The sequence below is a fragment of the Defluviimonas salinarum genome (assembly GCF_026013545.1).
In the GTDB taxonomy this organism is placed as follows: Bacteria; Pseudomonadota; Alphaproteobacteria; order Rhodobacterales; family Rhodobacteraceae; genus Albidovulum; species Albidovulum salinarum.
In genome coordinates this window covers 1-56,216 of the sequence record NZ_JAPDOG010000018.1, presented here as the reverse complement: position 1 = coordinate 56,216, position 56,216 = coordinate 1, and the positions used below count along the sequence as shown (strand labels likewise).

Below are 56,216 nucleotides of genomic sequence, written 5' to 3'. Positions count from 1 at the left end.
AAGCTCCGCGCCCGCGGCATCCGCTCGCTCAACGCCGACATCCTCTTCGGCCTGCCGCACCAGACCCGCGCGCGCATAGCCGATTCGGTGCAGAAGCTCCTGTCGCTCGGCCCTGACCGGGTGGCGCTCTACGGCTATGCCCATGTGCCCTGGATGGCGCGGCGCCAGGTGATGATCCCCTCCGACAGCCTGCCCCGCCCCGAGGAAAGACTGAAGCTTTTCGAGACCGCGCGCGACCTCTTCGTCGCCGACGGCTACGACGAGATCGGCATCGACCATTTCGCGCTGCCCACCGACGGGCTGGCCGTCGCCGCGCGCGAGGGCCGGCTCCGGCGCAACTTCCAGGGCTATACCGACGACCTCGCCCCAGCGCTGATCGGTCTCGGCGCCTCGTCGATCTCGCGCTTCCCGCAAGGTTACGCCCAGAACGCGCCCTCGACCTCGGCCCATACCAAGGCGATCCGCGAGGGCCGGTTCTCGACCGCGAAGGGCCATGGCTTCGCCGGCCAGGACAAGCTCCGGGCGCGGATGATCGAGGCGCTGATGTGCGACTTCCGCATCGACAGCACCGAGCTGCGGACGAGCTTTGGCATAAGCGACGCCGAGTTGCAGGAGATGTACGCGCTCGCCGCGCGCGAGTTCGGCGACATGGTCACGGTTGACGCCGCGGGCCTTGCGGTCCCCGAGAAGGGGCGGCCGCTCACCCGGATGATCGCCCGCGTCTTCGACGCCTACGACCTGTCGAAGGCCGGTCACAGCCCGGCGGTCTGAACCCCGCACCGCCGCGCCGCCGGGACTCCGATTTTTCGCCGAAAGATCGCGCCCCGTCAGCCCTGCGCCCGGCCCTCGACGAAGGCAATCAGCCGCGGCAGGCAGACCGATTTCAGGTCGTAGCCCTCGATGATCGTCTGCCGCGCCGCCGCCCTCAGGCCCGCGTCCCGCGCCGGATCGGCCAGCGCCGAAATGAGCGCCCGCGACCAGCCCGCGACGTCGAAGAACTCCACGAGCAGACCGTTCCCGCCATCGCGGATCACCTCCACGACCGGCGGCGTGCGCGAGCCCACGACCAGCGCCCCGGCGCTCATCGCCTCGAGCATCGACCATGACAACACGAAGGGATAGCTCAGATAGGCATGGACCCGCGTCACCTGCATTAGCGCGAGGAACTGCCGATAGGGCACCTGGCCGAGGAAATGCACCCGCGCGGGGTCGATTCGGGGCCCGAGCTCGTCGAGGAAACGGCGTTTCCAGCTCTGCCCCGGCCCCGGTGCGGGACCGTAGCTCTGGCCCTCACCGCCGACGATCACCACCTCCGCCTCGGGCCGCGCCTCCAGCACCGCCGGCAGCGCGCGCAGGAAGACATGGATGCCGCGATAGGGTTCGAGGTTGCGGCAGACGAAGCTCACCACCTCGTCGCCCGGCTTGAGCACCCGCCCGCCCGGCAGTTCGAGCCGCGCCGCGGGATCGGGCCGCACCCTCTCGGTGTCGATCCCGTCATGGATCACCGTGGTCTTCGCCCGGACATGGTCCGGCAGCGTCGAGGCCTGCCAGGCGGTCGACGCGAGCGCGGCATCTGCATCCTCGAGCGCCATCAGGAGATGCGCCTTCCGCGACGCCACGCCGAGCCGGGATCCGAGCCCGGTGCGCCGGAACTCGGGGTCGAAGTCGGTGTCGAGGCCGCGGCTCCGGTAGTAGAACTCGGCATAGGTCAGGTGCCGCGCCTCGGGCCAGACCTCGCGGAGATACATCGTCTCGCCCCAGCCGCCGTGGCCGAAGACCACGTCGGGCACGAAGCCGCGCGTCTCGGACAGCTGGGCGCAGGCGCGCGCCACCGTCGCACCGCGCTCGGCCGCCTCGGCATAGCTCCGGGCGATCCCCTGCACCGCAACCTCGGGCGGGGTCCGGTAGCGCATCACCGGCACCGGCGACGGGCGCTGGTTTGCCTCAGCCGTCAGCGCCAGCACTTCGTGCCCGCGCGCCGCGAGCGCCGGGGCAAGATGCAGGAACTGGCCGGGAAAGTTCTGGTGGACGAAGAGGATCTTCATGCGCTGGCGCTGGCCAGGGCATGACCAAACGCCGCCGCCATCAGCTCGCGGGTGTACTCCGTCTTCGGTGCCTCGAAGACCGCCTCGCCCGCCCCCGACTCGACGACATCGCCCGCCTTCATCACGATCACCTTGTGCGCGAGCGCCCTGACCACGCGCAGATCGTGGCTGATGAAGAGATAGGCGAGCCCGTAGCGGCGCTGAAGATCGCGCAGAAGCTCCACGATCTGCACCTGCACCGTCATGTCCAGAGCCGAGGTCGGCTCGTCCAGCACCACGACCTTAGGGCGCAGGATCATCGCCCGGGCGATGGCGATCCGCTGGCGCTGGCCGCCCGAGAACTCGTGCGGATAGCGCTCCATCATCGCCGGGTCGAGCCCGACCTCGGCCATGATCTCTGCCACCATCTCGCGCCGGTTGCGGCCCTTCTCGACGCCGTGGACGGTCAGCCCCTCGGCGATGATCTGCTCGCAGGTCATCCGCGGCGAGAGTGAACCGTAGGGGTCCTGGAACACGATCTGCATGTCGCGGCGGAGTTTCCTGAGCTCGCGCGGCCGCCAGCCGGAAATGTCCTTGCCGAGATAGACGATCGGTCCCGTGCTCTCGATCAGCCGCATGATCCCGAGCGCGAGGGTGGTCTTGCCCGACCCGCTCTCGCCGACGATGCCGAGCGTCTCGCCGGCGCGGACCGAGATCGTCGCGGCATTGACCGCCTTCACATGGCCGACCGTCCGCCGCATGAGCCCGCGCTTGATCGGGAACCAGACGCGCAGGTCCTCGGTCCGCACGATCTCCTCGGCGCCCTCGGCCACCGGGTCGGGCCGGCCCTTCGGCTCGGCCGCCAGAAGCTTCTTCGTGTAGGGATGCTGCGGATTGGCGAAGATCTCCGCCACCGGCCCCTGCTCGACGATCTCGCCGCCCTGCATCACGCAGACCCGGTCGGCGATGCGCCGCACGATGCCGAGGTCGTGGGAGATGAAGAGAAGCGACAGCCCCTCGCGCTCCTTCAGCTCCGCCAGGAGATCGAGGATCTGCGCCTGGATCGTCACGTCCAAGGCGGTCGTCGGCTCGTCGGCGATCAGCAATTCCGGCCCGTTCGCCAACGCCATCGCGATCATCACCCGCTGGCGCTGGCCGCCCGAGAGCTGGTGCGGATAGTCCTGAAGCCGGTTCGCGGCGTCGCGGATGCCGACCTTGTCGAGCAGTTCCACCACCCGCGCCCGCGCCGCCGCCCCCGAGAGCCCCTGGTGCAGCGCGATGCTCTCGCCAAGCTGCCGCTCGATCGTGTGCAGCGGGTTGAGCGACGTCATCGGCTCCTGGAAGATGAAGCTGATGTCATTGCCGCGCACATCGCGCAGCACATCCTCCGAGGCGCCGATCATCTCGCGGCCGAGATAGGTGACCGAGCCCGCGACCTCGGCATTGCCGCCGAGAAGCGCCACGGAGGACAGCGCGGTCACCGACTTGCCCGAGCCGCTTTCGCCCACCAGCGCCACGGTCTCGCCCTTGGCCACGGAAAAGCTCACGCCCTTCACCGCGTGGATGATCCGCCCATCCTGGCGGAAATCGACCGTCAGGTCGCGGAAGTCGAGCACCGTCGTCATTTGAAAGTCTTCCGGGGATCGAAGGCATCGCGCACGCCTTCGAAGATGAAGACCAGAAGCGAGAGCATGATGGCGAAGGTGAAGAAGGCCGAGAAGCCGAGCCACGGCGCCTGCAGGTTCGACTTGCCCTGCAGCGCCAGCTCCCCGAGCGAGGGCAGCGACGAGGGCAGGCCGTAGCCGAGATAATCAAGGGCCGCGAGCCCGCCGATCGCGCCGGTGACGATGAACGGCAGGAGCGTCAGCGTCGCCACCATCGCGTTCGGCAGGATGTGGCGGAACATGATCACCCGGTCCGCGACGCCGAGCGCACGGGCGGCGCGGACATATTCGAAGTTCCGCGCCCGCAGGAACTCGGCCCTGACCACGCCGACGAGGGCGGGCCAGCCGAAGAGGATCGTCACGAAGACCAGGAGCCCGAAGCTGCGCCCGAGGATCGCGAAGAGGATGATGATGACGTAAAGGCCGGGCGTCGAGCCCCAGATCTCCAGCAGCCGCTGGAAGGTAAGGTCGACCCAGCCACCGAAATAGCCCTGCACCGCACCCGCCGCGATGCCGATGAGGCTGGAGATCGTCGTCACGATCAGCGTGAAGAGGATCGAGAGCCGGAAGCCGTAGATGATCCGCGCCAGCACGTCGCGCGAGGTGTCGTCGGTGCCGAGCCAGTGGTCGGCATCGGGCGCCGAGGGCGCGGTGCCAACGTTGTTGATCGTGTTGTAGCTGTAGGGGATCGGCGGCCAAAGGATCCAGCCCTTCTCGATCGCCTCGCCTGCCACGTCTCCGTCGGCGGCATCTTCGATCACCCCCTCTGGGTCGTCGAAACACTCCTCGCGCCCGCCGGTCTTGATCAGGCAGCGCACCTCCGGCTCGCGGTAGACCGCCTCGGTCTTGAAATCGCCGCCGAAGGCCGTCTCCGGGTAGAACTTGTAGATCGGGAAGTGAAGCTGGCCTCGATAGCTCACGAGGATCGGCTTGTCGTTGGCGATGACCTCGGCCACGAGCGAGAGCAGGAAGAGGGCGAGGAAGATCCAGAGCGACCAGAGCGCCCGGCGGTTGGCCTTGAAGTTGCGCCAGCGGCGCTGGTTGAGGGGGGACAGCCGCATCAGCCGGCCCGCTTCTCGAAGTCGATCCGGGGATCGACGAGGACATAGGTGAGGTCCGACAGAAGCCCGATCAGGAGGCCGAGGAGACCGAAGACATAGAGCGTGCCGAAGACCACCGGATAATCGCGCGCCACCGCCGCCTCGTAGCCAAGCCGCCCGAGCCCGTCGAGCGAGAAGATCGTCTCGATCAGGAGCCCGCCGCCGAAGAGGACCGCGATGAAGAGGCCGGGAAAGCCCGCGATCACGATCAGCATCGCGTTGCGGAAGACATGGCCGTACAGCACGCGCCCCTCGCTCAGGCCCTTGGCCTTGGCGGTGAGCACATACTGCTTGTTGATCTCGTCGAGGAAGCTGTTCTTGGTCAGGAGCGTCAGCGTCGCGAAGCTGGAGATCGTCGAGGCCACCACCGGCAGCGTGATGTGCCAGAAGTAATCGCCGATCTTGCCGATCAGGCTCAGGCTCTCCCAGTTGTCCGAGGTGAGACCGCGCAGCGGGAAGATGCGCCAGTAGCTGCCGCCCGCGAAGAGCACGATGAGAAGCACCGCGAAAAGGAAGCCCGGAATCGCATAGGCGACGATGATCGTGCCCGAGGTCCAGGTGTCGAACTTCGACCCGTCCCGGACCGCCTTGCGGATGCCGAGCGGGATCGAGATCAGATAGGCGAGGAGCGTCGACCAGAGCCCGAGCGTGATCGAGACCGGCATCTTCTCGACCACGAGGTCGATCACGGAGATCTTGCGGAAATAGCTCTCGCCGAAGTCGAAGACGAGATAGTCGCCGATCATCTTGAAGAACCGCTCATGCGCCGGCCGGTCGAGCCCGAACTGCTGCTCCAGCTCCTTGATGAACTCCGGTGGCAGGCCGCGCGCGCCGAGATAGCGCTCGTCGCCGCCGGACTGATCCTGCAGGGCGGTGTCGCCGCCTCCGGTGATGTTCTGGAACACGTCGCCCGAGCCTTCGAGCCGGGCGATGATCTGCTCGACCGGCCCGCCGGGCACGAATTGCGTCAGCGTGAAGTTGATCAGCATGATCCCGAACAGGGTCGGGATCATCAGAAGCAATCTTCGCAGGATATAGGCGCCCATCAGACGGTCTGCTCTTTCCTCGGCCGCCTCAGTTGAGGGCGCCCGCCGCTTTCAGTTCTGCGGCCTTGTCGGCGTCATACCACCAGAAGTCCAGCTCGCCCACCTGTAAGGGCGGCAGGTTCTCGGGATGGCCGTAGATGTCGTAATAGGCCACCCAGGTCACCGGGTTGTACCAGAGCGGGATGTCGAAGCCCACAGCCCGGAGCGCCCGGTCGAGCGCATGGACCGAGGTCTTCAGCTCGTCGAGCGTCTTGGCCGCGATGACATGGCCGATCAGCCGGTCGATCGCGGGGTTCTTCAGCCGCATCAGGTTGCGCGAACTGTCGTCGGCGGTCTTCGAGGCGAACCATTGCTCGAGCCCGATCGACGGTTCGAAATCCATGTCGAAGCCCTGGTTGGCGAGGTCGAAATCGCCCTTGCGGCGGCGCTCGACATATTGCGACGTGTCGACCCGCTCAAGTTTCCCCTCGACGCCGATGAGACGCAGGTTCTCGATGAAGGGGTTGATGAAACGGTCGTAGATCGGGCTGAACTGGATGATCGTCAGGCTCAGGGGCTGACCTTGGGCATTCCTGCGCATCCCGTCGGATCCTGTGGTCCAGCCCGCCGCATCCAGAAGCGCCGCCGCCTCGCGGATGATCCTCCGCGACGGCCGGTTCGCCGCCGCGTCGTGTTCCAGCGGAGCCCGCGCCGCATCGGTCAGGATCGCGGCGTCGAGAAGCCCCTCGTCGACCAGCGGCTTGAGAAGAGCGGCCTCGCCCTCCGACGGCGTGCCGGACGCGGCCAGATCGGTGTTCGACCAGAACGAGACCGGGCGCTCGTAGAGCCCGTACTGCAGCGTCTGCTTCGACCATTCGTAGTTGAACATCATGCCGATCGCGTCGCGCACGCGGGCGTCCTGCCAGTTCGGCCGGTCGAGGTTGAAGACCCAGGATAGCCGCGTCCCGACATTGCCGTCGGGGATCTCCTCGCGCTTCACCCAGCCCTTGGTGACGGCCTGGAAATCGTAGCCCGTGGCCCAGTCCTGCGAGGAGTTCTCGTTGCGGAACGTGTAGTCGCCCGCCTTGAAGCCCTCGAAGGCGGCGTCGCTGTCGCCGAAATACTCGACCCGGATGCGGTCGAAATTGTTGCGCCCGACATTGAACGGGACGTCGCCGCCCCAGTAGTCGGGATTGCGCTTGTAGACGACCTGGCTGTTGAAGCGGAAGCTGTCGAGCACATAGGCGCCGGTCGACATGAACGGGGCCTGCGTCGCCTTGTCGAGCCGGGTTCCGGTCGTCTCGAACCAGGCCTTGGAAAAGACCGGGGTGCCGCCGGCGAAGCCGACGCGGTCGCGCAGCGAGGCGGTGTCGTTGAAATAGAAGGTGATCCGGTGCGGCGTCTCGACCTCGACCCGGTCGATGAAGCCCTCGACGATGCGGCGGTATTCGGCGATGCCCTGTTCGAGGAACAGGTTGAAGCTGAAGGCGACGTCCTCGGCCGTCATCGGCGCGCCGTCCGAGAAGGTCACGTCGTCACGCAGGTTGAAGGTGACGAACGAGAGGTCCTCGGGGTATTCGAGCGTGGTGCAGAGGAAGCAGTAGGCGGCATAGGGATCGTCGGCGGTCGTGGTCAGGATCGCCTCGCTGCCGATCGTGTTGAGCGCGGCCGGCACGCCGTCGCGGGCATACTGGTTGAAGCTGTCGAAACTGCCCTGCGACCAGATCGAGATCTCGCCGCCCTTGGGCGCGTCCGGGTTGACGTAGTCGAGATGGGCGAAATCGGCCGGGTATTTCAGCTCGCCGAAGTTGGAATAACCGTGCGAGATGGTGACGGCGCCCTGCGCGCCCGCGGCGCCGGGCAGCGCCAGACAGAGAAGCGCCGCGACGCCCGGAGCGGCCAGCGCCAGCCTGCGCCTCTGCGCCCAGGATCCGAGTCCGGCCTCGTGTCCGGGTCCCTGCCGATTCATCGCTACCTCCTTCGCGCGCCGTCCGCGGCACCCGTTTCTTCTGCCTAGGCAAGCTAGAACGTCGCGGGGCGCGGCATCAAGTTGCGAATTTGTGATATTGCCTGCGGACATGAAAAGGGCCGCCCCTCGGGGCGGCCTGCATTCTTGCCGCAGCGTGTGCGGATCAGCCGCCGAGCGACTGCAGATAGGCGATCAGGTTGGCGCGGTCCTCGGGCTTCTTGAGGCCGGCGAAGGACATCTTGGTGCCGGCGACATTGCCCTTCGGATCCTCGAGGAAGGCCGAGAGCGTCTCGGGATCCCAGGTGCCGCCATGACCGGCCATCGCGTCCGAGTAGCCGAAGCCCGCGACAGCGCCCACCGCGCGGTTCACCACGCCGTCGAGATGCGGACCGGTGCCGTTCGAGCCGTCTAGCTTGTGGCAGGCCTTGCACTTGCCGAAGACCTTCTCGCCAGCCGCGGCGTCGGCCGAAGCCAGCAGCGTCGCGAAGTCCGGGCCTTCCTCGGCCGCGGCTTCCCCGCCGCCCGCCTCGGCGCCGGTGTCGATCGTGTAGGCCTGCGCGACCTCCTCGCCGCCATGCGCGGCCGGGGCGGTATGGTAGAGCGACTCGGCCGCCCACTTGCCCAGAAGGAAGATCAGGAAAGCCCCGCACAGCGCGCCGCCGGCCTTCGTTACAGTCATCGTGTCGAACATGTCGCGCCTCTACCCTGGCATTCCGTCGCGGCGTATCTACCCGCTTCCCCTGCCCGGTTTCAAGGTATAGTTAGCGCCGCGAAGCGCCCGGAGCCGGGCTGTCGCCAAGGAGCCACCCCCATGACCGGTCGGATCGCCTTCCAGGGAGAGCCCGGAGCCTATTCGCATCAGGCCTGCCACCAGGCTTATCCGGACCTCGAGGCGTTGCCCTGCGCCACCTTCGAGGACACGATCGAGACGGTGCGCAGCGGCCGCGCCGAGCTCGCGATGCTGCCGGTCGAGAACTCGACCTACGGGCGCGTGGCCGACATCCACCACCTCCTGCCCGAATCCGGCCTCCACATCGTCGCCGAGACCTTCGTGCGCGTGCACATCAACCTCCTCGCCGTGCCCGGCACCCGGCTCGAGGAGATCGAGGGCACGATGAGCCACACCGTGCTCCTCGGCCAGTGCCGCAACTTCCTCACCAAGCACGGGCTGAAGCCGGTGACCGGCGCCGACACCGCCGGATCGGCGCGCCACGTCGCCGAGCTCGGCGATCCGAAGCTCGCCGCGCTCGCCTCCGAGCTTGCCGGCGAGATCTACGGGCTCGACCTCATCGCCCGCCATATCGAGGACCGGGCGCACAACACCACCCGCTTCCTCGTCATGGCGCGCGAGCCGAACCTCGCCCGGCGCGGCGACGGCAAGATGATGACCACCTTCGTGTTCCGCGTCCGCAACATCCCGGCCGCGCTCTACAAGGCGATGGGCGGCTTCGCGACCAACGGCGTCAACATGACCAAGCTCGAAAGCTACATGGTCGACGGCTCGTTCTCCGCGACCCAGTTCTACGCCGATATCGAAGGCCACCCGGACGACACCAACGTCCGCCTCGCGCTCGAGGAGCTCGACTACTTCACCTCGTCGATGTCGCTTCTCGGCGTCTACCCGGCCGACCCGTCGCGTCCCTGAGCCAGGTCCCTCGACGCGGCCGGGTGCGTGGTCCTGCTCCAGTTCCCCGGCATGGCGTTTCACCCGGAGGACACCCATGTCTGCCACGCGCGAGGAACTCGCCCCGTTCACTTCGAAGTCGCTTCCCGGCGTCTGCCCGGCCGACCCGTCGCGTCCCTGAGCCGGATCACCCGACGCGGCCGGGGCATGGCGCTGGTCCAGTTCCCCGGCTTGGCGTTTCACCCGGAGGACACCCATGTCCGCCACGCGCGAGGAGCTCGCCCCGTTCACTTCGAAGTCGCTTCCCGGCGTCGCCCGGCCGACCCGTCGCGTCCCTGCGCCGGATCACCCGACGCGGCCAGGGCATGGCGCTGGTCCAGTTCCCCGGCTTGGCGTCTCACCCGGAGGACACCAACGTCCGCCTCGCGCTCGCGGAGCTCGCCCCCCTCTCGTCGAAGTCGCTCCTCAGCGTCTGCCCGGTCGACCCGTCGCGTCCCTGCGCCGGGTCCCTCGACGCGGCCGGGTGCTTGGTGCTGCTCCAGTTCCCCGGCTTCGCGTTTCACCCGAAGGACACCCATGTCCGCCACGCGCGAGGAACTCGCCCCCTCTCGTCGAAGTCGCTTCTCGGCGTCTACCCGGCCAACCCGTCGCGTCCCTGAGTCCGATCACTCGACGCGGCCGGGGGCGTGGCGCTGCTCCAGTTCCCCGGCATAGCGTTTCACCCGGCCCTCGAACTCGCGCATGTAGCTCGCGCGTTTCAGCTTCAGCGTCTGCAGCATCAGCCGCGCGGTCATCGAGCGCGGCCTGATCTCGAGATCGAGGCCCAGCCGTGTCCGCGCCCGCGCCAGCGCCACGAGGCCGACGTTGAGCGTCATCTCGAAGCCGCCGCTTTCCGCGGCCACCAGCATCGCGTTCGGCGGTTCGAATCGCTGCACGTCGCAGACGAGGCGGCGCATCCGCCCGCGCAACGGGAACCGCAGGCTCCAGGTGGTGCCGAGGATGCCTTCCTCGGGCCGGTCGACCCGCGACACCTCCGCCCCGCGCCGCAACGCGGCACGCTCGAACGCGGCGAAGTCCGACACCGCGTCGAAGACCAGATCAGCCGGGGCCGCAATGTCCTGCACCGTGGAAAACTTCACGCGCTCATCTCCCTCATCCGCATGCCCGGTCTAATGGCGTCAATCCAGCCGGTCCGCAACCCAATGGGTCAGCAGGAACCCCGCGATCGCCCCCCGCCGCGGCCGGCGGATCGTCGGATGGTCCCCGGCCAGCACCCGCGCCGCCTCCTCGCGGCCGATCCAGACCGCCGCCTCCAGCTCGACCGGGTCGAGCGTGATCGCCTCGCTCTCGGCCTCGGCGAGGCAGCCGATCATCAGTGACGAGGGATAGGGCCAGGGCTGGCTCGCGAGATAGCTTACCCGCCCGATCCGCACCCCGGTCTCCTCGGCGACCTCGCGGCGCACCGCGGCCTCGATCGTCTCGCCCGGCTCCATGAAGCCCGCGAGACACGAATACATGCCCTCGGGCCAGCCCGGCGAGCGGCCGAGCAGTGTCCGCTCGCCGCACGTGACGAGCATGATCACCACCGGATCGGTGCGCGGGAAATGCCGTGTCCCGCAGTCCGGGCAGCGGCGCTGCCAGCCCGCCTCGATCACCGCGCTCGGGCGGCCGCAGGCCGAACAGAACCGGTGGCTCCGGTGCCAGCCGAGAAGCGCCTTCGCGGTCGCCACAAGCTCCGCGTCCCCGGCCGCAAGCTCCGCCATGAGCCCGCGCAGCTCGGCGAAGCGGTGATCGCCCGGCAGGGCCGGATGACGCTGCTCGGTCGGATCGAAGAAGACCCCCTCCGCCAGTGCCTCGCCCGCAGGGGGCTCCCAGCCCGAGACATCGACCGCGAACCGCGCCGCACCACCCTCGAGCCCGAGCAGCACCGGCGCCTCCGCGGCCTCGGCGAGCACCGCATGGCCGGGCGGCAACCAGCCCGCGGCATTCCCCGCGAACAGCGGCTTGCCGCGCCAGACCGGCAGGATTCGCGTCTCCCCGGCGCAGAGGTGCGCCGCGACCGCCTCCGGATCGCCGCGCAGCCCGGCCGCCCGGTCGAGCCCCGCGCCTCCGAATGTCACCGTCTCCGCCAGCCGCATCGCCCGCTCCGCACCGTCGCCGCCCAGATGTGGCACGGCACATCACCGGTTGCAAACCCGCCATCTGACGCCTCCGGCAAACTCAACCCTTACGATACTAACGATGATGAATTACGCGCAAATGGTATGGAAACCGTTTACGCCAGCGATTAGTGTCGGCCCCATGTCATGATACCCTGCGACAGTGACCATCCGCGCGCAGGGAGGCGACCATGACAAGTGTACCGCTCAACCCATTGACCCGGAGGGATTTTCTCTCCGGAACCGCCGCCGGAGCCTCCTTGATCGCACTGCATCCCTATTCCGCCTTCGCCGCCGCCGGACAGGCGCATCTGAGGATCATGGAGACCACGGACCTCCACGTCCACGTCTTCCCCTACGACTATTACTCCGACAAGCCGGTCGACACCGTGGGCCTCGCCCGCACCGCCGCGATCATCGAGGCGATCCGCGCCGAGGCCACCAACGCGATGCTCGTCGACAACGGCGACTTCTTGCAGGGCAACCCGATGGGCGACTACATCGCCTACGAGCGCGGCATGAAGGAGGGCGACCTTCACCCGATCATCGCCGCGATGAACACGCTCGGCTTCGACGCCTCGACGCTCGGCAACCACGAGTTCAACTACGGGCTCGACTTCCTCATGAAATCGGTCGCCGGCGCCAATTTTCCGATCGTCTCGGCCAATGTGGCGACAAGGCTCGGCGCCTCCCCACGCGCGGACGAGACGCTCCTGAAACCCTATGTCATCCTCGACCGCGAGGTGACGGATGGCGCCGGCCAGGCCCATCCGATCCGGGTCGGCCTCATCGGCTTCGTACCGCCGCAGATCATGACCTGGGACCGCCGCCACCTCGAAGGCAAGGCGCAGGCCCGCGACATCGTCGAGACGGCGCGGGCCTGGGTGCCGCAGATGCGCGAGGAGAGCTGCGACATCATCGTGGCGCTTTCCCATTCCGGCATCGCAGACGCAGACCATGCCGACGGGATGGAGAACGCCTCGGTGCCCCTGGCCCGCGTCGAGGGGATCGACGCCGTGATGACCGGCCACAGCCACCTTGTCTTCCCCTCGCCGACCTTCGACGGCTATGCCGAGGTCGATGCCGCGACCGGCACGATCTCCGGCAAGCCCGCGGTGATGGCCGGGTTCTGGGGCTCCCACATGGGACTCATCGACCTCCTCCTCGAACGCGACAGCAACGCATGGCGGGTGATCAGCTTCACGACCGAGGCCCGGCCGATCTCGCAACGGAACGAGGACCGCTCGGTGACGCCCCTCGTCGAGAGCGTGCCGACAGTGCTCGACGCGGTCCGGAAGGAGCACGACGAAACGCTCGGCTACATCCGCCGCGCGGTCGGCAAGACCTCGGCGCCGCTGCACAGCTACTTCGCGCTCGTCGCCGACGACCCGTCGGTCCAGATCGTCTCGATCGCCCAGAAATGGTACATCGCCGAGATGATGAAGGGCACCGATTACGAGGCCCTGCCGATCCTCTCGGCGTCCGCGCCCTTCAAGGCCGGGGGCCGGGGCGGGCCGGACTATTACACCGACGTGCCGCCGGGCGACGTCGCGATCAAGAATGTCGCCGACCTCTATCTCTACCCCAACACGATCCGCGCGGTGAAGGTGACCGGGGCCGAGTTGAAGGACTGGCTCGAACGCTCCGCCGGCATCTTCAACCAGGTCACGCCGGGCGAAGCCGACCAGCCGCTCATCAATCCCGACTTCCCCTCCTACAACTTCGACGTCATCGACGGCGTGACCTACGAGATCGACCTCTCGCAGCCTTCGAAATACGGACCCAAGGGCGAGGATCTGAACCCCGGCGCGAGCCGTATCGGCAGCCTGATGCACGAGGGCCAGCCCGTCGACCCCGCGGCCGAGTTCGTGATCGCGACGAACAACTACCGCGCCTCCGGTGGCGGCGCGTTCCCCGGCGCCAAGGGCGACACCATCATCTTCGAAGGGCCCGACACCAACCGCGACATCATTGTGCGCTACATCATCGAACAGGGCACGATCAACCCGGCTGCCGATTCCAACTGGAAATTCAAGGCCTTGCCGGGGACGAGCGTCGTGTTCGACACCGGCCCGCGGGCCGCCGGCCACCTCGACGGCCTGACATCGCTGGCGATCGAACCGGCCGGCGACGGGCCGGACGGCTTCGCCCGGTTCCGCATCGCGCTCTGACGGCCGGGCCTCGACGACGGCCGCCCGGCAGGGCATAAGCGGCGGGCAATCAGGAGGTCCCGCCGTGCGTCTGATCCTTTGGCTTCCGGTTCTCGCCGGCATCGCCGCCGGCGCGGCCTGGCTCACCCGGCCCGGTTCGGACGCGTTCGACGCGCATCTGCGCGCCGCGATCGAACGCCGCATCGCGACAACCGACGTCGGCACCGGGGACGACCCGGTCGCGACCATCGCGCTCGTCGGCTGCAAGCTCCGCCCCTCGGACTGCTTCACCCTCCTGCGCCAGAGCCTCGACGTCACCATCGAGGACCGCGTGCTCTACACCCGCTTCCACGTCAAGGGGCTGAACCACGCGGCCACCTGCACCGGCGCCTTCACCCGGATCTGGTGCCGCGAGGACCCGCTCGGAAGCTGAGCCGGCACCCCGGCCCGTCAGGGCAGGAAGACCTCGCGGACATACATCGGGATCACCATCGCCGCGACGACTTTCTCGCTGCCGTCGAAGAGCCCGGCCAGCCCCTCCACGCTCGACCCGAGCGACATGTCCCCGTCGAGCGCCTTGCCCAAGGGCTCGCTCATGGCGAGATCGACGAGTTGGTCGAAGCGGTAGATGCGGTGGAAGTCGGGATTGGTGTTGGAATAGGGCAAGGCCTCGCTCGCCGACCAGGACGGCGTGCCGGACTGGTAGCGCAGCGTGAAGGTCAACTCGCCGCCGCTCTCGGGCGCGAGCGTCCATTCCTCGGCCCATTTCGGCGCCGCGGTGCCCGCGCTTTCAAGCGTCGCCGACCGCCGGATCTCCGCCGCCTCGCCATTGCCATAGGGGTCATAGCGCTCAGCCGTGGCATAGGTCCGCTCCTCCTCCGATCCCTCCCCTTTCGCGAGGCAGACAAGCGCCGTCGTGCGAAAGCTCGCCGGATCGGAGGGATTGCCCTCGGCGTCGCGGGCAAGGTAGCGGTCGACGAGGACCAGAAGCATGTTGGCACCGTCGAGCGCCCCGCCCGGAAACGGCACCGACTGCCAGCCCACGGACAGCATCGCCTGCACCGCCGCCTCGTCGGCCTGAAACGCGATAAGGATGCGAGCGTCATTGGTGGAACCGGCGAAGCTCTCGGCATTCGCGGACCGGCCGGATCCGAGGGCGGCCATCGCCACCGAGGCGGCAATGAGCAGCGCGCGGGTCAGTGATGTCTCTCTCGCTCCCGCTTCCGGACGCGCGTGGCGCCGTCGGTGGCGAAACCCGCGCGTCGACTCTTCTGAGTGAGCATACAGCATCGCACCGGACCGCCCCGGTCTTCCGCGCGACCCGCCCGCGCGGCGGCGCTACCGCGCCGCCCAGAGCCGCTGCGCCTCGGTCTCGACCGCGCAGGGCCGGACCACGCGGAGCCGCGCCAGCGCCGCCTCTGGCGCCTCGCCCGCCTCGACCATGAGCCGCAGCACCGCCATGCCCGAGCGGCCGCAGCCGCCCAAGCAATGCGCCAGCACCCCCCGCCCCGCCGCAAGCTCCGCCCGCGCCGCCTGCGACGCGGCCCCCCAGCCCTCGCGCAGCGCCGCGCTGTCGGCGCCGAAATCCGCGACCGGCAGGTGGTGCCAGCCGATCCCCCGCGCCGCGAGATCGCCCGAGAGCCCGAGCGCCCCCATCGCCGCAAGCTCTGGCCCCGTCGCCATCGTCAGGACGAGCGAAGGTCCCCAGCCGAGAATCGCCGCGAGATCGCCGGCATAATCTCCGCCCCGCCCCGGCATCGGGCAGAGCGCGAGCCGCCCGCCGCCCGCCGCCAGTTCCGAAATGGTGAACCCTGTCATATGGATCCGATGCCACGCCGCCGGCCCGCGATCAAGTTGGGCGTTGCGCGACCGCGCCAAAGCATGTGAGCATCGCCGCGAAGAACCGGCCCGCGCTCGCCTCGGCCGCTGGTCACCCGTTGCCCGATGGGCCGGGCGATCCAACGGTCCGAAACCTCCGGGCCGGGATCATGTTGTGCATGGAGACTGGGTGATGGCCGAGCAGAAATCTCCGATACCGGGGCGCCGCGTGTCCGGACGTACGGCGCTGCCGCTCAGCCGCCTCGCGATCGCCTGCACGGCGCTGTGGCTCGCCTCCTGCGGGAAGCCGCCCGAACTCATCGGCATCGACAACCCCGAGGTCCCCGTCGCCTCCGTGGCCGCGGCCCACCAGCACAAGATCTTCATCGCGACGACGCGCGCGGCTTCCGAGGTCGTCGGCGCGCTATACTCGGGCGAGCGCGCCCCGGAGCTGGGCCTCGCCTCTGTCGATGTGTCGGTTCCCCCGACCCATGTCACCGGCGAGTTGGAGCGCCCGGAAAAGCTCCCGCCCGATCCGCGCACGGAATTCGCGATCGTCGAGCCGTCGGTCTACGCCAGCGACCGCGCCTTCATCGCCGCCATCGAGGCGGAACTGCGCAAGCGCCCGCCCGGCGACAGAGACATCCTCCTCTTCGTTCACGGCTTCAACAACACGGCGAGCGACGCGCTTCTGCGGGTCGGCCAGTTCGTCGAGGACACCGGTTTCACCGGCGTGCCGGTGCTCTTCACCTGGGCCTCGGCGGGCAAGGCGACGCGCTATGTCTACGACCTGAACAGCGCCCTCGTGGCGCGCCCCAAGCTTATCGAAACGGCCGATATTCTCGGACGAACCCATGCCGAGGGCTTCGACCTCTTCGCCCATTCCATGGGCACCTTCCTGACCATGGAGGCGATCGTCGACCGGGCCCAGAAAGGCCAGTTCAACCGCACCGGCCGCCTGCAATACGTCATCCTCGCCTCGCCCGACATCGACCTCGATCTCTTCCGGACCCAGATGCGGCAACTCGGCCCCGATCCGGGCAACTTCTTCGTCCTGCTGTCCAAGGACGACGTGGCCCTCAAGGCCTCGCGCCGGCTGGCCGGCGGCGTTCCGCGTGTCGGCGCCGCCGATGCCGAGGCGCTGTCCGAGCTCGGCGTGACGGCCATCGACCTCTCGGCGATCGAGGATTCCGCATCCGGCAGCCATTCCAAGTACGCCGGCTCGCCGGAGGTGGTTCAGCTGATCGGCCAGGGGCTGAACAACAATCCGCGATACGGACATGCTCCCCAGACGCGGCTGGGCGAGATCCTGGGGCAGACGCCGATCCGCATCGTCTTCGAATGACCCCAGGGGCGCGGTTCGGCTCCCGCTCCTTCGCCGCGCGGCCCTCTGCCCCTACGGAGAGCCGTCACCAGAAATCCTTGTGGTCCTTCACGATCTCGTCTTCGAGGTCAGGGAACGGGCCACGCACCGCCACGTGGCGACGTCCGGCGGCGAACACCTGATGGCAGCTCAGATCGAGGGTCAGGTTCTCCGGATTGTCCCCGGTCAGTTCGGCCAGCCGCTTTTCGCTGAGCCCATAGACCACGGTGCCGATGCCGGCCCAGTAACAGGCCCCGGCACACATGCAGCACGGCTCGACCGAGGTCACCAGCGTGCAGCGCTCGAGGAATGCCGGGTCGTATTGCTGCGCGGCCGCGCGGGCCACGTTCGCCTCGGCATGCCCGACGCCGCGATCCTGCGCATAGGTGTTCCCCGACGACAGGAGCACGTCGCCCTCTGGCCCGACCAGGAGCGCCCCGAACGGATGATTGCCGCTCGCACGGCTCTCGGCGGCGACCTTCACGGCGTGACGCAGATGATCGGTATCGCTCTTCATCGCGGCCTCCCCGGGGTGCCCCTTCGCAACCGTGCGGCTGTTGGCGTTGTGCCGCTCTCCATATTCTTGCAGCGATCGCGGGCCGTCCAGCCGCAAACCGGCTTCCCAATCCGTGCGGGCGATAATCAGCCGGCGGGCTCGATCGCCGGGAACGTCCAGCTGCCGTCGAGGATCTCGGCGCGCGGCTTGTAGAGGCGGACGGTGTAGTTCCAGCCAGGGGTTACCGGGATGCAGTTGATCCGCCCGTCATCGCAGCCGCCGAAGTTAAGCGTGTAGGAACCGTCGTCGTTCGGCTTGGCCGAGCTGTTGTTGTAGCTGTTGCGGCCGAGGTCGTTGGGCTCCAGGTAGCCGTCGGCATTGTAGACCGTCACCGACCAGAAGGCGTCGACGGGCACGTCCTTCACCGTGACCCTATGCGGAGTCTTGCCGTCATTCGCCTCGACGCTGCCGATGACGGCGCTGGCCGTCGTGGCCGGCTGCCCGGCCCATCCCGCCATCGCGCCGACCATGTGGTCGATGGGGTCGACCTCGTCCTTGCGGCCGAAGGCACGGGAAGCGTCGAAGCCCGTCGCGGCCGCCAGATCGTTCAGCGCCTTGCGCGCCCCGGCGAGGCTCTCGAGGTCCCAGTCCGGCGCCTCGAACGGTCCGGCGCCGCCGCCGCTCACCTGGATCCCGTCCTGCGCGGCGTGCGCCCCGGCAAGATCGGACGGGTCGGACGCATCGACGAAGGTGCGGAACAGGACGAAGGCAAACCGCGTGCCGACCTCATCCTCGGTCAACTCATAGGCGCCCGGCGTCGCCTCCACGAAATTGTAGTGGTCCTGGCTGATCACCAGCATGGACTGGAAACGGCCGCCAGCCTCCGGCAGCGTGACCGTCGCCGGCTCGGACAGATCCAGCACAATGGCGGAGTAGAGCGTGTCCTGGTTGGCGCGGATGATCGGCTGCGCGCCCTCGGCCGACACCGGCTCGCGCTCGTGGACGATCTCGCCCAGTCCGACACCGTAGCTCGCCAGGTTGGCCCGGATCATCGTATCGGATTCCGCGCGGACAAGGTTCTCGAGCGTGACCTGCTCGGCAAGGGCGAGGGTCGGGGCGCAGAGCACCAGCGTCAGAATCGTCATTCGCATCTTCATACCTCCGGTTTGCGGTCAGCGGTTCAGAGTGCAGGTGGACCTCTTAGCGCGTGGTCCCCGAACCGGCCTTGACCCTGATCAATCGCGCCGTGGCTCTCCCTGACCGCGATCGGGATCGCCCCCGCCCGCCGCATCCCGGCATCCGATCGCACCGGGTCTGGCCTCCGGGGATCGCCTTTCACGGCAGGGCGCCGCGTCATCCCGTCCCGTCACATCCCCGTCACCCCGAGGGCCGCGTCGAGCACCGCCCGCGCCTCGGCATCGAAGATGTCACTGTCCTCGCGCATCGCGAGGTAGCGCTGCCGCGCCTCCTCGGACTGGATGACGCCGTATTCCGCCATCACCGCCCGAAGCGCGCGCGCCTGCCTTTCGATCTCGCCCATCCGCATCTGCGCATAGGTGGCCAGCACATGGTTGATCCGCGCCTGGTAGCCCTTGCCCATCGCCCGGAAGAGCTTCGCGACGCTCGCGTCGAACCTCAACGTGACCTTCACCTTCTCCTCCTCGCAGTCGAGATCCTCCTCGACCGTCGCCCAGGCCTCGGGAACCCGCTCCTGCACCCGGAGCCACAGCCCCTCGTCGTCGCCGAGGCCCTGCAGGTGGCGGGCGAGGCGGGCGCGGGCGAGCCGCGCGGTGCGGGTCTGGGCGAAACGCTTCGGCGGGACGGGACGGTCGGTCATCGTTGCTCCTTGCGGCTCGCCCCAGCCTCGCAGAACCGGGTTAACGCGGCCCCTGCCCGGCGCGCGGTCGTGCCATACGCAACGCCGACGGGATGCCGACATCCAGCCGCCTTGCGAATCCGCCGGCCCTCGCCTATATCGGGCCCCGAGAGGTTGGCGCGGGCGAGCGCCTCGCCAACCCGGTCAGGTCCGGAAGGAAGCAGCCGTAACGAGCCCCGCTTGGGTCGTTGTCCAGCCTCTCACCCTCGACACCCGCTTCAGGAGAAGGACATGGCAGAGCTTCATTCCCTCCGGGCCGGGGCCGTCTGAGACCTTGATCCGCCCCGCCCGTCCCGACATCACCCGCCCGCGCCGTCAACCGCCGGGCAAGGATTTCGATCTATGACGAGGGCAGAGACTTGACCCTGAATTCCCACACGCTCGCCGATCTCGGATGGTCGGCAAATTTCCAGCGCCAGCTCGACACCGATGAGTTCGGCGCCTTTTCCCCCGCCCGCGTGACGGGCGTCCACCGCGACCGGCTGACCGCGCTTTCCGAAGCGGGGCCGCTCCTCCTGACGCTGCCGCCGGATCTTTCCGCCGGCGATGTCGCTGTCGGCGACTGGGTGCTCGCCGATCCCGCGACCGACCGCGTGGCCCGGCTCCTCGACCGCCACAGCCGGATCTTCCGGCGCGCGGCGGGCGAGGCCTCGCGCGAACAGCTCATCGTGGCCAATGTCGACACGGTCTTCATCACCACCTCGGCGACCGAGGAGTTCAACGAGGCGCGGCTCGAACGCTACCTGGCGCTCGCCCACGCGGGCGGCATCCCGCCGGTCCTCGTCGTGACCAAGGCCGACAAGGCCGACGATCCGGAAACCTACCTCGACCGGCTCCGCGCCATCGCGCCCGCGGTCCCGGCGATCCTGCTGAACGCCAAGGCCGAAGCCGCGGCCGAGGCGCTCAGGCCCTGGTGCGGGCCGGGCCGCACCGTCGCCTTCCTCGGCATGTCCGGGGTCGGCAAGTCGACGCTCGCCTCGGCACTCACCGGCATCGACCTCGAGACCGCTACGGTGCGCGAGGACGACATGAAGGGTCGCCACACCACGACCGCGCGCGAGATGCATCCGATCCCGGGCGGCGGCTGGCTGATCGACACGCCGGGGATGCGGGAACTGAGGCTCACCGACATGGCCGAGGGGATCGACGAAGCCTTCGCCGAGATCACCGGGCTGACCGGCGAATGCCGCTTCCGCGACTGCACCCACGGGCCGGAGCCCGGCTGCGCCGTGCAGGCGGCGATCGCCGCCGGCCAGGTCGACGCCGCGCGCCTCGACCGCTGGAAGAAGCTTCGAGCCGAGGACGCCGCCCATGCCGCCTCGGCCGCCGAGAAGCGCCGCCGCGGCAAGGCCTTCGCGAAGGTCGTCAAGCAGGCGAAGAAGGCGAAACGCCCGAACTGACGCCGTAGACGGACGCGGCCGGGGCGCCCCCCACCCCCATCCCCTCCCCACGAGGGGGAGGGGAGGCGCGAAGCCCCGGCCTCGCTCCGGGTGGACGGCGGCGCGGCGCCTGCCTAGTGTAGCGGCTGATCCGAATCCCGCCCGAGGCCCAATGACCGAAGAGACAGCGACCCGCTACCAGGTCCTCGCCCGCAAGTACCGCCCGGAGACCTTCGCCGACCTCGTCGGGCAGGAGGCGATGGTCCGCACCCTGAAGAACGCCTTCGCGGCCGACCGGATCGCGCAGGCCTTCATCATGACCGGCATCCGCGGGACCGGGAAGACGACAACCGCCCGGATCATCGCCAAGGGCATGAACTGCGTCGGCCCCGACGGCGCCGGTGGCCCCACCACCGATCCCTGCGGCAAGTGCGAGCATTGCGTGGCGATCATGGAAGGCCGCCACGTCGACGTGATGGAGATGGACGCGGCCTCCCGCACCGGCGTCAACGACATCCGCGAGATCATCGAGAGCGTCCACTACCGGGCCGCCTCGGCGCGCTACAAGATCTACATCATCGACGAGGTCCACATGCTCTCGACGAGCGCGTTCAACGCGCTCCTCAAGACGCTGGAGGAACCCCCCGCCCATGTGAAGTTCATCTTCGCCACAACCGAGATCCGCAAGGTCCCGGTCACGGTGCTTTCCCGCTGTCAGCGGTTCGACCTCCGCCGCATCGAACCCGAAGTGATGATCGCGCTCCTGAGGAAGATCGCCAGCGCCGAGAAGGCCCAGATCACCGACGACGCGCTCGCCCTCATCACCCGCGCCGCCGAGGGCTCGGCCCGCGACGCCACCTCGCTCCTCGACCAGGCGATCAGCCACGGCGCGGGCGAGACCACCGCCGACCAGGTCCGCGCCATGTTGGGGCTCGCCGACCGCGGCCGCGTCCTCGACCTCTTCGACCTGATCCTCAAGGGCGACGCCGCAGGAGCCCTGAACGAGATCGGCGCGCAGTATTCCGACGGCGCCGACCCGATGGCGGTGCTGCGCGACCTTGCCGAGATCACCCACTGGATCTCGGTCATCAAGATCACCCCCGAGGCCGCCGACGATCCGACCGTGCCGCCCGAGGAACGCTCCCGCGGCATCGCCATGGCCGGCGCGCTGCCGATGCGGGTGCTGACGCGGATGTGGCAGATGCTCCTCAAGGCGCTCGAGGAGGTGGCCGCCGCCCCGAACGCGATGATGGCCGCCGAGATGGCGGTGATCCGCATGACCCATGTCGCCGACCTGCCCGATCCCGAGCAGCTGATGCGGCGCCTCGCCGAGGGCCCCAGCCCTTCCGCCACCGCTGGCCGCGGCCCCGCACCGGGCGCGGCGCCGACCCATGCCGCGCCCCGCGCGAGCGTCTCGGCCGCCCCCACCGCCAGCGGCGCCGCCACCGCCCGCGCGCTCGACACCGACGTCGCGCTCGCCCGCTACGCGAGCTTTCCCGCCGTGGTGGAGCTGATCCGCGCCAACCGCGACGTGAAGCTCCTGATCGAGGTCGAGAACCACCTCCGCCTCGTCCGCTACACCCCCGGCCGGATCGAGTTCGAGCCGACGCAAGAGGCCCCGCGCGATCTCGCCGCGACGCTCTCGGCCCGGCTCCAGAGCTGGACCGGCGTCCGCTGGGGCGTCTCGGTCGTCTCCGAGGGCGGCGCGCCGACGATCGCCGAGACCCGCGACGCGAAGGAAACCGCCGCCAAGGAGAAGGCGCGCGAGAATCCGCTGGTGCAGGCGGTGTTCGCGGCCTTCCCGAAGGCCCATATCACCGCTATCAGGACCCCCGACGAGGTTCAGGCCGAGGTGCAGGCAGAGGCCCTGCCCGAGGTCGAGGACGAATGGGATCCGTTCGAGGAAGGCTGAGGAGAAAGACATGCTGAAAGGTTTGGGCGGGCTCGGCGGGCTCGGCGACATGGCCAAGATGATGAAGGCCGCGCAGGAGATGCAGGCCAAGATGGCCGCGCTGACCGAGGAGATGGACCGCATCACCGTCACCGGTGAAAGCGGCGCGGGGCTGGTGAAGGCGACCTGCAGCGCCAAGGGCGAGCTGAAGTCGCTCGACATCGACCCCTCGATCTTCCAGCCCTCGGAGAAGGAAGTGGTCGAGGACCTGATCCTCGCCGCGATCAAGGACGCGCAGAAGCGCGCGCAGGAACGCACCCGGACCGAGCAGCAGAAGATGATGCAGGACATGGGCCTGCCCGCCGACATAAAGCTGCCGTTCTGAGGCGGCCTTGTCAGAAGCCACCCGCGACATCGAGGCGCTGATCGAGCTGATGGCGCGCCTGCCGGGCCTCGGGCCCCGCTCGGCGCGCCGCGCGGTCTTGCACCTGATAAAGAAGCGCGGCGCGGTGATGGCGCCCCTTGCGAAGGCGATGGCCGAGGTCGCGACCTCGGCGCGCGAATGCGCCGCCTGCGGCAATATCGGCACCGCGGACATCTGCGACATCTGCCGCGACGAGCGCCGCGCCACGGGCGAGATCTGCGTCGTTGAGGATGTCGCCGACCTCTGGGCAATGGAGCGCGGCCAGGCCTTCAAGGGCCGTTACCACGTCCTCGGCGGCACGCTCTCGGCGCTCGACGCGGTCGGGCCCGAGGAACTGCGGATCCCGAAGCTCCTCGCCCGCGTCCGCGACGAGGAGATCCGCGAGGTGATCCTCGCGCTTAACGCCACCGTCGACGGCCAAACCACGGCGCATTACATCGCCGAGGCGCTCGACGGCAGCGGCGTCGCCGTCACCTCGCTCGCCCAGGGTGTGCCGATTGGCGGCGAGCTCGACTATCTCGACGACGGCACGATCCAGGCCGCTCTCAGGGCCCGCAAGCGCCTCTGACCCCCGAAAGGCCGCCTTAGGCGACCTTGTCTTGGGGTGTTTTTCCTTGGAAGTATTCGGTGAGGTTTTGGAGCACTCGGAACCCCATTCCTTCGCGGGTTTGGCGTGTTGCGGATCCGAGGTGGGGGAGCATGACGAGGTTGTCGGCGCCCATGAGGTCTGGGTGGATCTTGGGTTCGCGTTCGAAGACGTCGAGGCCGGCGCCGCCGATGGTGTTGAACCACAGCGCCTGGGCGAGGGCGGCCTCGTCGACGACCTCGCCGCGGGCGGTGTTGATGAGGAAGGCGGTGGGCTTCATCATCTCGAGCCGGCGGGCGTTGATGAGGTGGCGGTTGACAGCACCCCCGGGGCAGTGGAGCGAGACGAAGTCGCATTCGGGCAGCATGTCCTCGACGCTGGCGACCTGGGTGGCGCCGTAGCGGGCGAGCACCTCGGGGGCGACGGCGGAGCGGTTCTGCACGAGGATCCTCATGCCGAAGCCGTGATGGGCGCGCTGCGCCATGGCCTGGCCGATGCGGCCGAAGCCGATGATGCCGAGCGTGGCGCCGGAGACCTTGGTGCCGATGAGATGGGTCGGGCGCCAGCCGGTCCAGCGGCCGTCGCGCAGCTCGCGCTCGCCCTCGCCGGCGCGTCGCGCGGCCATCAGCATCAGCGTCATCGCGATGTCGGCGGTGCAGTCGGACAGGACGTCGGGCGTGTTGGTGACGGTGATGCCGCGGGATTTCGCGGCATCGGTGTCGATATGGGCGAAGCCGACGCCGTAGTTGGCGAGGATCTTGGCCCTGAGCTGAGGCGCGTCGAAGAGCTCGGCCGGCAGCCGGTCGGTGACGGTCGGCAGGACCGCGTCGTAGTCGGTCAGCGCGGCCTTCATCTCGGCCGCGCCCAGGGGCCGGTCGTCGCGGTTGAGCGTGACGTCGAAGGCTTCCGCCATCTTCGCCTCGACCGGTGCGGGCCAGGCCCGCGTCACCAGCACCCTGGGTTTCGCCATCGTCGCCTCCCTTTGCGCGGCCGTTACGCGGCCGCTTTCTTCATCACCCGGGCGATCGTCTCGCCGATGACCGAGGGGTTCTCGGCCACGGTGACGCCCGCCGCCGAGAGGATCTCGACCTTCTCGGACGCACTCTCGCCGAAGGCCGAGATGATCGCGCCGGCATGGCCCATGGTGCGGCCCTTGGGCGCGGTCAGGCCGGCGATATAGGCGATGACCGGCTTGGTCATGTGCTCCTGGATATAGGCCGCGGCCTCGGCCTCCTGCGGCCCGCCGATCTCGCCGATCATGCAGATCACATGGGTGTCGGGGTCCTGCTCGAAGCGCTCGAGGATGTCGCGGAACGACGAGCCGTTGATCGGGTCGCCGCCGATGCCGACCGAGGTCGAGACGCCGATGCCGCGGTCCTTCAATTGCTGGGCGGCCTCGTAGCCCAAGGTGCCCGAGCGGCCGACGATGCCGACATGGCCGGGCAGGTAGATATGGCCCGGCATGATGCCGCAAAGCGCCTTGCCCGGGCTGATCGTGCCGGCGCAGTTCGGCCCGGTCAGCACCATGCGGCGCTCCTTGGGGTAGCGGTACATGTAGCGCTTGACGCGGATCATGTCCTGGGCCGGGATGCCGTCGGTCACGCAGACCGCGTAGCGGATGCCGCCGTCGGCCGCTTCCATGATCGAATCCGCCGCGAAGGGGGGCGGCACGAAGACGAGGCTGGCATCGGCGCCGGTCGCGGCCACGGCTTCCTTCACGGTGTTGAAGACCGGCACGCCGTGCACCGTCTCGCCGCCCTTGCCGGGCACGACGCCGCCGACGACATTGGTGCCGTAGTCGATCATTTCCTTGGTGTGGAACTGCGCGATGCGCCCGGTGATGCCCTGGACGATGACGCGGCTCGTGCGGTCGAGAAAGATGCTCATCAGACGGCCCTCACATTGGTGTTCTGCGACTTGTCGTTCTGCCAGGCGGTGACCGCGCGCTCGGCGGCCTCCATCAGCGAGGTGGCGCGGATGATCGGCAGCCCGGACTTGGCGAGGATCTTCTGTCCCTCCTCGACGTTGGTCCCGGCAAGGCGCACGATCACCGGCACGTCGACGGGGTTCTGGGTCAGCGCCTGCACCACGCCCTCGGCGACCCAGTCGCAGCGGTTGATGCCGGCGAAGATGTTGACGAGCACGGCCTGGACGTTGGCGTCCGACAAGACCAGCCGGAAGGCCTTCGCGACCCGCTCGGGCGTGGCGCCGCCGCCGATGTCGAGGAAGTTCGCGGGCTCGCCGCCGGCAAGCTTGATCGTGTCCATCGTCGCCATCGCGAGACCGGCGCCGTTGACGATGCAGCCGATATTGCCCGCAAGCCCGATATAGGAGAGGCCGCGGTCGGCCGCACGGCTCTCGCGCGGATCCTCCTGGGACTTGTCGCGGAGCTCGGCCACCTGGGCATGGCGGAAGAGCGCGTTGCCGTCGAAGGTCATCTTGGCGTCGAGCGCGAGGATGCGGTCGTCGGAGGTGATGACCAAGGGGTTGATCTCGACCATGGTCGCGTCAAGCTCGGTGAAGGCGCGGTAGCAGCCCTGCAGCGTGCGCACCATCTGCTGGGTGAGCTTGGCGGGGATGCCGAGCGCGAAGGCGATCTCGCGGGCCTGGAACTCCTGCAGCCCGACCGCCGGCTCGACGGTGGAGCGCACGATGCTGTCGGGCTTCTCGGCCGAGATCTCCTCGATCTCCATGCCGCCTTCCGAGGAGGCGACGATCATCACCCGCTGCGAGGAGCGGTCAAGGACGAAGCCGAGATAGATCTCGCGCTCGAACGGCACCGCGGCCTCGACATAGACGCGGTAGACGCCCTTGCCCTCGGCCCCGGTCTGATGCGTCACGAGCTTCTTGCCGAACATGCTCTCGGCGGCATCGAGGATCTCGTGCTCGTTGTTGCAGAGCTTCACCCCGCCGGCCTTGCCGCGGCCGCCGGCATGGACCTGGGCCTTGACGATCCAGCGGTTGCCGCCGAGCTCGCGGGCGCGGTAGGCCGCCTGCTCGGGGCTGTAGGCGAGCCCGCCTTCCGGCACCGTGACGCCGAACTTTCCAAGGATCTCCTTGGCCTGGTATTCGTGGATGTCCATCTCGATCCTCCCGGTGAGATTATTCGGCCGCGATCGCGGTCTGGTAGTGGCGCGCGAGACCCTCGCGGACCCGGTCCATGTCGATGCCGGCGCCCATCTCGTTCAGGCCTGCACCGAAGCGGGTGACGATCTCGGTGATCGCGGCCTGGCTCAGCTGGTTGAGGATGCCGATCCGGACCTGCACCGGCTCCGAGAGCGTCGGCCAGATGCCGAAGCCCCTGGCGCGGGCGCCCTGCACCAGCTCCTTCTCGCGGCCCGCGAGGCTTGCCGGCAGGTTGAGAACGACGAGGCTCGTCATGTTCGAGGTGACGGTGCAGCCCATCGCGGTGACCGCGTCCTTCAGCGCCTTCTCGTGGAAGGCGTAGTCGCGCGCCTTTTGCGCGATCCCTTGCTGGAGCGTGAGCCGCAGCGCCTCGTGGAAGGCCGCGACCGCGTAGCCCGAATGGGTGCGGTGGTAGGAGCCGGCGGCCACGTCCTTGCCCTCGACCACGCCCCAGTGGCGGGCCTCAAGGACCGGGTTGTGGACGTAGGAGGCGCAGCCATTGGCGCGGACCTCGGCGATGTAGCGATCGGTGAAGCTGACCGGCGCGTAGGTCAGGGGCAGGCAGAGCACCCCCTTCTGCGGGCAGGAGGCCCAGCCGACGACGCCCGGGTAGTCGTCGATCGAGAAGTCGGCGATGCCGAGCGAGGAGACCGCGTCGACAAGCCCCATCGCGCCGTGACGTTCGCAGGCCTCCGAGAAGCCCCGAAGGTCGTTCACGCGGCCCGAGCCGGTCTCCCAATGCGCCATGAAGGCCCATTTCGGCTTCTTCTCGGCCAGCACCTTCTCGACGATCTCGCCGGTGACCGACTCGCCGTGCGGCACGGTGACCACCGTCACCGAGGCGGCCTGCGGGTCGAGCGCGTTGGCGCGCAGCTCCTCGCGGGTCGCGGCCTTCATGCGGATCGTCAGCCCGTCGATGCCGGAGAAGGTGCCGTTGACGAAGGCCACCACGCTGTCGCCCGGCAGGATCGCGCCGAGCATGCAGTCGAGCCCGGAGAAACCGGTGCCGCCGACGCCGTAGGTGTAGGTGTTCCTGGTGCCCCAGACCTGGCGCAGCATCTGCTTGCACTCGATCATGCCGCGCAGCACGTCGGCCTGCATGTGGTCGGCGAGCCCGGTGCGGGCGAAGGCCGCGAGCACGCGCGGGTCGGTGTTACCGGGCCCGGGGCCGGCGGCGAGCGTCTCGGGGATCTCGAGGGCGGGGAAGATCGTCGGTTCGTTCATCTCTCGGACCTGCTGGTTCGGGCCGCGGGCGCGGCGGAGGCGGGACGCGGACGGCGAGGTCCGTTGCCGCAAGACAATCGCACTTGCCGCGGCGTCACAACCTGCGTTACTCCTGCTTTCGGGTATCCGATGGTATGGGGAATTCCCTACCCATTTCGGTATGGATACCGAGGTATACCGGACAACCCCCCACCCTGACGGGTAGGTTCTGGCGAAAGAGGCAAGGAATGCAACAGCTTGATGACAAATCCGCCCCGATCGCGGTCTCGCTCGCCGACCCCAATCCGCTCGTGCTCTCGGCGATGTCGGAGATCTTCGACCGCGACCCCCGATTCTCGCTCGTCGCCACCACCGCCACCGCCGAGGGCTTCCTCGGCGCGGTGATGCGGGTCCCGGTCAAGGTCGGGGTGATCGACTGGAACCTGCCGGCACTCGGCGGCCAGAAGCTGATCGAGGTCCTGCGCGAACAGCCCCATGCGCCCCGCCTCGTCGTCTACGGCGACGACCCGAGGGGCGACGTGCCGCGGCTCGCGATGCTCGCCGGCGCCGCCGGCTTCGTCGCCCGCACCACGCCGGTCGAGAAGCTCCTCGAGACCTGCCGCGCCGTCGCCCAGGGCCAGATGGTGTTCCCGTTCCTCGACATCCGCGAGCTCAAGGCCGACCCGATCCAGAGCCTCACCCGGCGCGAGCGGGCGCTCCTCGAGGCGCTCTCGAAGGGGCTCACCAACCGCGAGCTCGCCCGCGACTTCGCGATCTCGGCCAACACCGTCAAGTTCCACCTCTCGAACCTCTTCGAGAAGCTCGGCGTGACGAGCCGCGCCCAGGCGATCGCCTTCTACTACGCCGCCCGGCTCGGCGCCCCGACCCGCCCCGGCAACTGAGCCCGACGCCGCCTCGCGCGCGTATCCGCGCCCGGACCCGCGCCCGGAGGACCTTGCACGATCTGTCGCGGCGCCGGTCATTGACGCAATTTTGTTGCTTGACAGGAAAGAACTCTTGCGCGTTTGAATGGCGGCCGTCACCCATCCGCTGCATCGCGGCAATCCCGAAGGATCTTCCCCATGAGCTTCCACGTCATCCAGCAGGCCCCCGCCCGGCTCAACCGCAGCGAGCTGGCCGTCCCCGGCTCCGCCCCGCAAATGTTTGAGAAGGCGGCACAATCCGACGTCGACGTGATCTTCCTCGACCTCGAGGACGCGGTCGCGCCCGACGACAAGGCCGAGGCCCGCAAGAACATCATCAAGGCCTTGAACGAGATCGACTGGGGCAAGAAGACCATGTCGGTCCGAATCAACGGCCTCGACACCCATTACATGTACCGCGACGTCGTCGACGTCGTCGAACAGGCCGGCGAGCGGCTCGATCTGATCATGATCCCCAAGGTCGGCACCGCGGCCGACGTCTATGCCGTCGACATGATGGTGACCCAGATCGAGGACGCGCGAGGCTACAAGAAGCGCATCGGCTTCGAGCACATCATCGAGACCGCGCTCGGCATGCAGAACGTCTCCGCCATCGCCGCCGCCTCCAAGCGCAACGAATCGCTCCACTTCGGGGTCGCCGACTACGCCGCCTCGACCCGCGCCCGCACCACGATCATCGGCGGCGTCAACCCCGACTACGCGGTGCTGACCGACCCGCTCGCCGACGGCTCCCGCGCCGTCCACTGGGGCGACATGTGGCACTACGCGCTCGCCCGCATGGTGGTCGCGGCCCGCGCCAACGGCCTGCGCCCCATCGACGGACCCTTCGGCGACTTCCAGGACCCCGAGGGCTACAAGGCCGCCGCCAAGCGCGCCGCGGTGCTCGGCTGCGAGGGCAAATGGGCGATCCACCCCTCCCAGATCGCGCTCGCCAACGAGGTGATGAGCCCCTCGGAGGCCGAGGTCACCAAGGCCCAGCGGATCCTCGCCGCGATGGAGGAAGCCGCCCAACAGGGCAAGGGCGCGGTGTCGCTCGACGGCCGCCTCATCGACTACGCCTCGATCCGCCAGGCCGAGGTGCTGGTCGCGAAGGCGCGCCAGATCGCCGGGGCCTGAGGCCATGGCGGGTTCTGCGGCCGACCCCGTGATCACATTGCGCGAGACCGCCGCGGAGCTCTTCGCGGCGGCCTGTGCCGCGGCCGATCCCGCCCGGGCGCTCGCCGCCGCACTCGCCCGCCACCCCCTGCCCCGCCCCGCGCCGGGCGGGGCCTATGTGGTTGTGGCGATTGGCAAAGCCGCGATCCCGATGGCCGCGGAGATGCTCCGCCAACTCGGCGATGCCCCGGCCGACGTGCTTGTGATCACGAACTACGAGAACGTCCGGGACCTGCCCGGCGCCACGGTGATGGCCGCCGGCCACCCGGTGCCGGACGCGAACGGCGCCGCCGCCGCCGCCGAGGCGCTGCGCCGGCTCGACGCCGCGACCGGGGCCGACCGCGTCATCGCGCTCATCTCCGGCGGCGGCTCGGCGCTCGCCCCGGCCCCGGCCGAGGGCCTCACCCTCGCCGACAAGGCCGAGGTCAACCGGCTCCTCCTCGCCCACGGCTTCGAGATCACCGAGATCAACCTCGTCCGCCAGACCCTCTCGCGGCTCAAGGGCGGCGGCCTCACCCGCCACGCCGCCCCCGCCCCGGTCACCGCCTATATCCTGTCGGACGTCATCGGCGACGACCTGCGCGTCATCGCCTCGGGCCCGACCACCGCCCCGATCGGCTCCCGCGCCGCGGCCCGCGCGCTCCTCACCGAGCGCGGGCTCTGGCCCGACCTGCCCGAGCCCGTCCGCGCCCGGCTCGCGCAGCCCGAAGCCGCCCCCGGCCCCGGACCCGCAGCGGCGAACCACCTCATCGGCTCGAACCGCCTCAGCCTCGAAGCCGTCGCAACGGCAGCAAGCGCCCGCGGCCTCGAACCGGTGATCGTCAGCGACCGCCTCACCGGCGACGTCGCGGACGCCGCCGACGCCATCGTCGCCGCCGCAACCGCCGCCCCCCGCGGCCGCCCCGCCTGCCTCATCTTCGGCGGCGAGACAACCGTCACCCTCAAGGGCACCGGCCGCGGCGGCCGCAACCAGGAACTCGCGCTGCGGGTCGCCCTCGCCATGCCGGACCTCGACCGCCCCTGGGCCTTCCTCTCCGGCGGAACCGACGGCCGCGACGGCCCAACAGACGCCGCAGGCGGCATCACCGATCAGGGCTCCCCCGCCCGAATCCGCGCCACCGGCGAAAACCCCAAAACCCTCCTCGACAACAACGACAGCAACAAAGCCCTCAACGCAGCCAAAGACCTCCTCACAACAGGACCAACAGGAACAAACGTCGCTGACGTCCAGATAATGCTGCTAGGGGCCGGCTGAATCCGCGGCCGGAAGGCCCCATTCGCGGAGATCGTTGACCAGGATCAGCGCGACCCGGCGGAACGCCGCGCGCATCTTCTCGACATGCGGCCCCTGATAGCCGAGATCGTCGATCGCCTGGTTCATCAGCTCAAGCCAGCTCTCGGCATCCTCGAGCGCGATCGGCACATGGGCGTGCATCAGCCGCACTTCCATGCTGCCGTGCTTTTCCTCGTAGTAGCGCCGGCCGCCAAGGAAGCCGCTGAGGAAGTCGAACTGCGCCTCGCGGACATGGCTCAGCCCATGGCCACGGAAATGCAGCCGCATCAGGTTCTCGCCGCGCGGGTCGGTCTCCACGAGATCGTAGAAATGGTTGACGAGATTGCGCAGGGCGGGTTCGCCGCCCAACTGGTCGAGGATGCTCGCGGCCATGATCCCTCCTCAGCTCTGGGGTCGCGTCTTCTTCGGGTCGTAATGGGCGAAAGGCACGATCCGCGCCGGCAGGCGCTTCTGCTGCCCGTCGAGCTTGCCGATCTCGACCTCGGTGCCGATCCCGGCATGGGCGACGTCGATCCGGGCCAGCGCGATGTTCTTGCCGAGGATCGGCGAGCGCATCGAGGACGTCACCTCGCCCACCTTCGCGCGGCCGACATGGACCGGGTCGCCGTGGCCGACGTCCACGGCGCCGTCTATGTCGAGCCCGACGAGCTTGCGGCTCGGATGCTCCTTGCGGCGCAACAGCGCCTCGCGGCCGATGAAATCGTCCTGCTTGGACTTCAGGGGCACGGTGAAGGCGATCCCGGCCTCGAACGGATCGGTCTCGTCTGAGAAATCGTAGCCCGCGAAGATCAGCCCTGCTTCGATCCGCACCATGTCGAGCGCCTCGAGCCCCATCGGCCGCATGCCATGCGGCTCGCCCGCCTCCCAGATCGCGTCGAAGACCGTGCCGGCATCGCGCGGATGGCAGAAGACCTCGTAGCCGAGCTCGCCCGTGTAGCCGGTGCGCGAGACCACGATCGGCACGCCGTCCGGCCCGCCGATCCGCGCCGGCGTGAAGCGGAACCAGGCCAGTTCCTCGATCGTGGGGTTGTGCGGCGCGGTCCAGATCAGCCCCTTCAGGATGTCGCGGCTCTTCGGCCCCTGCACGGCGACGTTGTGGAGCTGGTCCGTCGAGGCGCGGACCAGCACGTTCAGCCCGAGCTTCTCGGCCTGCTCGCGCAGCCAGATCCCGGAATAATCGTCGCCGCCGATCCAGCGGAAATTGTCGCGGCCAAGGCGGAACAGCGTGCCGTCGTCGATCATGCCGCCATGCTCGTAGCACATCGCGGTGTAGACGACGCCGCCGGTGGTGAGCTTTCGCACGTCGCGCGTCAGCGTGTACTGCATCAGCGCCTCGGCATCCGGCCCGGTGATCTCGAACTTGCGCAAGGGCGAGAGGTCGAGGATCACCGCCCTCTCGCGGCAGGCCCAGTATTCCTCGATCGGGCCAGCCGTGGCGAAGCAGTTGGCCAGCCAGTAGCCGCGGTACTCGACGAAGTTGCGGGTGTGCTTGGCGAAGCTGGCGTGGAAGCCGGTCTCCTTGGTCATCTTCGGCTCCGAGTCCTTGGTGGGGCGATAGGCGATTGCGCGCGAGAATTTCTCCGCCCCGGAATAGGTGCGGACGTGGATGTCGGTCGGGTTCCAGCCATTGGCGGCCGTGGTGTCGTCGGGGCAGGCGGAGCTCACGCAGACGAGATCGGTCATCGCGCGAAGGAGCACGTAGTCGCCCGGCCGCGTCCAGGGCTCGTCGGCATACATCACGCCATGCGCGTCGAGCCCGGTGTTGAAGAAGAAGTTGATCGCCATCCAGCCCCGGCGCGGGGTGACGCCGTGCTTGCCGAGCGCACCGTTGAAATTGTCCGAGCAGTTGGTGTGGCCGGGATAGCCGATGTCGTCGTAATACTTGGACGAGCAAGCCAGCGCGAAGGCGTCGTGACGGCCGCAGGTGTCCTGCACCACCTCGACGAGCGGCAGCATCTCCTGGTCGTAGTATTTCGCGTGCAGGCCCGGCATCGGATAGGCGTGGCCCATCAGCGTCCGCGTCGTCGTCACGTCGAGCGCGTGCTCGATGCCGCGGTCGAGCTTGCGGGCGTCGAAGCACTGGAAATCCGTGCATTGGCGGCCGTCAACGTCAAGGATCTGGATGTAGTCGCCGGCCTTGACGAGATAGGCCTCCGCCGTCGCGGACCGGACCCGGAGATCGAGAACCGGATCGGCGAGCGGGTCGGGCAAGTCGAAGCCCTTGACCGGCCGCAGCGTGGCGCGGCGGATCCTCAAGGTCAGCGGCGTCGCCGTATCCTGCGCGTCGAGGTCCATCGCCCCGCCCGGCGCCGCGACGATCACCACGCCGTCGCGCGTGGCGGTCAGCTCCCACTCGGTCCGTGCCGGCGTCGTCGCATCGAAGGCGCGCAGCGCGCCTGCGCGGGCAAGATCGATGCGACGCGCCTCGATGCCGCGGCGGAGCGCGAGCAGGCTCGGCTCCTCGCCCGCCAGCAGCGCCTTGAGCCCGGCCGCGTCGGAATTCGCGGCCTGTCCGAGGATCCCGGCGTCGATCTTGCCGTCGGGACCGGCGGCGACGATCTCGCAGGGCTGGCCGCCCTCGTCATTGATGACGGTGATCCGGTCGCCCGCCGCAAGCGGGACGAGGATTGCGCCCGCCCCGGGAACGACATAGCGTTCGGTGCCGGGCGGCAGGGTCAGTGCCTCGGCCGTGAGGATGCGACTCGGACGCGGCGGACCCGGAACGAACCTGGCAGGGATCTTGTCGAGCATCAGCGCCTCCGACCGTCGCGATTTGCATCTTCGGAATATTTGTTTAGCATGAAGAATAACGCGACGCTACCCGTCCCGCAAGCGAAGATGAGGAAAACATGACGGCGCCGGATCACGGCAATGCTTCAAGTCGCTCCGGACGGAAGGGCGGCTGAGCGCGATGGAATCGCTCTATTTCGGCCTCGCGGCGGCTTTGTGCTGGGGCGTCCATGATGTCTGCGTGCGCTATGTCAGCCAGCGCGTCGACGTCGCGGCGGCGATGACCGTTGTACTTGCGACCGGCCTCGTGGCGCTGCTGCCGTTCTCGCTTGCCGAAGCGGCCGCGCTGCCGGCGCGCTCGGCGGCACTCGCCGGGCTTGCTGGCCTCGCCTTTGCGGGCGGGACCTACAGCCTCTACCGGGCCTTCGCAATCGGCCCCTTGCGGCTCGTCGCGCCGATCATCGGCGCCTATCCGATCCTGTCGCTCCTCTGGGCAGCGGCGACGGGGACTCCGCCGACGATGCTGCAATGGCTCGCGGCCGCCACGATCGTTGGCGGCATCGCGCTGATCGCCATCCTGTCGGACGAGAGCGGGGCCGCCTCGGGCGGCCGTCGGGCGGCGATGATCTGGGCCGGCCTCGGCGGCACCGGCTTTGCCCTGACCTTCGCGCTCGGCCAGGCCGCGAGCGGCGGCGGCGGCGGGCTGCCCGCGATCTTTGTCGCCCGCGCCGCGGCCCTCGCGGTCGTGGCCGGCGTCGTCACGCTCTCACCCGGGCGCGGGCGGTTCCTGCGCGCGCCCTGGCTCCTGCTTGCGACGATGGGCGTGCTCGACGCCGCGGCGCTCGGGCTCGTCCTCCTTGCGGGCGGCCTGCCGCACCCGGAATTCGCCTCCGTCGCCTCATCGGTCTTCGGCGTCGTGACGATCCTTCTCGCCTGGGCCTTCCTCCGCGAGCGGATGACGCTGCCCCAATGGGGCGGCGTCGCTCTTGTCTTTGCCGGGATCGGCTACCTCGGCCTCTGACTTTAGGCTGTCAGCCCTTCGGGCTCTGGCAGACCGTTGGCGCGGCAGGCGGCGGTCAGCGTGTTGGCGAGCAGGCAGGCGATGGTCATCGGGCCGACGCCGCCGGGGACCGGGGTGATGGCGCCGGCGACCTCGGCACAACTCGCGTAATGGACGTCGCCCACGAGCTTCGTCTTGCCGTCGCGCTCGATCCGGTTGATGCCGACGTCGATCACCGTGGCGCCGGGCTTGACCCAGTCGCCGGGGATCATCTCGGGCCGGCCCACCGCCGCCACCAGGATGTCGGCGCGGCGGCAGACCTCGGCGAGGTCCTTGGTGCGGCTGTGCGCGATCGTCACCGTGCAGCTGTCGCCGAGGAGCAGCTGCGCCATCGGCTTGCCGACGATGTTCGAGCGCCCGACCACCACCGCGTCGAGCCCGGACAAGGAGCCGTGATGGTCGCGCAGCATCATCAGGCAGCCGAGCGGCGTGCAGGGCACCATCGACTTCTGCCCGGTGCCGAGAAGCCCCACGTTCGAGATGTGGAAGCCGTCGACATCCTTCGCCGGGTCGATCGCGTTGATCACCAGATCGGCGTCGAGATGCTTCGGCAAGGGCAGCTGCACCAGGATCCCGTTGACCGCCGGATCCTTGTTCAGCGCGTCGATCAGCGCGAGAAGCGTCGCCTCCGACGTGTCGGCGTCGAGCTTGTGCTCGTAGGAGTTCATCCCCGCCTCCACGGTCGACTTGCCCTTCGAGCGGACATAGACCTCGCTCGCCGGATCCTCGCCCACCAGCACCACCGCCAGCCCCGGCGTGATCCCGTGATCGGCCTTCAGCCGCGCCACATGGCTTGCCACCCGGCCCCGCACCCCGGCGGCAAAGGCCTTGCCGTCGATGATCTTGGCACTCATTCCCGTCTCCTCGTTGCTCATTGACCGCCGGCATAGGCGCCGCGGTACCGTTCCATCTGCATCCTCGTGGCGCGCACCGCGTTCTGCATCAGCATCGCCACCGTCACCGGTCCGACCCCGCCCGGCACCGGCGTGATCCAGCCGGCGACCTCGGCGCAGGTCTCGAAATCCGCATCCCCCACCAGCCGCGGGCCCTCCGGCGTCTCGACCCGGTTGATGCCGATGTCGATCAGCGCCGCCCCCGGCTTCAGCATCTCCGCCGTCACGAGGCCCGGCCGCCCGACCGCGACGAAGACCGCGTCCGCGCGCCGCGCATGCGCCGCCACCTCGCGGCTCAGCGCATGGCACACCGTCACCGTCGCGCCGAGCCCCATCAGGAGGAACGCCACCGGCTTGCCGACGAGCTCCGAATGGCCGATCACCGTCACCTCGAGCCCGGCGGGATCGAGCGGCAGCGCCCTCAGGATCTCCACCGCCGCCCGTGCCGTGCAGGGGCCGAGCGCCAGATCGTCGTAGACGATGTTGCCGATCGAGGCCGGGTGCAGCCCCTCGACATCCTTCAGGGGATGGATCGCCCGCTGCAGCGCCCGGACCGGGATCGCCGCCGGCAGCGGCCGCTGGATCACGATCCCGTGCACCCGCGGATCGGCATTGAGCCCGGCGATCACCCCGCCCAGCTCCTCGGCCGAGATCGTCGCGGGATAGTCGCGCGCCTCGAAGCCGATCCCCGCGGCCGCCGCCTGGCGGCGCTGGTTGCGCACGTAAAGCTCCGCCGCCGCCGTCGCCCCGACCGAGAGCGAGACCAGACGCGGCGCCCAGCCCGCCCGGGCCAGCTCCGCCGCCTCGACCGCGGCCGCCGCCTGGATCCGCCGCGCCATGGCCCGGCCATCGATGATCGTCGCGCTCATCCGCCCCGCATTCCGGTCTCGTGTTCCGGTCCCGCCGCCCCCGCGGGCCGCGGCCCCGCATAGGGCCCCGCGGGACGCGCGGCGGGGCGGGGCTCGATGCCCCGCCCCGCCGCTCCTTCCGATCAGAAGAGACCCTCGACCTGGCCCGCCTCGTTGAGACGGATCACTTCCGCCGACGGCACCTTCGGCAGGCCCGGCATGGTCATGATCTCGCCGCAGATCACCACGATGAACCCGGCCCCGGCCGAAAGCCGCACCTCGCGCACCGGCACCGAATGCCCGGTCGGCGCGCCGCGCCGGTTCGGGTCGGTCGAGAACGAGTACTGGGTCTTGGCCATGCAGACCGGCAGATGCCCGTAGCCCGCCTCTTCCCAGGCCTTGAGCTGGTCGCGGATCGACTTGTCCGCCAGAACCTCGTCGGCGTGGTAGATGCGCTTGGCGATGGTCTCGATCTTCTGGAACAGCGGCATCTCGTCGGGATAGATCGGCGCGAAGTTCGCAGAGCCGCTCTCGGCCATCTCGACGACCTTCCTCGCGAGATCCTCGATCCCCGCCGAGCCGTTGGCCCAGTGCTTGCACAGGATCGCCTCGGCGCCCTGCTCGGCGACATAGGCCTTCACCGCCGCCACCTCGGCATCGGTGTCCGAGTAGAAGTGGTTGATCGCCACAACCACCGGCACGCCGAACGACTTCACGTTGGCGATGTGGCGGCCGAGGTTCGGGCAGCCCTTCTTCACCGCGTCCACGTTCTCGCCGCCGAGATCGGCCTTCGCCACCCCGCCGTTCATCTTCATCGCCCGGACCGTCGCCACGATCACCGCCGCCGCCGGCTTCAGACCCGCCTTGCGGCACTTGATGTCGAAGAACTTCTCGGCCCCCAGATCGGCGCCGAAGCCCGCCTCGGTCACAACGTAGTCGCCGAGCTTCAGCGCGGTCTTCGTCGCAATCACCGAGTTGCAGCCATGCGCGATGTTGGCGAACGGGCCGCCATGCACGAAGGCCGGGTTGTTCTCCAAGGTCTGCACCAGGTTTGGCTGCATCGCGTCCTTCAGGAGCACCGTCATCGCCCCGTCGGCCTTGATGTCGCGGGCATAGACCGGCGACTTGTCGCGCCGGTAGGCCACCACGATGTCGCCAAGGCGCTTCTGCAGGTCACCAAGATCCTTCGCGAGACACAGGATCGCCATCACTTCCGAGGCCACCGTGATGTCGAAGCCCGCCTCGCGCGGGAAGCCGTTCGCCACCCCGCCGAGCGACACGTTGATCTGCCTGAGCGCCCGGTCGTTCATGTCCATCACCCGGCGCCAGCTGACCCGGCGGGTGTCGATCTCCAGCGCGTTGCCCCAGTAGATGTGGTTGTCGATCATCGCCGACAGAAGGTTGTGGGCCGACGTGATCGCGTGGAAGTCGCCGGTGAAGTGGAGGTTCATCTCCTCCATCGGCACCACCTGGGCATAGCCGCCACCGGCAGCCCCGCCCTTCATCCCGAAGTTCGGCCCCAGCGAGGCCTCGCGGATGCAGATCACCGCCTTCTTGCCGATCCGGTTCAGACCGTCGCCAAGACCAACCGTCGTCGTCGTCTTGCCCTCGCCCGCAGGCGTCGGGTTGATCGCCGTCACCAGGATCAGCTTGCCGTCCTTCCCGCCCTCCAGCGACCGGATGAACTCCTGGCTCACCTTCGCCTTGTCATGACCATACGGCAGAAGATGCTCCGCCGGGATCCCCAGCTTCTCTCCAATCTCCATGATCGGACGCTTCTGCGCCTCGCGCGCAATCTCAATATCCGTCTTGAACGCCATCTTCTCTGTCTCCCTGTCCAGCCGCATCATGCGGACCGATGCATCGACCCGCGACCGCCCGATGGCGAATCTCCGCACCGCCTGACGCCGCGATTCCAAATTATTCTTCACAATAAATAGTTTTTCCTGCGGATCAACACCCCCCATTCACCGCACCGTCGTTTTCCGCGGATTCCGGCCCGGAAGCGACACGAGCACCCGCCGGGCGGGCATTCGGCCCTGGCTGCCGGGCACGTGGGGCTGACAGCAGGCCGCTCAACGCCCCTTCGCCGCCAGTCCAAGGCATCGTTTTCCCGTCGTCCGACTGGGTCAGATCGCAGCCATACCGGCGACCGACCAGCTTCGCGACGCACCGCCCCCGGCCTGTATACAGTCGCCTCATGCTTTGCTAAGACCGGACCACTCCACAGAGTGACCATCCGGACCGCCGTCGGATCAATCCGTTGCACACAAGTTGAAGGTGACATCAGATAACCACTTACATTCATATCGGCGCCTACAAGACCGGCACAACGGCAATCCAGCGGGCGTTTCGCGTGAACCGCGACCACTGGATCACGAAACGCTCGTTCTGCTATCCAGAGGCCGGCATCAATCCGAGGATCCCGCCCGGCCACCTCGATCTTGCGGATACACTGCGCCGCGCCTCGAAGCACGGCGCGGACCACGGCAACTGCGGGCCCCTGTCGCGGGCGATCGACGCCGTCAGCGCCGAGGTCACCGCCTCCGGAGCACGGAACTGCCTGATCTCTAGCGAGGTCTTCCTGCGAAGCATGAACGAGCCAGCGGTATGCGACCCCGGTCTCCTGAAGGATTATGAGCTCACCCGCCGTGTGGTGACGATCTATTGCTTCAGGCCGCAATGGGAGGTGGCGATCTCGAAATACAAGCAGGTCGTGAAGTCGCCCGCTTGGAACTGGTCGTCGGATTTCGCGGCCTTCGTTGACGTCTGGAAGGCGTCGCAGGATCTCGAGACCGCGCTCACGCCGTGGATCGAAACCTTCGGGCGGGATCATTTCAAGATGATCATCTATGATCGCGACCCCGCGCGCCTCTTCGCCACGTTCGCGACGGCCGTTCAACTCCCGGCCGACAGCGCGGTCGCGCTCAATCAGGTGAATGTCGGCTCCAGCCTGCTGGCCACCGAGAAACTCAGGGAGTTGCGTGCCGCGCATCCGCAACACACCGTGCCCCAGGAACAGGCGCTGCAGACGCTGAAGGATTGGGACGCGCGCGTGGAAGAGGGCGAGAAGGCCGAGTTCGAAAGGGAGTTTCACCGTCGACATGCGGACCTGCTGAACGATCTGAAGCACGAGTTCGAAGCCGCGAACCGCCAGTTTCTCAAGCAGAATGCGCGCTTTCTGCCGCCTTCGTTCGCCCGGTATTGCGGGCAAGTCAGGCGGACGTCTGCCTGGCGCGACAAGATCGCCGCGCTGGTCGGACGCGGCGCGCGCTAGGGCCAGCGTCGCGATGCAGCCCTTCCTTCGACTTCGGAGGCGAAGGTGCGAGACCGCGCGACCTAACCTCTCGGGGGCGGCGCCCCGCGCTTGCTACCGAGGACACGCCGAACTTTGCAGTGGGCCGAACTGTTCGCGGCGCCCGCCGCCCGGTCCACTCCGGGACCGGACTCGGGATGCCTGCGCTGGTACCCGCGGCCGGACTTGAACCGGCACGGCCGAAGCCTAGGGATTTTAAGTCCCCTGTGTCTACCATTCCACCACGCGGGCCAGCGGCGGCGACCATAGCGGAAAGCGTGGCGCCGGCAAGGTCAGATCCCCGCCTCCTTCACCGCCTCCATCGCCACATAGGTCGAGGTCGATGCGACATGCGGCAATTGCGAGATCCGCTCGCCCAGCACCCGCCGGTAATCGGCGATGTCGGAGGTCCGGACCTTCATCAGATAGTCGAACCCGGCGGCCATCATGTGGCATTCCTCGATCTCGGGCACCCCGCGCACCGCGCGGTTGAAGGCCTGTAGCGCCGCCTCGCGCGTGTCCGAAAGTCGCACCTCGACGTAGGCCACATGCGCGAGCCCCATGCGGATCGGGTTCAGCACAGCGCGGTAGCCCACGATCACCCCGACCTCCTCCAGACGCCGCACCCGCGCCTGGGTCGGCGTCTTGGTCAATCCGATGCGGCGGGCGAGCTCGGTCACCGGCATCCGTCCGTCCTCGGACAGGGCGCGCAGAATCGCGGCATCGAAACGGTCCAGCTCAGGAAGGTCGATTGGCACTTTCATGGCGCTATCTTTGGTTACTTTGCCTATGTTCTGTATAATTTTAGGAATTACGACTGACAATCAAGCGTTATGATGGGCCATTCGCAGGAGGACACCCATGGAACAGCACTGGCACGAGATCGAAACCGGCTCGCTCACCCCCGAAGTCCCGCTTCTGGAGCGGCTCATCGCCAGTGCCGCGCTCGATTCCGAGACCCGCGCACGCATTGCCACCGCCGGCGCCGGGCTGGTGAAGCAGATCCGCGCCGATGTGCGGCCGGGCCTCATGGAAGTCTTCCTCGCCGAATACGGGCTTTCGACCGAGGAGGGCATTTCGCTCATGTGCCTTGCCGAGGCGCTGCTGCGGGTGCCCGATGCCGACACGATGGACGCACTCATCGAGGACAAGATCGCCCCCTCGGACTGGGGCAAGCATCTCGGCCATTCCGCCTCCTCGCTGGTCAACGCCTCGACCTGGGCACTGATGCTGACTGGCAAGGTGCTGGAGGAGAAGGAGCCCGGCATCGTCGGCCACCTGCGCGGCGCGGTGAAGCGCCTCGGCGAGCCGGTGATCCGCCGCGCCACCCGCCAGGCGATGAAGGAGATGGGCAAGCAATTCGTCCTCGGTGAGACAATCAACGCCGCGATGGAACGCGCGAGCGGGATGGAAAAGCAGGGCTACTCCTATTCCTACGACATGCTCGGCGAGGCCGCCAAGACCGCCGAGGATGCCGAGCGCTACGCCCAGGCCTATGCGAAGGCGATCTCGGCCATCGCGGGCGCCTGCAAGAGCGACGACATCCGCACCAATCCCGGGATCTCGGTGAAGCTCTCGGCGCTGCATCCGCGCTACGAGGTGGCGCAAGAGGCGCGCGTGATGAAGGAGCTTGTCCCGGTCGTCCGCGACCTCGCGCGGCAGGCCGCGAGGGCGCGCATGGGCTTCAACATCGACGCCGAGGAGGCCGACCGGCTCTCGCTCTCGCTCAAGGTGATCGAGGCGGTTCTGTCCGATCCTGAACTGGCCGGATGGGACGGGTTCGGCGTCGTCGTGCAGGCCTATGGCCGCCGCGCCGGGCCGGCGCTCGACTGGCTCCACGGGCTCGCGACCCAGCTCGACCGCAAGATCATGGTCCGCCTCGTCAAGGGCGCCTACTGGGATGCCGAGATCAAGCGGGCGCAGGTCATGGGGCTCGAGGATTTCCCGGTCTTCACCCGCAAGGAAGCGACCGACGTGAGCTACATCGCCAACGCGAAGAAGCTTCTCGGCATGACCGACCGTATCTATCCGCAGTTCGCCACCCACAACGCCCATACCGTCGCCGCGATCCTCGACATGGCCGACGGCCAGCCCTTCGAGTTCCAGCGCCTGCACGGCATGGGCGAACGGCTCCACGACATCGTGCTGAAGCGCGAAGGCACCCGCTGCCGCATCTACGCGCCCGTCGGCGCGCATCGCGACCTTCTCGCCTATCTCGTCCGCCGGCTCCTCGAGAACGGCGCCAACTCCTCCTTCGTCAACCAGATCGTTGACGAAGACGTGCCCGCCGAGGAAGTGGCCACCTGCCCCTTCGCCGCCGTCGAGGCGATGCTGCCCGGCCTCACCAACCGCGCCATCCGCAAGGGGCCGGACCTCTTCGCGCCGGAGCGCCGCAACTCCGAGGGCTTCGATCTCACCGATGTGCCGACGCTCGCGCGCATCGACGCGGCACGCGAGCCGCACGGCAAGGCGGAGTTCTCCGCCCAGCCGATCCTCGCGGGCAAGGTCGTGGGCGCAACCCCGAAGAAGGTGGTGAACCCGGCGACCGGCGCCAGCGTCGGCCGCGTCACCGACGCCACCAAGGAAGACGTCGACACCGCGCTCAAATCCGCCAAGCCCTGGGCGGCCGGCGCGGCCGAGCGCGCCACTGTCCTCAACCGCGCCGCCGACCTCTACGAGGAGAACTTCGGCCCGATTTTCGCGCTTCTGGCGCGCGAGGCCGGCAAGACCCAGATGGATGCAGTCGCCGAACTGCGCGAGGCGGTAGACTTCCTGCGCTACTACGCCGCGCGGGGACTTGAGCTGAAGCAGCCGCCCCTCGGCATCTTCACCTGCATCAGCCCCTGGAACTTCCCGCTCGCGATCTTCACCGGCCAGATCGCGGCCGCGCTCGCCGCGGGCAACGCGGTGCTGGCAAAACCCGCCGAGCAGACGCCACTGATTGCCGCCCATGCCGTGGCGCTTCTCCACAAGGCCGGCGTCCCGGCCTCGGCGCTGCAGCTCCTGCCCGGTGACGGCGCCACCGTCGGCGCCCGACTCACCTCCGATGCGCGCGTGAACGGCATCTGCTTCACCGGCTCGACCGAGACCGCGATGCTGATCCGCAAGGCGATGGCGAGACACCTCGCCCCCGGCGCGCCGCTCATCGCCGAGACCGGCGGCCTCAACGCGATGATCGTCGACAGCACCGCGCTCCCCGAACAGGCGGTGCGCGACATCGTCGCCTCGTCGTTCCAGTCCGCCGGCCAGCGCTGCTCCGCGCTCCGCTGCCTCTATGTGCAGGAAGACATCGCAGCGCATTTCACCGACATGCTCTTCGGCGCGATGGAGGAGCTGACGGTCGGCGATCCGTGGCACCTTGCCACCGATGTCGGCCCGGTCATCGACGAGGAGGCCGAACAGGGCATCCGCGCCCATATCGAGAAGGCCCGCCGCGAGGGTCGGCTGCTGCGCCAGCTCTCGACGCCGCGAGGCGGCCATTTCGTGGCGCCGACGGTGATCCGCGTGAAGGGCATAGCCGAAATGAAGCGCGAGATCTTCGGCCCCGTGCTCCATGTCGCGACCTTCGACGCCGAGGACCTGCCGAAGATCATCGACGACATCAACGCTACCGGCTACGGCCTGACCTTCGGTCTGCACACGCGGATCGACAACCGCGTCCAGGAAGTGACCGAGGCGCTCCACGTCGGCAACATCTACGTCAACCGCAACCAGATCGGCGCGGTCGTTGGCTCGCAGCCCTTCGGCGGCGAGGGGCTCTCCGGCACCGGCCCGAAGGCCGGCGGCCCGGAATACCTCGCCCGCTTCACGAAGCCCGAACCCGCCCCCGCCGCCGGCGCGGCGGCCGGCAAGGCCGACCCGGCCAGGATCCAGGCGGCACTCGACGCCGCACCGGTCCCTGCGGTGTTGTCGCGCATCGACCTGCCCGGCCCGACCGGTGAATCGAACCGGCTGACGCTGCTCGCGCGCGCGCCCTTCCTCTGCCTCGGCCCGGGGCGCGAGGCGACCGAGGCGCAGGCCGAGGCGGTGCAGGCGCTCGGCGGCCAAGCCGTCGCCGTCGCCGGCCGGCTCGACCCCGCCGCGCTCGGCTCGCTCAAGGGCTTCTCCGGCGTCCTCTTCTGGGGCGAGGAGACCGAGGCGCGCGCCTATGGCGAGGCGCTCGCGGCCCGCACCGGCCCGATCCTGCCGCTGATCACCACGCGGCCCGATCTCGGCCATGTCGCGCATGAACGCCATGTCTGCGTCGACACCACCGCCTCGGGCGGCAACGCCCAGCTCCTCGCCGAGGCGGGCACCGCTTGACGCGCTTCAGCGGATCGGGAAACGTGACGCCATGTTCCCGATCCGCGACCACAACCCCTCCCGGCGCACGCCCTATGTGGTCTACGGCCTGATCGCCGCGAACATCGTCGCGTTCCTGCTGCAGCTGCCCCACATGAACAGCGAACGCGCGATGATGGTTTTCTGGCGCGACTGGGCGATGATCCCGGCGGCCGTCACCGAGGGTGGCGAGGTCCGCGGCGTCCTCACCTCGATGTTCCTCCATGCCGGACTCATGCATCTCGCCGGCAACATGCTCTTTCTCTGGATCTTCGGCGACAATCTCGAGGACCAGATGGGGCATCTCGGCTTCCTCGCCTTTTACCTCGTCTCGGGCCTTGCCGCGGCCGCGGCGCATATCGCCGCCGATCCCGGCTCGGTCGTGCCCACGGTCGGCGCCTCGGGCGCGATCGGCGGCGTCCTCGGCGGCTACCTCTTGCTTTTCCCCCGCGCCCGGATCGACATCCTCGTGATCTTCTTCGTCTTCTTCCGGGTCTTCGCACTGCCGGCCTGGGTCATGCTCGGGCTCTGGTTCGGCATGCAGATCCTCGGCGGCCTCGGCACCCCGTCCGAGGCCGGCGGCATTGCCTACTGGGCCCATGCGGGGGGCTTCGCCGCCGGCATGGCGCTGACGCTGCCCCTGTGGCTGAGGCGCGGCGCGGCCGCCTTCTGGCAGCGGACGCAGGGCCGCCCGCCCCATCCCGAGACCGAGTATTCCCCGTCCTCGATCCCGGTCATCCGCCGGAGGCGCAAATGACCCTGCCCGAGATCCGCAAGCCCCACCCTGCCCGCTGCCATTGCGGCGCGGTCGAGCTCGAAGTCACCCTCGCCCCGAAAGGCCTCGCCACGGCGCGGCGCTGCGACTGTTCGTTCTGCGCGAGGCGTGGCGCCGTCACCGTCACCGTGCCGCTCGACGGGCTCCGCGTGGTGAAGGGCGAAGACAACCTCACGCTCTACACCTGGAACACCGGCACGGCGAAGCACTACTTCTGCAAGACCTGCGGCATCTACACCCACCACCGCCGCCGCTCGAACCCGAACGAATACGGGCTCAACGCCGCCTGCCTCGACGGCGTCAACCCGCGCGACCTCGATCCGGTCGCCTGGACCGATGGCATCGACCACCCGTCCGACCGGACCTGATCTTCTTCATTGCCGAAATACCCTCGGGGGTGAATTGCCGCATGAGCGGCAAGAGGGGGCGGACAGCCCCCTTACCCGGCCCGGCCCGGGCGCGCCCTCAGGCGTCTTCCCGCAGGATCTTCGCGAGCGCGCCGAAAAGCTCGCCATTGGCCGCGATCACCGCGCCGGACTCTAAGATGTCGCGCCCCTCGCGCACCGCGTCGGTGAAACCGCCGGCCTCGCGCACCAGGAGAAGCCCCGCCGCCATGTCCCAGGCCCCGAGCTCGCGCTCCCAGAAGCCGTCGTAGCGTCCCGCCGCCACATAGGCGAGGTCGAGCGAGGCCGAGCCCCAGCGCCGCACCCCGGCACAGGCCGGCATCAGCCGCGCGAGGTCGCGCAGGGTCGCCGGCAGCGTCTTCTTGGCCCCGAACGGCACCCCGGTCGCGAACACCGCCTCGACCATCGAGCGCCGTCCCGAGACCCGGATCCGGCTCTCGTTCATCCAGGCGCCCGCGCCCTTCTCGGCCCAGTACATCTCGTCCTTGGCCGGATCGAACACCACGCCCGCGACGATCTCGCCCTTGTGCTCGAGCGCGATCGACACCGCCCAGTGCGGCAGGCCGTGAAGGAAGTTCGTGGTCCCGTCGAGGGGATCGACGATCCAGCGCCGGGTCGGGTCGGCGCCCGCGGTCTCGCCGGTCTCCTCGCCGAGCCAGCCATAGGTCGGCCGCGCGGCCATCAGTTCGTCGCGGATGATCTTCTCGGCCGCGAGATCGGCGCGGCTGACGAAGTCCCCCGCCCCCTTGACCGAAACCTGCAGGTTCTCCACCTCGCGGAAATCCTTCACGAGGCTGCGGCCGGCCTTGCGCGCCGCCTTGATCATCAGGTTGAGGTTGGCACTGCCCTGCATCGGCCCCGGCTCCTTGTCATCAAGCCCGTGCCTATACGCGCGCCCGGGCCGGTTGTGAAGGGGCCGGGCGCCCGAAATCCGCCCTCAGACACCCGCCGGCCGCGGGCGCCAGAGCCCGCGGCCGGCGAGCACCGCGCGCAGGAGCGTCGGCCGGTCGCTCATCAGCCCGTCGACGCCGAGATCGATCAGCCGCTCCATCTCCGGGGCCGCGTCGACGGTCCAGACATGGACCTCGATCCCGCGCGCATGGGCGGCGCGGACGAACCGCTTGGTGACGAGCGGTATGCCGCGATGCGTGGGCGGCACCTGCACCGCGGGAAACCCGCCGACCGCCACCGGCAGCCCCCAGCCCGCGAGCCAGAGCCGCGCCACGCCCGCATGGGCCGGCGACCAGCAAAGCCCGGGCCCGAGCGCCGCGCAGAGCCGCGCCGTCCGGCGCGGCTCGAAGGATCCCACGCAGACCCGCCCGAGCGCGCCCGCCGCCGTGATCGTCGCCGCCATCGGTTCGACCGCCGCATCCGACTTCGCCTCGAGATTGACGTAGAGCCTCGGAAAGCCCGCGAGCACGTCGTCGAGCCGGGAAATCGCCGCCCCGCCCCGCGTCCGGACCCGCGACAGCTCGGCCCAGTCGAGCGCATCGACCCGCTCGGGCCGCCCCGCCATGCGCTCCAGCGTGTCGTCGTGGAAGATCACCGCCACACCGTCGCGGGTCGCCTGCACATCGGTCTCGATATGGCTGTACCCCAGCGCCGCCGCATGGGCGAAGGCGGCCTCCGTGTTCTCCTCGGCCTCGAGCGCACCGCCGCGATGGGCGAAGGCGATCGGTTTCGGATGGTCGAGGAACGGATGCATCGTCAGGCCCGCTGCAGCTTCACCGGCTCGCTCCGCGCGAGCTTGAGGAAATGCGCCATGAAGGGCCGCGTCGCCTCCGCCTCGCGGACCCCGGCATACATCCGCTTCGTCAGCCCCTTTTCGGTCACCGGCCGGGTGACGTAGTCGGGCTGGTACTTCACCTCTCGCAGCACCCAGTCGGGCAACACCGAAACACCCCGGTTCGACGCGACCAGCATCAGGATCACCGCCGTCAGCTCGACCTGCCGCACCGCCAGCGGCTCGACCCGCGCCGGGCGCAGCACCTCGGAGAAGATGTCGAGCCGGGCGCGGTCCACCGGATAGGTGATCAGCACCTGGTCGCGGAAATCCTCGGCCACGACGAAGGGCTTTTCCGCCAGCGGGTTCTGCCGTGCCGCCACGAAGGTCGGCGCATAGTCGAAGAGCGGTCGGAACACGATGCCCGACAGCGTCTCGGGATCCGAGGAGACCACGAGGTCCACCTCCTCCCGCGCCAGCGCCGGCAGAGCCTCGAAGGCGAGGCCGGGGCGGATATCGACATCGACCTCGGGCCAGGCGCGGCGGAACTGCTCCAGCACCGGAAAGAGCCAGTCGAAACAGGCATGGCACTCGATCGCGATATGGAGCCGCCCGCTCTTGCCCGACCTCAGCGAGCGGAACTCCTCGCCGAGTGCCGCGATCTCCGGCAGCACCCGTTCGGCGGTGCGCAGCATCCGCAGCCCCGCCGCCGAGAGCTTCAAGGGCTTCGACCGACGCACGAAGAGCTCCACCCCCGCCTGCTCTTCCAGCCCCTTGACCTGATGGCTGAGTGCGGACTGGGTGATGTTGAGCTGCTCGGCCGCCCGCGCCAGACCGCCGGCCTCGTGGATCGCCTTGATCGTCCGCAGATGCCTCAGCTCGAGATGCATCGCCGCCCCGCTATCATCCGATCTACCTCATATTGATCTTGAGAATTATGAATTTGTCTCACGTCCTCCGATATGAGACAAGAGCCCATCCAACACGAGGACGACACGATGCCTGCACCCCGGATTTCCTTCGAGTTCTTCCCGCCCCAGACGCTCGACGCGTCGTTCCGGCTGTGGGAGACGGTGCAGATGCTTGCGCCCCTGAAGCCGAACTTCGTCTCGGTCACCTACGGCGCCGGCGGCACGACCCGCGAGCTGACGCATGAGGCGGTCACCACGATCGGCGACCATTACGGCCTCAACGTCGCGGCGCATCTCACCTGCGTCGATGCGACCCGCGCCGAGACGCTCGCGATCGCCGAGAGCTACGCCAAGGCCGGCGTGACCGAGATCGTGGCGCTCCGCGGCGACGCGCCGAAGGGCGAGGAGAGCTTCAGCGCCCATCCCGAAGGCTTCGCCTCCTCGGTCGAACTGATCGAGGCGCTGGCCGAGACCGGCAAGTTCACAATCCGCGTCGGCGCCTATCCCGAGGCCCATCCCGAGGCCGCCGACATGGCGGCGAACGTCGCCTGGCTGAAGCGCAAGATCGACGCCGGCGCCTCCTCGGCGATCACCCAGTTCTTCTTCGAGGCCGAGAGCTTCTTCCGCTTCCGCGACGCCTGCGAGAAGGCCGGCATCGACGCGCCGATCATCCCCGGCATCCTGCCGATCATCTCATGGTCCGGTGCGCGGCGCTTCGCCGAGCGCTGCGGCACCTCGGTGCCGGACTGGCTCGACAAGACCTTCGACAAGGCGATCCGCGACGGGCGCGAGCATCTCCTCGCCACCGCGCTCGCGACCGAGCTCTGCGACGACCTCATCCAGGGCGGCGTCGAGGATCTGCACTTCTACACGCTCAACCGGCCGCACCTGACGCGCGAGATCTGCCACGCGCTCGGGCTCGAGCCGCAGGTCTCCCTGCAGAACGTCGCCTGAAGGGACGTTCGGCAAGCCGGCCCCGGACCGCTCACAGTCCGGGGCCGATTTGCGCCCGGCCGGTCGCGCCCGACCACCTTCCGTACGCGACAAGTGGCCGATATCGTGTTATCATGTCACGATAATTTCTTGGTCTTCACTTCGGCCGGTGTCCCAATGGCCGACACGCGCCTCGGCCATCCCTCCCGGCCACATGATGATTGTCAGGAGGAAGTCATGCCCAGCATCCGTTCGCTTCTTGCCCTCGCCGCCGCGCTTTGCCTCGCCCCGGCGCTTGCCGCGGCGCTGCCCACGATCCCGATGCCCGACGAGGATCCCTATGCCACCATGCGCGACTGGCGCCCCTGCCCGTTCAACGCGAACAGCGAAGACTACTATGCCGTGATGGGGATCCGCTACGATACCGGTTACACGATCTGCATTCCGGTCCAGTCGAGCTGGTTCGAGGTCAAGAACGTGTTCGTCAGCGCCCCTCGCGAGGGTGGGAAGCTGCCCCTGCGCCAGTGGCCTGACCCGACCTACGACCACCTTCTGGTGCCCGGCTATTCCGGCCCGTCCATGCACTGGTGTGGCCCCAACGCCTACATGACGGCCTATGACGTGCCCGACAACACCTTCACCTGCGTTGAGATCGGCGAGGAGCTTCCCGCCGGCCGCAATCCCGGCTGGCAACCGCTGTCAGAGATCTATGTCGACGGCCCCGGCGGAACGCAGGCGCCCTATCCCGTACCGGCAGCCGGTACCTCGACACATGTCTGCCGCGACGGTTACGTCCTCATCGGCATGCACCACGACGCCAACATCTTCCTTTGCGGGCTGCTCTTCTCGGTCGATCCCTGAACCGGCGAACCCGAGCCGGCATCCGATGCCGGCGTAACGCAGGTGCCGCGAACCGGAGCGGCATTCGACAGCGCAAGGACCGCCGAGCCGCGGTCGCGCGCGGCTCAGGTTCCGCTCCGCCGCCCGATCGCCGGCAGTGACCACGCCGCCCGTGTCCGTCTGGCTGTCGCGGTGGGATGCAGGCTTTCCGACGGGTCGCGTCCGACCTGCCGCCGGGCGCGCAGGACGAACGCCTTGCCCCAGCCGCGCGTCGTGCCGACCGAGACCACCGCGGCATCGGTGGGGAACCGGGCTCGCCAGCCATCCGGCATGGCCAGTCCGCAGCGCGCGGCCTTTTCCAGCATCCAGACCAGCGGGATATTCGACAGCGGCCGCGCTTCCGTCAGACCGCTCAACTGGCCGCCGACATCGCCATGGGCGCCACGGAACCAGACCTGCTCGACCCTGCCCTCCCAGTCGCCATCGGTGGTCTCCCACATGATCGGATCGAAGGCCGCGCGGTTCTCGTCGAGAGCCAGCGCGTGATAGCCGTGCTTCACCACCGGACCGAGCGCGTGGTTGTGGAACTCGTGATGGGGCTCGGTCCACATCCACAAGAGCGGCAGCCGAACGCCCAGCGCCTTGACCGTGTCGAAGACCCCGATCATCTCGATCTCGACCTTCGGATGGCAGAAGCGACGGCGGAAGACCGCCTCGAACTTGCTCTCGCTCTCGCGCTGGTAATAGCGGTAGGCGAGCTGGACATTGCGCTCGGTCGCGTGTTCGGCCTTGAGCAGCCCGACCTGATCGAGGATCCCCGCGAGCGAGCGGACCGCGTAGGCGCCGCGCGAATAGCCGAAGAGGAAGATCCGGTCGCCGGGCCGGTAGCGGGTCGCGAGCCAGCCATAGGCGCGGCGGATCTGGCGGTTGATGCCGCGCCCCATCGCCACGTCGGGCGTGTTGCGCCACATGTGCCACTGCACGCCCGCCTCGTAATAGAGCGACAGGCGCGACGAATGCGGCACTTGCTGCAGGAGCCGGTAGATGAGGCCGACATTCGTCTCCTGCCCCGGCTCCAAAGAAGAGAGCGTCCCGTCGAGGCAAATGACGTGATCGCACGGCCCGCGCCCGCGAACCGCGCTCTGCGTCTCGACCTGACGGCCGATGCGCAACAGCTTCAGCAGCTTTTCGGTCAGCCGCGTCACCCTAAACAGGCCTCCCGTGTCTTCACCCTGTGTTCCAGCATAGCCCCGACCCCCGAGTCGGCCAAAGGCGCGAAGGTGTAACTTGCCGTTACCAAATGTTTCTGTTTCCACACGCGCAACAAAGCCGTGACCCGTTCGCCGCTGTGATCGGGCGCATCCGGACGGTCGGATCTGCACATGTTGCGGACTCCTGCGTTCGGGCGGGCCGCGGCCTCGCCCGGATTGCCTCTCCCGGCATCGGGACCGGTCCAATAGAGGTAATCCCGATGCCCGGTGACTGAAGCCTATGCACAGAAGTTTGACGAAAGGTTGACCCGCCGGGTGGCGGCCTTCCGCACGGGTTGGTGCGAATCGATAGGGCCGGCGCGAGCGCCGGCCCCCTGCCGGTCCGGACCGCCGGCCTCAGGCGCCGAGACGCATGACCGTGGCGACCGTCATCCTGCCGAAGCCGTTGAAGCCGGTGTTCGTGGCCGTCGAATAGGCACCCATTCCCGAGAACACTAGGTAATCGCCTTCCTCGACGTCTTCCGGCAGCGCGACCTCGCCCGGCAGCCGGTCGACGCTGTCGCAGGTCGGCCCGAAGATCACACGCGGCCGCGGCGCCCCCCGGCGCGTCTCGCCGTCGCCGTTCACCGCCGCGATCCGGTCGATGATCCCGGTAATCGGCAGCTCGTCGAGATTGCCGTAGGTACCGTCGTTGAGAAACACATGCTCGCCGTCGCGCACCGCCTTGATCCGGGTCGCGAGCGTGAAGCTCTCCGCCACCAGTCCGCGGCCCGGCTCGCAGACCAGGGCTGGCGGCGCGCCCTCGAAGGCCTCGTCGGCAACGCGGCCGATCAGTTCGAAGATCGCGTCGAGTTGCGGGCGTTCGTCGTTCAGCCGGTGCGAGGGGAAGCCGCCGCCGACGTTCAGCCGCCGCGCCCTGACGCCGGCATTGGCGCAGATCCCGGCGGCGGCGCGCAAATACGCGTCCCAGGCCATCGGATCGGTGCACTGGGTGCCGGGATGGAAGGTCAGTGAGGCGATGAAGCCCGCCTCGTGCACCTCGCGCAGCAGTTCCGCCGCGAGTTCCACCGTGGCACCGAACTTCGCACCGAAGTTGTAGGCCGCCCCCGCGACCGGCAGCTTGAAGCGCACCGAGATCTCGGCGCCCTCGACGGGCACGATCTCGATGAGCTTCGCGAGCTCCGAGCGACTGTCGACCGAATAGGACTTCACGCCCATCTTGACCGCATAGTCGATCTCGTGGCGGGCGCGGACGGGGTTGTTGTAATGCAGCGCCGCGGCCGGGGCGAGGCGGCGCACCATCTCGATCTCGGCCGGCGAGGCGACGTCGAAGCCCTGGATCCCGGCGGCGACGAGGTTCTGGACGACCATCTCCGCGGGGTTCGATTTCACCGCGTAGGTGACGAGGCCGGGAAAGCCGTCGAGAAACCGCCGCGCGGTTGCCTGCAGCACCGTGGGCGCGAAGAACATCACCGGGTTGTCCGGGCGTTCGATACGGAGGAATTCGGACGGAGTCGTCCAGATCGTCTTAGAGAGCCCCATCGGCGTATTCCCTGCCAACAAGGCGCAGCCACCTTTTTACCGGGGCATCCGGTTGGAAAGCGCTTACGCATTTCACCAAACCAGGCCAGGTGCGAATGGGCCGCCCTTCTCCTGTAACGAAGTTTGCCGGATATGATGCACATTTCTACCGATCAAAAGAGTAGATTCGCCTCAGAACTTCGTTAGAATAACGAACAGCCTGTCATATCGCCGGAATCGCCGCATGGACGACCTCGACCGCTCAATCCTTGGTTATCTCGGCTCAGACGCTCGCGTCTCGGTGGCCACGCTGGCCCGCCGGCTCAAGGTCGCGCGCTCCACGATCCAGGCGCGGCTGGAGCGGCTCGAGACCTCCGGCGTGATCGCGGGCTACACGGTCAAGCTCGGCGAGGCGGCGCGGCAAAGCCGGATCCGCGCCACCGTTCTTCTCACGATAGAGCCGCGCGCCCAGGCCAACGTGCTGACCCGGCTGAAGGCGATCCCGGAGGTCGAGCGGGTCCACACCACCTCCGGCCGGGTCGATTTCCTGCTGCAGGTCGCCGCGCCATCGACGGCGGTGCTCGACGGCGTCCTCGACATGATCGGCGAGATGACCGGGGTGAAATCCTCCGAAAGCCTGATCCACCTCTCGACCAAGCTCGACCGCGCGGTCTGAGCCCCGCCGCTTGCTTTCGCGGCCCGAGGGGCGCAGGCTCGGGGGCGGGCTGAAACCGGAGGATCGACATGGCCAAGGCGAAGCGCGGCACTCCCTGCTGGTACGAACTGACCACACCCGACCCTGATGCCGCGGCGCGGTTCTACGCGCATGTCCTCGGCTGGACGGTCGCCGATTCCGGGATGGACGGGGTCGATTACCGGATCGCCCGCGCCGGCGAGACAATGGTCGCCGGGATGATGGCCGCGCCGGCGGGCGCGCCGCCGGCCTGGATCTTCTACGTCACCGTCAGCGATTGCGACAAGGCCGCGAAGGCCGTCGCCAAGGCCGGCGGCACCGTGCATCAGGCCCCTGCCGACATCCCCGATACCGGCCGCTTTGCCGTCGTTGCCGATCCGCAAGGCGCGCCGTTCGGCCTCCTCGCCCCCGAGGACGGCGCGAACAGCGCCGCCTTCGACCAGAAGCGAACCGGCCACGGCTGCTGGCACGAGCTGATGACCTCCGACCCGGAGGCGGCGATGGCCTTCTACGGCAAGCAGTTCGGCTGGAAGCAGGGCGACGTGATGGATCTCGCCGAGATGGGCGGCTACCACCTCTTCCGTCACGGCAAGGCCGATATCGGCGGCATGATGCGGCAGGCTCCCGGAATGCCGGGCCCCGACCGGCCGTTCTGGCTGCCCTATTTCGGCACCGAAGGCGTGAGCGCCGCCATCGGCCGCGTGAGCGGTGCGGGCGGGCGGGTCTTCCACGGCCCGCTCGAAGTGCCGGGCGGCGCCTTCATCATGGTCGGACAGGATCCGCAGGGCGCAATGTTCGCGCTGGTCGGGCCGAAATAATAGGGGCTTCCACGATACGTTGGTCTGTCCACTTAATCTTCTTGCCGTGCTATTTTTGGGCAAGGAGGATCGCCACATGGGACACTCATCGGCAGCGAAGAAGGCCGGGCCGCGTGACGCTGCGAGCAAGGTCGCGCAGCAGCGTCTGAGCGTGCTGGATCTGGCCAGGGAACTCGGTAACGTCGCCGAGGCGTGCAGGCAGCGCGGCATGGACCGGACGAGCTTCTACGAGTGGAAGCGCCGGTTCCAGACGCAGGGCTTCGACGGGTTGAAGGACCTGCCGCCGATCCACAAGAGCCACCCGCAGACGACCCCGCCTGAGACCGTGGAGAAGATCAAGGCTTTGGCGCTCGCCCATCCGGCCTACGGCTGCAACCGGCACGAGGCGATGCTGGCGCTGGAGGGCATCCGCGTCTCGTCGATCACCATCCAGAAGATCCTGCACGACCAGGGTCTGGGGACGAAGATCGATCGCTGGCTCGCACTGGAGAGCCAGAATGCCGAGAAGGCGATCGAGATCACCTCGGAGCAGGCCGCATTCCTAGAGAAGATGAACCCCTGCTTCCGGGAAAGGCACGTGGAATCAGCAGCTCCAAGCGAGCTCTTGTCGGCCGATACCTTCTTCGTCGGCAGCCTCAAGGGCGTCGGCAAGGTCTATCTGCACGCCGTGGTCGACACCTATGGCTCCTACGCCTTCGGCTTCCTGCACGTCTCCAAGCAGCCGGAGGCCGCCGTGGCCGTGCTGCACAACGACGTTCTGCCCTTCTACCGGAATCTGGACCTGCCGGTGAAAGCGATCCTGACGGACAACGGCCGCGAGTTCTGCGGCACCGAGCGCCATCCCTACGAGCTCTATCTCGACCTGGGCGGCATCGAACACCGCCGCACGAAGGTGAAGTCACCCAAGACCAACGGCTTTGTCGAGCGCTTCAACGGCACCGTCCTCAACGAGTTCTTCCGGGTGAAAATGCGCGAGACCTTCTACGAGACCGTCGAGGCGCTCCAGGCCGACCTCGACACCTGGCTCGTCCACTACAACACCGAACGCCCGCATCTGGGATACCGAAACCAAGGCAAACGACCCCTCGAAACCGTCATGTCATTCGTCAGTCAAGAAGGTTAAGTGGACACCTTGCGCCCTTCACTCCGCTCATACCGGCCCGCGCCGCATAGGCGGTCGGCTTCGGCATCCAGCATCGCGTTCAGGGCTTCCTCGACCGTACCGCGCACCATCTCGTCCAGATGGTCCCGTATCCGGGCCTCGTCGATCTGGATCACTTGCCCCATCGGTTTCGGCGTCTCGTTCTCGTCCATTCTCAGCTCCTCTCAGCCAGTCTGAAAGGGGCCGACCTCACGGTCAAATGTGCGAAAGACTTTGTACGTTATCATGCGCAAACGGCGGCTATAGGGGGAAAAGCCGAAGGTGCGCATTGTACTGGAGTTGCTTGAAAAGCCACCCGAGACGCAATTGCAGCACAGGTTTCGGCAGGTATGTTGATGAAGTGCAAAGGTTGCGCTTAACTGCCGTCGGATGATTTGTGGGGGGCTAACGTGCCAAGTCAGACGATACAACAAGCCTTGCTTTCAAAAGGGTACTTCCCGAAGGAACTACCTCCTGTTTTCACTACAGAAGATTTCGGACGCCTGTCGCAAGATGTATTGACCAGATGGGAATCCGAAAGTGTTTTCAAGATTGATACAAAATCTCTCGGCAAGACACCATGCAAAAGGAAGCGTCGAGGCGCATATACCTATTTCGTCGAAAGCGCCGAGGCTGAAATTCCCTCAAAGCCCAAGAGGGGATACGAGCGCAGGAACCTGCATATCACACATCCTATACCTCAAGCTCTCTTGGTTAGGGTCAGGACCCATTGATCTGCTTGAAGCTGCCGCCGCCGGGTGATTCAAGGCTCCAGACTGACGGGGTTGATGATGAGCAATCTTTTCTGGCTGACGGACGAGCAGATGGA

At 68.3% G+C, this 56,216-nt stretch carries 51 protein-coding genes, 1 tRNA gene, 1 other RNA gene and 1 pseudogene (1 of these 54 running past the window's edge); 24 read left to right on the top strand and 30 right to left on the bottom strand.

The window, feature by feature from the left end; all coding sequences use genetic code 11:
* Positions 1-771: the 3' portion of an oxygen-independent coproporphyrinogen III oxidase gene (hemN, locus tag OM960_RS17660; RefSeq protein ID WP_264772885.1), read on the top strand. Its footprint begins 585 nt before the window's first position; 771 of the gene's 1,356 nt are visible here — the last part of the coding sequence; its start codon lies off the left edge, out of view; the stop codon is at positions 769-771.
* 56 nt (positions 772-827) lie between these two features.
* Here the strand turns inward: hemN and OM960_RS17655 are convergent, their stop codons facing one another.
* The 6 genes from OM960_RS17655 to OM960_RS17630 all read right to left on the bottom strand — a co-directional run bounded on the left by OM960_RS17655 (position 828) and on the right by OM960_RS17630 (position 8,473).
* Positions 828-2,045 (bottom strand): glycosyltransferase, encoded by a 1,218-nt coding sequence (locus OM960_RS17655; protein WP_264772884.1) that lies wholly within the window; start codon positions 2,043-2,045, stop codon positions 828-830.
* Entirely contained in the window at positions 2,042-3,649 is a 1,608-nt protein-coding gene (locus OM960_RS17650) for an ABC transporter ATP-binding protein (RefSeq protein WP_264772883.1), read from the bottom strand. The genes OM960_RS17655 and OM960_RS17650 overlap by 4 nt, the downstream gene beginning before the upstream one ends.
* The gene (locus OM960_RS17645; RefSeq protein WP_263339920.1) at positions 3,646-4,749 is read right to left on the bottom strand and encodes an ABC transporter permease; all 1,104 of its coding nucleotides are present in this window, start codon (positions 4,747-4,749) and stop codon (positions 3,646-3,648) included. Before OM960_RS17645 ends, OM960_RS17650 begins: the two co-directional genes overlap by 4 nt.
* A complete protein-coding gene (locus tag OM960_RS17640; RefSeq protein ID WP_263339918.1) occupies positions 4,749-5,834 on the bottom strand; it encodes a microcin C ABC transporter permease YejB in 1,086 nt (361 codons plus the stop codon). Before OM960_RS17640 ends, OM960_RS17645 begins: the two co-directional genes overlap by 1 nt.
* A gap of 28 nt (positions 5,835-5,862) precedes the next feature.
* On the bottom strand, positions 5,863-7,782 hold the full coding sequence (locus OM960_RS17635; protein ID WP_264772882.1) for an extracellular solute-binding protein: 1,920 nt from the start codon (positions 7,780-7,782) through the stop codon (positions 5,863-5,865).
* A gap of 163 nt (positions 7,783-7,945) precedes the next feature.
* Positions 7,946-8,473, bottom strand: coding sequence for a c-type cytochrome (locus OM960_RS17630; RefSeq protein WP_264772881.1), 528 nt, complete (start codon positions 8,471-8,473; stop codon positions 7,946-7,948).
* A gap of 120 nt (positions 8,474-8,593) precedes the next feature.
* Here OM960_RS17630 and OM960_RS17625 point away from each other — a divergent pair, with 120 nt between their 5' ends.
* A complete protein-coding gene (locus OM960_RS17625; protein WP_263339912.1) occupies positions 8,594-9,427 on the top strand; it encodes a prephenate dehydratase in 834 nt (277 codons plus the stop codon).
* 344 nt (positions 9,428-9,771) lie between these two features.
* Positions 9,772-10,065: a hypothetical protein gene (locus OM960_RS17620; RefSeq protein WP_264772880.1), complete on the top strand. Its 294-nt coding sequence runs from the start codon at positions 9,772-9,774 to the stop codon at positions 10,063-10,065.
* Positions 10,066-10,071: 6 nt separating this feature from the next.
* On the opposite strand, the gene OM960_RS17615 is transcribed toward OM960_RS17620, so the two are convergent.
* Complete coding sequence (locus tag OM960_RS17615; RefSeq protein WP_263339910.1) at positions 10,072-10,545, bottom strand: SRPBCC family protein; 474 nt, start codon at positions 10,543-10,545, stop codon at positions 10,072-10,074.
* 39 nt (positions 10,546-10,584) lie between these two features.
* Positions 10,585-11,544 carry an NAD(+) diphosphatase gene (gene nudC, locus OM960_RS17610; protein ID WP_264772897.1) on the bottom strand — a complete coding sequence of 320 codons (960 nt, stop codon included), beginning with the start codon at positions 11,542-11,544 and terminating at the stop codon, positions 10,585-10,587.
* Positions 11,545-11,756: 212 nt separating this feature from the next.
* On the opposite strand from nudC, the gene OM960_RS17605 reads away from it, so the two are divergent.
* Positions 11,757-13,736: a bifunctional 2',3'-cyclic-nucleotide 2'-phosphodiesterase/3'-nucleotidase gene (locus OM960_RS17605; protein WP_264772879.1), complete on the top strand. Its 1,980-nt coding sequence runs from the start codon at positions 11,757-11,759 to the stop codon at positions 13,734-13,736.
* A gap of 64 nt (positions 13,737-13,800) precedes the next feature.
* Positions 13,801-14,148, top strand: coding sequence for a hypothetical protein (locus tag OM960_RS17600; RefSeq protein ID WP_264772878.1), 348 nt, complete (start codon positions 13,801-13,803; stop codon positions 14,146-14,148).
* A 17-nt stretch (positions 14,149-14,165) separates the two neighbouring features.
* On the opposite strand, the gene OM960_RS17595 is transcribed toward OM960_RS17600, so the two are convergent.
* Positions 14,166-14,879 (bottom strand): hypothetical protein, encoded by a 714-nt coding sequence (locus OM960_RS17595; RefSeq protein WP_264772877.1) that lies wholly within the window; start codon positions 14,877-14,879, stop codon positions 14,166-14,168.
* A 174-nt stretch (positions 14,880-15,053) separates the two neighbouring features.
* Entirely contained in the window at positions 15,054-15,533 is a 480-nt protein-coding gene (locus tag OM960_RS17590) for a protein-tyrosine phosphatase family protein (RefSeq protein ID WP_264772876.1), read from the bottom strand.
* Positions 15,534-15,762: 229 nt separating this feature from the next.
* On the opposite strand from OM960_RS17590, the gene OM960_RS17585 reads away from it, so the two are divergent.
* A complete protein-coding gene (locus OM960_RS17585) occupies positions 15,763-16,878 on the top strand; it encodes an alpha/beta hydrolase (RefSeq protein WP_263339899.1) in 1,116 nt (371 codons plus the stop codon).
* A 64-nt stretch (positions 16,879-16,942) separates the two neighbouring features.
* Here the strand turns inward: OM960_RS17585 and OM960_RS17580 are convergent, their stop codons facing one another.
* The 3 genes from OM960_RS17580 to OM960_RS17570 form a co-directional block, all read right to left on the bottom strand.
* Entirely contained in the window at positions 16,943-17,413 is a 471-nt protein-coding gene (locus tag OM960_RS17580; RefSeq protein ID WP_264772875.1) for a nucleoside deaminase, read from the bottom strand.
* A 125-nt stretch (positions 17,414-17,538) separates the two neighbouring features.
* Positions 17,539-18,543 (bottom strand): DUF1214 domain-containing protein, encoded by a 1,005-nt coding sequence (locus OM960_RS17575; protein WP_264772874.1) that lies wholly within the window; start codon positions 18,541-18,543, stop codon positions 17,539-17,541.
* Positions 18,544-18,758: 215 nt separating this feature from the next.
* Positions 18,759-19,229 carry a BrnA antitoxin family protein gene (locus tag OM960_RS17570; RefSeq protein WP_264772873.1) on the bottom strand — a complete coding sequence of 157 codons (471 nt, stop codon included), beginning with the start codon at positions 19,227-19,229 and terminating at the stop codon, positions 18,759-18,761.
* Positions 19,230-19,376: 147 nt separating this feature from the next.
* Here OM960_RS17570 and ffs point away from each other — a divergent pair.
* The 5 genes from ffs to recR all read left to right on the top strand — a co-directional run bounded on the left by ffs (position 19,377) and on the right by recR (position 23,530).
* An RNA gene (gene ffs, locus OM960_RS17565) (signal recognition particle sRNA small type) lies at positions 19,377-19,473 on the top strand.
* Between the two features lie 154 nt (positions 19,474-19,627).
* The gene (rsgA, locus tag OM960_RS17560; protein WP_263339891.1) at positions 19,628-20,668 is read left to right on the top strand and encodes a ribosome small subunit-dependent GTPase A; all 1,041 of its coding nucleotides are present in this window, start codon (positions 19,628-19,630) and stop codon (positions 20,666-20,668) included.
* 151 nt (positions 20,669-20,819) lie between these two features.
* Positions 20,820-22,559, top strand: coding sequence for a DNA polymerase III subunit gamma/tau (locus OM960_RS17555; protein WP_411709819.1), 1,740 nt, complete (start codon positions 20,820-20,822; stop codon positions 22,557-22,559).
* 10 nt (positions 22,560-22,569) lie between these two features.
* Positions 22,570-22,923 carry a YbaB/EbfC family nucleoid-associated protein gene (locus OM960_RS17550; RefSeq protein ID WP_264772872.1) on the top strand — a complete coding sequence of 118 codons (354 nt, stop codon included), beginning with the start codon at positions 22,570-22,572 and terminating at the stop codon, positions 22,921-22,923.
* Positions 22,924-22,930: 7 nt separating this feature from the next.
* On the top strand, positions 22,931-23,530 hold the full coding sequence (gene recR / locus OM960_RS17545) for a recombination mediator RecR (protein WP_263339885.1): 600 nt from the start codon (positions 22,931-22,933) through the stop codon (positions 23,528-23,530).
* A 16-nt stretch (positions 23,531-23,546) separates the two neighbouring features.
* Here the strand turns inward: recR and OM960_RS17540 are convergent, their stop codons facing one another.
* From OM960_RS17540 to OM960_RS17525, 4 genes are read right to left on the bottom strand one after another with little or no spacing between them, the layout of a single operon-like run.
* The gene (locus OM960_RS17540) at positions 23,547-24,518 is read right to left on the bottom strand and encodes a 2-hydroxyacid dehydrogenase (RefSeq protein WP_264772871.1); all 972 of its coding nucleotides are present in this window, start codon (positions 24,516-24,518) and stop codon (positions 23,547-23,549) included.
* 23 nt (positions 24,519-24,541) lie between these two features.
* Positions 24,542-25,435, bottom strand: coding sequence for a succinate--CoA ligase subunit alpha (sucD, locus tag OM960_RS17535; protein WP_263340911.1), 894 nt, complete (start codon positions 25,433-25,435; stop codon positions 24,542-24,544).
* Complete coding sequence (locus OM960_RS17530; RefSeq protein WP_264772870.1) at positions 25,435-26,631, bottom strand: malate--CoA ligase subunit beta; 1,197 nt, start codon at positions 26,629-26,631, stop codon at positions 25,435-25,437. The genes sucD and OM960_RS17530 overlap by 1 nt, the downstream gene beginning before the upstream one ends.
* A gap of 19 nt (positions 26,632-26,650) precedes the next feature.
* On the bottom strand, positions 26,651-27,898 hold the full coding sequence (locus tag OM960_RS17525; protein WP_264772869.1) for a pyridoxal-phosphate-dependent aminotransferase family protein: 1,248 nt from the start codon (positions 27,896-27,898) through the stop codon (positions 26,651-26,653).
* A gap of 227 nt (positions 27,899-28,125) precedes the next feature.
* Between OM960_RS17525 and OM960_RS17520 the strand changes: the two genes are divergently transcribed.
* The 3 genes from OM960_RS17520 (at position 28,126) to OM960_RS17510 (ending at position 31,231) form a co-directional block, all read left to right on the top strand.
* Entirely contained in the window at positions 28,126-28,779 is a 654-nt protein-coding gene (locus tag OM960_RS17520) for a response regulator transcription factor (RefSeq protein WP_264772868.1), read from the top strand.
* A gap of 180 nt (positions 28,780-28,959) precedes the next feature.
* Positions 28,960-29,937: an HpcH/HpaI aldolase/citrate lyase family protein gene (locus OM960_RS17515; protein WP_264772867.1), complete on the top strand. Its 978-nt coding sequence runs from the start codon at positions 28,960-28,962 to the stop codon at positions 29,935-29,937.
* Positions 29,938-29,941: 4 nt separating this feature from the next.
* On the top strand, positions 29,942-31,231 hold the full coding sequence (locus tag OM960_RS17510; protein WP_264772866.1) for a glycerate kinase type-2 family protein: 1,290 nt from the start codon (positions 29,942-29,944) through the stop codon (positions 31,229-31,231).
* Here OM960_RS17510 and OM960_RS17505 read toward each other — a convergent pair.
* Together OM960_RS17505 and OM960_RS17500 are read right to left on the bottom strand one after the other, a co-directional pair.
* A complete protein-coding gene (locus tag OM960_RS17505) occupies positions 31,217-31,642 on the bottom strand; it encodes a group II truncated hemoglobin (protein WP_264772865.1) in 426 nt (141 codons plus the stop codon). The two genes, OM960_RS17510 and OM960_RS17505, sit on opposite strands and share 15 nt — an antisense overlap.
* 9 nt (positions 31,643-31,651) lie before the next feature.
* Positions 31,652-34,021, bottom strand: a complete 2,370-nt coding sequence (locus OM960_RS17500) for a trimethylamine N-oxide demethylase (RefSeq protein ID WP_264772864.1) — start codon at positions 34,019-34,021, stop codon at positions 31,652-31,654.
* A gap of 160 nt (positions 34,022-34,181) precedes the next feature.
* On the opposite strand from OM960_RS17500, the gene OM960_RS17495 reads away from it, so the two are divergent.
* Complete coding sequence (locus tag OM960_RS17495) at positions 34,182-35,021, top strand: EamA family transporter (protein WP_264772863.1); 840 nt, start codon at positions 34,182-34,184, stop codon at positions 35,019-35,021.
* A 2-nt stretch (positions 35,022-35,023) separates the two neighbouring features.
* On the opposite strand, the gene folD is transcribed toward OM960_RS17495, so the two are convergent.
* The 3 genes from folD to OM960_RS17480 all read right to left on the bottom strand — a co-directional run bounded on the left by folD (position 35,024) and on the right by OM960_RS17480 (position 38,621).
* Entirely contained in the window at positions 35,024-35,914 is an 891-nt protein-coding gene (gene folD, locus OM960_RS17490) for a bifunctional methylenetetrahydrofolate dehydrogenase/methenyltetrahydrofolate cyclohydrolase FolD (protein WP_264772862.1), read from the bottom strand.
* A 17-nt stretch (positions 35,915-35,931) separates the two neighbouring features.
* Complete coding sequence (locus OM960_RS17485; protein WP_264772861.1) at positions 35,932-36,822, bottom strand: bifunctional 5,10-methylenetetrahydrofolate dehydrogenase/5,10-methenyltetrahydrofolate cyclohydrolase; 891 nt, start codon at positions 36,820-36,822, stop codon at positions 35,932-35,934.
* A gap of 122 nt (positions 36,823-36,944) precedes the next feature.
* The gene (locus tag OM960_RS17480) at positions 36,945-38,621 is read right to left on the bottom strand and encodes a formate--tetrahydrofolate ligase (protein ID WP_264772860.1); all 1,677 of its coding nucleotides are present in this window, start codon (positions 38,619-38,621) and stop codon (positions 36,945-36,947) included.
* A 773-nt stretch (positions 38,622-39,394) separates the two neighbouring features.
* On the opposite strand from OM960_RS17480, the gene OM960_RS17475 reads away from it, so the two are divergent.
* On the top strand, positions 39,395-40,078 hold the full coding sequence (locus OM960_RS17475) for a hypothetical protein (protein ID WP_264772859.1): 684 nt from the start codon (positions 39,395-39,397) through the stop codon (positions 40,076-40,078).
* A gap of 186 nt (positions 40,079-40,264) precedes the next feature.
* Here the strand turns inward: OM960_RS17475 and OM960_RS17470 are convergent.
* Together OM960_RS17470 and OM960_RS17465 are read right to left on the bottom strand one after the other, a co-directional pair.
* Positions 40,265-40,348: transfer RNA gene (locus OM960_RS17470), tRNA-Leu, on the bottom strand.
* Between the two features lie 41 nt (positions 40,349-40,389).
* Complete coding sequence (locus tag OM960_RS17465; protein ID WP_263339583.1) at positions 40,390-40,860, bottom strand: Lrp/AsnC family transcriptional regulator; 471 nt, start codon at positions 40,858-40,860, stop codon at positions 40,390-40,392.
* Positions 40,861-40,957: 97 nt separating this feature from the next.
* Between OM960_RS17465 and putA the strand changes: the two genes are divergently transcribed.
* Genes putA through OM960_RS17450 form a run of 3 tightly spaced genes read left to right on the top strand, consistent with a single transcriptional unit; the run spans position 40,958 to position 45,559 of the window.
* Positions 40,958-44,398, top strand: a complete 3,441-nt coding sequence (gene putA, locus OM960_RS17460; RefSeq protein WP_264772858.1) for a bifunctional proline dehydrogenase/L-glutamate gamma-semialdehyde dehydrogenase PutA — start codon at positions 40,958-40,960, stop codon at positions 44,396-44,398.
* A 31-nt stretch (positions 44,399-44,429) separates the two neighbouring features.
* Positions 44,430-45,173 (top strand): rhomboid family intramembrane serine protease, encoded by a 744-nt coding sequence (locus OM960_RS17455; RefSeq protein ID WP_264772857.1) that lies wholly within the window; start codon positions 44,430-44,432, stop codon positions 45,171-45,173.
* Positions 45,170-45,559 (top strand): GFA family protein, encoded by a 390-nt coding sequence (locus OM960_RS17450; RefSeq protein ID WP_264772856.1) that lies wholly within the window; start codon positions 45,170-45,172, stop codon positions 45,557-45,559. The genes OM960_RS17455 and OM960_RS17450 overlap by 4 nt, the downstream gene beginning before the upstream one ends.
* Positions 45,560-45,656: 97 nt before the next feature.
* Here the strand turns inward: OM960_RS17450 and OM960_RS17445 are convergent, their stop codons facing one another.
* The 3 genes from OM960_RS17445 to OM960_RS17435 form a co-directional block, all read right to left on the bottom strand.
* Positions 45,657-46,448: an inositol monophosphatase family protein gene (locus tag OM960_RS17445; protein WP_263339573.1), complete on the bottom strand. Its 792-nt coding sequence runs from the start codon at positions 46,446-46,448 to the stop codon at positions 45,657-45,659.
* 84 nt (positions 46,449-46,532) lie between these two features.
* Complete coding sequence (locus OM960_RS17440) at positions 46,533-47,300, bottom strand: glycerophosphodiester phosphodiesterase family protein (protein ID WP_264772855.1); 768 nt, start codon at positions 47,298-47,300, stop codon at positions 46,533-46,535.
* 2 nt (positions 47,301-47,302) lie between these two features.
* Positions 47,303-48,208: a LysR family transcriptional regulator gene (locus tag OM960_RS17435; protein ID WP_264772854.1), complete on the bottom strand. Its 906-nt coding sequence runs from the start codon at positions 48,206-48,208 to the stop codon at positions 47,303-47,305.
* Positions 48,209-48,316: 108 nt separating this feature from the next.
* On the opposite strand from OM960_RS17435, the gene metF reads away from it, so the two are divergent.
* Positions 48,317-49,183 (top strand): methylenetetrahydrofolate reductase [NAD(P)H], encoded by an 867-nt coding sequence (gene metF / locus OM960_RS17430; RefSeq protein WP_264772853.1) that lies wholly within the window; start codon positions 48,317-48,319, stop codon positions 49,181-49,183.
* A gap of 216 nt (positions 49,184-49,399) precedes the next feature.
* On the top strand, positions 49,400-50,023 hold the full coding sequence (locus OM960_RS17425; protein WP_264772852.1) for a hypothetical protein: 624 nt from the start codon (positions 49,400-49,402) through the stop codon (positions 50,021-50,023).
* Between the two features lie 104 nt (positions 50,024-50,127).
* Here the strand turns inward: OM960_RS17425 and OM960_RS17420 are convergent, their stop codons facing one another.
* Positions 50,128-51,207, bottom strand: coding sequence for a T6SS phospholipase effector Tle1-like catalytic domain-containing protein (locus OM960_RS17420; RefSeq protein WP_432759527.1), 1,080 nt, complete (start codon positions 51,205-51,207; stop codon positions 50,128-50,130).
* Positions 51,208-51,609: 402 nt separating this feature from the next.
* Positions 51,610-52,755, bottom strand: coding sequence for a type III PLP-dependent enzyme (locus OM960_RS17415; RefSeq protein ID WP_264772851.1), 1,146 nt, complete (start codon positions 52,753-52,755; stop codon positions 51,610-51,612).
* Positions 52,756-52,978: 223 nt separating this feature from the next.
* Here OM960_RS17415 and OM960_RS17410 point away from each other — a divergent pair, with 223 nt between their 5' ends.
* The 3 genes from OM960_RS17410 (at position 52,979) to OM960_RS17400 (ending at position 55,369) form a co-directional block, all read left to right on the top strand.
* A complete protein-coding gene (locus tag OM960_RS17410; RefSeq protein ID WP_263339558.1) occupies positions 52,979-53,410 on the top strand; it encodes an Lrp/AsnC family transcriptional regulator in 432 nt (143 codons plus the stop codon).
* Between the two features lie 68 nt (positions 53,411-53,478).
* The gene (locus tag OM960_RS17405) at positions 53,479-54,246 is read left to right on the top strand and encodes a VOC family protein (RefSeq protein ID WP_264772850.1); all 768 of its coding nucleotides are present in this window, start codon (positions 53,479-53,481) and stop codon (positions 54,244-54,246) included.
* A 76-nt stretch (positions 54,247-54,322) separates the two neighbouring features.
* A complete protein-coding gene (locus OM960_RS17400) occupies positions 54,323-55,369 on the top strand; it encodes an IS481 family transposase (protein WP_264772849.1) in 1,047 nt (348 codons plus the stop codon).
* An 8-nt stretch (positions 55,370-55,377) separates the two neighbouring features.
* Here OM960_RS17400 and OM960_RS17395 read toward each other — a convergent pair.
* Positions 55,378-55,533: pseudogene (locus OM960_RS17395) on the bottom strand (transposase); the annotation flags it as partial.
* Between the last annotated feature and the right edge of the window lie 683 nt (positions 55,534-56,216).

Coding starts and splice junctions, on each gene's coding strand:
- OM960_RS17655 (WP_264772884.1), bottom strand. CDS start 2,045: ATGAAGATCCTCTTCGTCCACCAGAACTTTCCCGGCCAGTTCCTGCAT.
- OM960_RS17650 (WP_264772883.1), bottom strand. CDS start 3,649: ATGACGACGGTGCTCGACTTCCGCGACCTGACGGTCGATTTCCGCCAG.
- OM960_RS17645 (WP_263339920.1), bottom strand. CDS start 4,749: ATGCGGCTGTCCCCCCTCAACCAGCGCCGCTGGCGCAACTTCAAGGCC.
- OM960_RS17640 (WP_263339918.1), bottom strand. CDS start 5,834: ATGGGCGCCTATATCCTGCGAAGATTGCTTCTGATGATCCCGACCCTG.
- OM960_RS17635 (WP_264772882.1), bottom strand. CDS start 7,782: ATGAATCGGCAGGGACCCGGACACGAGGCCGGACTCGGATCCTGGGCG.
- OM960_RS17630 (WP_264772881.1), bottom strand. CDS start 8,473: ATGTTCGACACGATGACTGTAACGAAGGCCGGCGGCGCGCTGTGCGGG.
- OM960_RS17625 (WP_263339912.1), top strand. CDS start 8,594: ATGACCGGTCGGATCGCCTTCCAGGGAGAGCCCGGAGCCTATTCGCAT.
- OM960_RS17620 (WP_264772880.1), top strand. CDS start 9,772: ATGGCGCTGGTCCAGTTCCCCGGCTTGGCGTCTCACCCGGAGGACACC.
- nudC (WP_264772897.1), bottom strand. CDS start 11,544: ATGCGGCTGGCGGAGACGGTGACATTCGGAGGCGCGGGGCTCGACCGG.
- OM960_RS17605 (WP_264772879.1), top strand. CDS start 11,757: ATGACAAGTGTACCGCTCAACCCATTGACCCGGAGGGATTTTCTCTCC.
- OM960_RS17595 (WP_264772877.1), bottom strand. CDS start 14,879: ATGGCCGCCCTCGGATCCGGCCGGTCCGCGAATGCCGAGAGCTTCGCC.
- OM960_RS17590 (WP_264772876.1), bottom strand. CDS start 15,533: ATGACAGGGTTCACCATTTCGGAACTGGCGGCGGGCGGCGGGCGGCTC.
- OM960_RS17580 (WP_264772875.1), bottom strand. CDS start 17,413: ATGAAGAGCGATACCGATCATCTGCGTCACGCCGTGAAGGTCGCCGCC.
- OM960_RS17575 (WP_264772874.1), bottom strand. CDS start 18,543: ATGCGAATGACGATTCTGACGCTGGTGCTCTGCGCCCCGACCCTCGCC.
- OM960_RS17570 (WP_264772873.1), bottom strand. CDS start 19,229: ATGACCGACCGTCCCGTCCCGCCGAAGCGTTTCGCCCAGACCCGCACC.
- OM960_RS17555 (WP_411709819.1), top strand. CDS start 20,820: ATGACCGAAGAGACAGCGACCCGCTACCAGGTCCTCGCCCGCAAGTAC.
- OM960_RS17550 (WP_264772872.1), top strand. CDS start 22,570: ATGCTGAAAGGTTTGGGCGGGCTCGGCGGGCTCGGCGACATGGCCAAG.
- OM960_RS17540 (WP_264772871.1), bottom strand. CDS start 24,518: ATGGCGAAACCCAGGGTGCTGGTGACGCGGGCCTGGCCCGCACCGGTC.
- sucD (WP_263340911.1), bottom strand. CDS start 25,435: ATGAGCATCTTTCTCGACCGCACGAGCCGCGTCATCGTCCAGGGCATC.
- OM960_RS17530 (WP_264772870.1), bottom strand. CDS start 26,631: ATGGACATCCACGAATACCAGGCCAAGGAGATCCTTGGAAAGTTCGGC.
- OM960_RS17525 (WP_264772869.1), bottom strand. CDS start 27,898: ATGAACGAACCGACGATCTTCCCCGCCCTCGAGATCCCCGAGACGCTC.
- OM960_RS17520 (WP_264772868.1), top strand. CDS start 28,126: ATGCAACAGCTTGATGACAAATCCGCCCCGATCGCGGTCTCGCTCGCC.
- OM960_RS17515 (WP_264772867.1), top strand. CDS start 28,960: ATGAGCTTCCACGTCATCCAGCAGGCCCCCGCCCGGCTCAACCGCAGC.
- OM960_RS17510 (WP_264772866.1), top strand. CDS start 29,942: ATGGCGGGTTCTGCGGCCGACCCCGTGATCACATTGCGCGAGACCGCC.
- OM960_RS17505 (WP_264772865.1), bottom strand. CDS start 31,642: ATGGCCGCGAGCATCCTCGACCAGTTGGGCGGCGAACCCGCCCTGCGC.
- OM960_RS17500 (WP_264772864.1), bottom strand. CDS start 34,021: ATGCTCGACAAGATCCCTGCCAGGTTCGTTCCGGGTCCGCCGCGTCCG.
- OM960_RS17495 (WP_264772863.1), top strand. CDS start 34,182: ATGGAATCGCTCTATTTCGGCCTCGCGGCGGCTTTGTGCTGGGGCGTC.
- folD (WP_264772862.1), bottom strand. CDS start 35,914: ATGAGTGCCAAGATCATCGACGGCAAGGCCTTTGCCGCCGGGGTGCGG.
- OM960_RS17485 (WP_264772861.1), bottom strand. CDS start 36,822: ATGAGCGCGACGATCATCGATGGCCGGGCCATGGCGCGGCGGATCCAG.
- OM960_RS17480 (WP_264772860.1), bottom strand. CDS start 38,621: ATGGCGTTCAAGACGGATATTGAGATTGCGCGCGAGGCGCAGAAGCGT.
- OM960_RS17475 (WP_264772859.1), top strand. CDS start 39,395: ATGAACGAGCCAGCGGTATGCGACCCCGGTCTCCTGAAGGATTATGAG.
- OM960_RS17465 (WP_263339583.1), bottom strand. CDS start 40,860: ATGAAAGTGCCAATCGACCTTCCTGAGCTGGACCGTTTCGATGCCGCG.
- putA (WP_264772858.1), top strand. CDS start 40,958: ATGGAACAGCACTGGCACGAGATCGAAACCGGCTCGCTCACCCCCGAA.
- OM960_RS17455 (WP_264772857.1), top strand. CDS start 44,430: ATGTTCCCGATCCGCGACCACAACCCCTCCCGGCGCACGCCCTATGTG.
- OM960_RS17450 (WP_264772856.1), top strand. CDS start 45,170: ATGACCCTGCCCGAGATCCGCAAGCCCCACCCTGCCCGCTGCCATTGC.
- OM960_RS17445 (WP_263339573.1), bottom strand. CDS start 46,448: ATGCAGGGCAGTGCCAACCTCAACCTGATGATCAAGGCGGCGCGCAAG.
- OM960_RS17440 (WP_264772855.1), bottom strand. CDS start 47,300: ATGCATCCGTTCCTCGACCATCCGAAACCGATCGCCTTCGCCCATCGC.
- OM960_RS17435 (WP_264772854.1), bottom strand. CDS start 48,208: ATGCATCTCGAGCTGAGGCATCTGCGGACGATCAAGGCGATCCACGAG.
- metF (WP_264772853.1), top strand. CDS start 48,317: ATGCCTGCACCCCGGATTTCCTTCGAGTTCTTCCCGCCCCAGACGCTC.
- OM960_RS17425 (WP_264772852.1), top strand. CDS start 49,400: ATGCCCAGCATCCGTTCGCTTCTTGCCCTCGCCGCCGCGCTTTGCCTC.
- OM960_RS17415 (WP_264772851.1), bottom strand. CDS start 52,755: ATGGGGCTCTCTAAGACGATCTGGACGACTCCGTCCGAATTCCTCCGT.
- OM960_RS17410 (WP_263339558.1), top strand. CDS start 52,979: ATGGACGACCTCGACCGCTCAATCCTTGGTTATCTCGGCTCAGACGCT.
- OM960_RS17405 (WP_264772850.1), top strand. CDS start 53,479: ATGGCCAAGGCGAAGCGCGGCACTCCCTGCTGGTACGAACTGACCACA.
- OM960_RS17400 (WP_264772849.1), top strand. CDS start 54,323: ATGGGACACTCATCGGCAGCGAAGAAGGCCGGGCCGCGTGACGCTGCG.